The 57,671-nt window shown below is 70.3% G+C and carries 51 protein-coding genes and 2 pseudogenes (2 of these 53 cut by a window edge); 26 read left to right on the forward strand and 27 right to left on the reverse strand.

Features of this window, described 5'->3' with window-relative positions; translation table 11 throughout:
- Nucleotides 1-856, forward strand: partial view of a hydantoinase B/oxoprolinase family protein gene (locus JD77_RS27745; RefSeq protein WP_211372703.1) — the 3' portion only. It extends 827 nt beyond the left edge of the window; the window shows 856 of its 1,683 coding nt (coding positions 828-1,683); the start codon falls outside the window, past its left edge; it ends in the stop codon at nt 854-856.
- Entirely contained in the window at nt 853-2,265 is a 1,413-nt protein-coding gene (locus JD77_RS27750) for an ABC transporter substrate-binding protein (RefSeq protein WP_145776833.1), read from the forward strand. The genes JD77_RS27745 and JD77_RS27750 overlap by 4 nt, the downstream gene beginning before the upstream one ends.
- Here JD77_RS27750 and JD77_RS27755 read toward each other — a convergent pair.
- The gene (locus JD77_RS27755) at nt 2,165-3,613 is read right to left on the reverse strand and encodes an IS4 family transposase (RefSeq protein WP_170286341.1); all 1,449 of its coding nucleotides are present in this window, start codon (nt 3,611-3,613) and stop codon (nt 2,165-2,167) included. The two genes, JD77_RS27750 and JD77_RS27755, sit on opposite strands and share 101 nt — an antisense overlap.
- A 21-nt stretch (nt 3,614-3,634) precedes the next feature.
- On the opposite strand from JD77_RS27755, the gene JD77_RS27760 reads away from it, so the two are divergent.
- The 6 genes from JD77_RS27760 to JD77_RS27785 are packed head-to-tail and all read left to right on the forward strand — an operon-like array spanning nt 3,635 to nt 8,864.
- A complete protein-coding gene (locus tag JD77_RS27760; protein ID WP_145776834.1) occupies nt 3,635-4,066 on the forward strand; it encodes a hypothetical protein in 432 nt (143 codons plus the stop codon).
- Between the two features lie 35 nt (nt 4,067-4,101).
- Nucleotides 4,102-5,049 (forward strand): ABC transporter permease, encoded by a 948-nt coding sequence (locus tag JD77_RS27765; protein ID WP_145776835.1) that lies wholly within the window; start codon nt 4,102-4,104, stop codon nt 5,047-5,049.
- Complete coding sequence (locus JD77_RS27770) at nt 5,049-5,936, forward strand: ABC transporter permease (RefSeq protein WP_170286562.1); 888 nt, start codon at nt 5,049-5,051, stop codon at nt 5,934-5,936. Before JD77_RS27765 ends, JD77_RS27770 begins: the two co-directional genes overlap by 1 nt.
- Nucleotides 5,933-6,943 (forward strand): ABC transporter ATP-binding protein, encoded by a 1,011-nt coding sequence (locus JD77_RS27775; RefSeq protein ID WP_145776837.1) that lies wholly within the window; start codon nt 5,933-5,935, stop codon nt 6,941-6,943. The genes JD77_RS27770 and JD77_RS27775 overlap by 4 nt, the downstream gene beginning before the upstream one ends.
- Nucleotides 6,940-7,992 carry an ABC transporter ATP-binding protein gene (locus JD77_RS27780; RefSeq protein WP_145776838.1) on the forward strand — a complete coding sequence of 351 codons (1,053 nt, stop codon included), beginning with the start codon at nt 6,940-6,942 and terminating at the stop codon, nt 7,990-7,992. Before JD77_RS27775 ends, JD77_RS27780 begins: the two co-directional genes overlap by 4 nt.
- 38 nt (nt 7,993-8,030) lie before the next feature.
- On the forward strand, nt 8,031-8,864 hold the full coding sequence (locus JD77_RS27785; protein ID WP_145776839.1) for a sugar phosphate isomerase/epimerase family protein: 834 nt from the start codon (nt 8,031-8,033) through the stop codon (nt 8,862-8,864).
- Nucleotides 8,865-8,898: 34 nt separating this feature from the next.
- On the opposite strand, the gene JD77_RS27790 is transcribed toward JD77_RS27785, so the two are convergent.
- The 6 genes from JD77_RS27790 to JD77_RS27810 all read right to left on the reverse strand — a co-directional run bounded on the left by JD77_RS27790 (nt 8,899) and on the right by JD77_RS27810 (nt 13,296).
- Nucleotides 8,899-10,017 (reverse strand): ABC transporter ATP-binding protein, encoded by a 1,119-nt coding sequence (locus JD77_RS27790; protein ID WP_145776840.1) that lies wholly within the window; start codon nt 10,015-10,017, stop codon nt 8,899-8,901.
- Nucleotides 10,014-10,865: an ABC transporter permease gene (locus JD77_RS27795; protein ID WP_145776841.1), complete on the reverse strand. Its 852-nt coding sequence runs from the start codon at nt 10,863-10,865 to the stop codon at nt 10,014-10,016. Before JD77_RS27795 ends, JD77_RS27790 begins: the two co-directional genes overlap by 4 nt.
- Nucleotides 10,866-10,872: 7 nt before the next feature.
- Nucleotides 10,873-11,682 carry a molybdate ABC transporter substrate-binding protein gene (modA, locus tag JD77_RS27800; RefSeq protein ID WP_145776842.1) on the reverse strand — a complete coding sequence of 270 codons (810 nt, stop codon included), beginning with the start codon at nt 11,680-11,682 and terminating at the stop codon, nt 10,873-10,875.
- 35 nt (nt 11,683-11,717) lie between these two features.
- Nucleotides 11,718-12,143, reverse strand: a complete 426-nt coding sequence (locus JD77_RS27805) for a TOBE domain-containing protein (protein WP_145776843.1) — start codon at nt 12,141-12,143, stop codon at nt 11,718-11,720.
- Between the two features lie 183 nt (nt 12,144-12,326).
- Nucleotides 12,327-12,470, reverse strand: coding sequence for a hypothetical protein (locus tag JD77_RS32540; RefSeq protein ID WP_170286563.1), 144 nt, complete (start codon nt 12,468-12,470; stop codon nt 12,327-12,329).
- 76 nt (nt 12,471-12,546) lie between these two features.
- Complete coding sequence (locus JD77_RS27810; protein WP_145776844.1) at nt 12,547-13,296, reverse strand: RNA-guided endonuclease InsQ/TnpB family protein; 750 nt, start codon at nt 13,294-13,296, stop codon at nt 12,547-12,549.
- 56 nt (nt 13,297-13,352) lie between these two features.
- Between JD77_RS27810 and JD77_RS27815 the strand changes: the two genes are divergently transcribed.
- Nucleotides 13,353-14,453, forward strand: a complete 1,101-nt coding sequence (locus tag JD77_RS27815; RefSeq protein ID WP_145776845.1) for a cytochrome P450 — start codon at nt 13,353-13,355, stop codon at nt 14,451-14,453.
- Between the two features lie 92 nt (nt 14,454-14,545).
- On the opposite strand, the gene JD77_RS27820 is transcribed toward JD77_RS27815, so the two are convergent.
- From JD77_RS27820 to JD77_RS27840, 5 genes are all read right to left on the reverse strand, one after another.
- On the reverse strand, nt 14,546-16,168 hold the full coding sequence (locus tag JD77_RS27820) for an amidohydrolase (RefSeq protein ID WP_145776846.1): 1,623 nt from the start codon (nt 16,166-16,168) through the stop codon (nt 14,546-14,548).
- Between the two features lie 81 nt (nt 16,169-16,249).
- Nucleotides 16,250-17,728 (reverse strand): aldehyde dehydrogenase family protein, encoded by a 1,479-nt coding sequence (locus tag JD77_RS27825; RefSeq protein WP_145776847.1) that lies wholly within the window; start codon nt 17,726-17,728, stop codon nt 16,250-16,252.
- Entirely contained in the window at nt 17,725-18,123 is a 399-nt protein-coding gene (locus tag JD77_RS27830; RefSeq protein ID WP_145776848.1) for a cupin domain-containing protein, read from the reverse strand. The genes JD77_RS27825 and JD77_RS27830 overlap by 4 nt, the downstream gene beginning before the upstream one ends.
- A 27-nt stretch (nt 18,124-18,150) precedes the next feature.
- Nucleotides 18,151-19,752, reverse strand: coding sequence for a phytoene desaturase family protein (locus JD77_RS27835; protein WP_145776849.1), 1,602 nt, complete (start codon nt 19,750-19,752; stop codon nt 18,151-18,153).
- Nucleotides 19,753-19,784: 32 nt separating this feature from the next.
- A complete protein-coding gene (locus JD77_RS27840; protein WP_170286564.1) occupies nt 19,785-20,171 on the reverse strand; it encodes a nuclear transport factor 2 family protein in 387 nt (128 codons plus the stop codon).
- A 133-nt stretch (nt 20,172-20,304) separates the two neighbouring features.
- Here JD77_RS27840 and cds1 point away from each other — a divergent pair, with 133 nt between their 5' ends.
- The 6 genes from cds1 to JD77_RS27870 all read left to right on the forward strand — a co-directional run bounded on the left by cds1 (nt 20,305) and on the right by JD77_RS27870 (nt 27,791).
- Nucleotides 20,305-21,423, forward strand: coding sequence for an L-cysteine desulfhydrase Cds1 (gene cds1 / locus JD77_RS27845; RefSeq protein ID WP_211372704.1), 1,119 nt, complete (start codon nt 20,305-20,307; stop codon nt 21,421-21,423).
- 110 nt (nt 21,424-21,533) lie between these two features.
- The gene (locus JD77_RS27850; RefSeq protein ID WP_145776851.1) at nt 21,534-22,601 is read left to right on the forward strand and encodes an extracellular solute-binding protein; all 1,068 of its coding nucleotides are present in this window, start codon (nt 21,534-21,536) and stop codon (nt 22,599-22,601) included.
- Between the two features lie 164 nt (nt 22,602-22,765).
- On the forward strand, nt 22,766-24,385 hold the full coding sequence (locus tag JD77_RS27855; protein ID WP_145776852.1) for an ABC transporter permease subunit: 1,620 nt from the start codon (nt 22,766-22,768) through the stop codon (nt 24,383-24,385).
- The gene (locus JD77_RS27860) at nt 24,382-25,473 is read left to right on the forward strand and encodes an ABC transporter ATP-binding protein (RefSeq protein WP_170286565.1); all 1,092 of its coding nucleotides are present in this window, start codon (nt 24,382-24,384) and stop codon (nt 25,471-25,473) included. Before JD77_RS27855 ends, JD77_RS27860 begins: the two co-directional genes overlap by 4 nt.
- Before the next feature lie 11 nt (nt 25,474-25,484).
- Complete coding sequence (locus JD77_RS27865) at nt 25,485-26,243, forward strand: IclR family transcriptional regulator (RefSeq protein ID WP_170286566.1); 759 nt, start codon at nt 25,485-25,487, stop codon at nt 26,241-26,243.
- 75 nt (nt 26,244-26,318) lie between these two features.
- Nucleotides 26,319-27,791 (forward strand): NAD-dependent succinate-semialdehyde dehydrogenase, encoded by a 1,473-nt coding sequence (locus JD77_RS27870; RefSeq protein ID WP_145776854.1) that lies wholly within the window; start codon nt 26,319-26,321, stop codon nt 27,789-27,791.
- A gap of 92 nt (nt 27,792-27,883) precedes the next feature.
- Here JD77_RS27870 and JD77_RS27875 read toward each other — a convergent pair whose 3' ends face one another.
- The 4 genes from JD77_RS27875 to JD77_RS34305 all read right to left on the reverse strand — a co-directional run bounded on the left by JD77_RS27875 (nt 27,884) and on the right by JD77_RS34305 (nt 30,245).
- A complete protein-coding gene (locus JD77_RS27875; protein ID WP_145776855.1) occupies nt 27,884-28,264 on the reverse strand; it encodes a VOC family protein in 381 nt (126 codons plus the stop codon).
- Nucleotides 28,265-28,438: 174 nt separating this feature from the next.
- Nucleotides 28,439-29,101 (reverse strand): response regulator transcription factor, encoded by a 663-nt coding sequence (locus tag JD77_RS27880; RefSeq protein ID WP_145776856.1) that lies wholly within the window; start codon nt 29,099-29,101, stop codon nt 28,439-28,441.
- Complete coding sequence (locus JD77_RS27885; protein ID WP_246141032.1) at nt 29,098-29,931, reverse strand: sensor histidine kinase; 834 nt, start codon at nt 29,929-29,931, stop codon at nt 29,098-29,100. The genes JD77_RS27880 and JD77_RS27885 overlap by 4 nt, the downstream gene beginning before the upstream one ends.
- Nucleotides 29,925-30,245, reverse strand: coding sequence for a hypothetical protein (locus JD77_RS34305; protein WP_246141034.1), 321 nt, complete (start codon nt 30,243-30,245; stop codon nt 29,925-29,927). Before JD77_RS34305 ends, JD77_RS27885 begins: the two co-directional genes overlap by 7 nt.
- 296 nt (nt 30,246-30,541) lie before the next feature.
- On the opposite strand from JD77_RS34305, the gene JD77_RS27890 reads away from it, so the two are divergent.
- Nucleotides 30,542-31,069: an anthrone oxygenase family protein gene (locus tag JD77_RS27890; protein ID WP_145776857.1), complete on the forward strand. Its 528-nt coding sequence runs from the start codon at nt 30,542-30,544 to the stop codon at nt 31,067-31,069.
- A gap of 147 nt (nt 31,070-31,216) precedes the next feature.
- On the opposite strand, the pseudogene JD77_RS35720 reads toward JD77_RS27890, so the two are convergent.
- Nucleotides 31,217-31,420 (reverse strand): annotated as a pseudogene (locus JD77_RS35720) (phosphotransferase); the annotation flags it as partial.
- A complete protein-coding gene (locus tag JD77_RS34310) occupies nt 31,417-31,689 on the reverse strand; it encodes a helix-turn-helix domain-containing protein (RefSeq protein WP_246141035.1) in 273 nt (90 codons plus the stop codon). The gene JD77_RS34310 and the pseudogene JD77_RS35720, both read right to left, overlap by 4 nt.
- Before the next feature lie 88 nt (nt 31,690-31,777).
- On the opposite strand from JD77_RS34310, the gene JD77_RS27905 reads away from it, so the two are divergent.
- Nucleotides 31,778-32,674, forward strand: coding sequence for a helix-turn-helix transcriptional regulator (locus JD77_RS27905; protein WP_145776859.1), 897 nt, complete (start codon nt 31,778-31,780; stop codon nt 32,672-32,674).
- Between the two features lie 363 nt (nt 32,675-33,037).
- Nucleotides 33,038-34,078, forward strand: a complete 1,041-nt coding sequence (locus JD77_RS27910) for an NAD(P)-dependent alcohol dehydrogenase (RefSeq protein WP_145776860.1) — start codon at nt 33,038-33,040, stop codon at nt 34,076-34,078.
- Here the strand turns inward: JD77_RS27910 and JD77_RS35725 are convergent.
- A complete protein-coding gene (locus JD77_RS35725; protein WP_425463601.1) occupies nt 34,042-34,617 on the reverse strand; it encodes an LrgB family protein in 576 nt (191 codons plus the stop codon). The two genes, JD77_RS27910 and JD77_RS35725, sit on opposite strands and share 37 nt — an antisense overlap.
- Nucleotides 34,533-34,886 (reverse strand): annotated as a pseudogene (locus JD77_RS35730) (AfsR/SARP family transcriptional regulator); the annotation flags it as partial. The pseudogene JD77_RS35730 and the gene JD77_RS35725, both read right to left, overlap by 85 nt.
- A gap of 215 nt (nt 34,887-35,101) precedes the next feature.
- Here JD77_RS35730 and JD77_RS27920 point away from each other — a divergent pair.
- From JD77_RS27920 to JD77_RS27935, 4 genes are all read left to right on the forward strand, one after another.
- Complete coding sequence (locus tag JD77_RS27920; protein WP_145776862.1) at nt 35,102-36,739, forward strand: ABC-F family ATP-binding cassette domain-containing protein; 1,638 nt, start codon at nt 35,102-35,104, stop codon at nt 36,737-36,739.
- Nucleotides 36,740-36,877: 138 nt separating this feature from the next.
- A complete protein-coding gene (locus JD77_RS27925; protein ID WP_170286567.1) occupies nt 36,878-38,701 on the forward strand; it encodes a serine/threonine protein kinase in 1,824 nt (607 codons plus the stop codon).
- A gap of 26 nt (nt 38,702-38,727) precedes the next feature.
- Nucleotides 38,728-41,103, forward strand: coding sequence for an FHA domain-containing protein (locus JD77_RS27930; RefSeq protein ID WP_170286568.1), 2,376 nt, complete (start codon nt 38,728-38,730; stop codon nt 41,101-41,103).
- The gene (locus JD77_RS27935) at nt 41,100-41,744 is read left to right on the forward strand and encodes a hypothetical protein (RefSeq protein ID WP_145776865.1); all 645 of its coding nucleotides are present in this window, start codon (nt 41,100-41,102) and stop codon (nt 41,742-41,744) included. Before JD77_RS27930 ends, JD77_RS27935 begins: the two co-directional genes overlap by 4 nt.
- A 565-nt stretch (nt 41,745-42,309) precedes the next feature.
- Here the strand turns inward: JD77_RS27935 and JD77_RS27940 are convergent.
- The 3 genes from JD77_RS27940 to JD77_RS27950 are packed head-to-tail and all read right to left on the reverse strand — an operon-like array spanning nt 42,310 to nt 46,234.
- The gene (locus tag JD77_RS27940; RefSeq protein ID WP_145776866.1) at nt 42,310-43,437 is read right to left on the reverse strand and encodes an ABC transporter ATP-binding protein; all 1,128 of its coding nucleotides are present in this window, start codon (nt 43,435-43,437) and stop codon (nt 42,310-42,312) included.
- A complete protein-coding gene (locus tag JD77_RS27945; protein WP_145776867.1) occupies nt 43,434-45,185 on the reverse strand; it encodes an ABC transporter permease in 1,752 nt (583 codons plus the stop codon). The genes JD77_RS27940 and JD77_RS27945 overlap by 4 nt, the downstream gene beginning before the upstream one ends.
- Nucleotides 45,182-46,234: an ABC transporter substrate-binding protein gene (locus JD77_RS27950; protein ID WP_211372706.1), complete on the reverse strand. Its 1,053-nt coding sequence runs from the start codon at nt 46,232-46,234 to the stop codon at nt 45,182-45,184. Before JD77_RS27950 ends, JD77_RS27945 begins: the two co-directional genes overlap by 4 nt.
- Nucleotides 46,235-46,406: 172 nt before the next feature.
- Here JD77_RS27950 and JD77_RS27955 point away from each other — a divergent pair, with 172 nt between their 5' ends.
- From JD77_RS27955 to JD77_RS27970, 4 genes are all read left to right on the forward strand, one after another.
- On the forward strand, nt 46,407-47,228 hold the full coding sequence (locus JD77_RS27955) for a sensor histidine kinase (protein WP_170286569.1): 822 nt from the start codon (nt 46,407-46,409) through the stop codon (nt 47,226-47,228).
- Nucleotides 47,225-47,929 (forward strand): response regulator transcription factor, encoded by a 705-nt coding sequence (locus JD77_RS27960; protein ID WP_211372707.1) that lies wholly within the window; start codon nt 47,225-47,227, stop codon nt 47,927-47,929. The genes JD77_RS27955 and JD77_RS27960 overlap by 4 nt, the downstream gene beginning before the upstream one ends.
- Before the next feature lie 178 nt (nt 47,930-48,107).
- Nucleotides 48,108-48,302, forward strand: coding sequence for a hypothetical protein (locus tag JD77_RS33050; protein WP_211372708.1), 195 nt, complete (start codon nt 48,108-48,110; stop codon nt 48,300-48,302).
- Nucleotides 48,303-48,356: 54 nt separating this feature from the next.
- The gene (locus tag JD77_RS27970) at nt 48,357-49,637 is read left to right on the forward strand and encodes a cytochrome P450 (protein WP_145776870.1); all 1,281 of its coding nucleotides are present in this window, start codon (nt 48,357-48,359) and stop codon (nt 49,635-49,637) included.
- A 148-nt stretch (nt 49,638-49,785) separates the two neighbouring features.
- Here JD77_RS27970 and JD77_RS27975 read toward each other — a convergent pair whose 3' ends face one another.
- From JD77_RS27975 to JD77_RS27995, 4 genes are all read right to left on the reverse strand, one after another.
- Nucleotides 49,786-51,048: a DUF6461 domain-containing protein gene (locus JD77_RS27975; RefSeq protein ID WP_145776871.1), complete on the reverse strand. Its 1,263-nt coding sequence runs from the start codon at nt 51,046-51,048 to the stop codon at nt 49,786-49,788.
- 1,504 nt (nt 51,049-52,552) lie between these two features.
- Nucleotides 52,553-53,623 (reverse strand): hypothetical protein, encoded by a 1,071-nt coding sequence (locus JD77_RS33055; RefSeq protein WP_211372709.1) that lies wholly within the window; start codon nt 53,621-53,623, stop codon nt 52,553-52,555.
- Nucleotides 53,624-53,700: 77 nt separating this feature from the next.
- On the reverse strand, nt 53,701-55,620 hold the full coding sequence (locus JD77_RS27990) for a hypothetical protein (protein ID WP_145776873.1): 1,920 nt from the start codon (nt 55,618-55,620) through the stop codon (nt 53,701-53,703).
- A protein-coding gene (locus JD77_RS27995) for a LuxR C-terminal-related transcriptional regulator (RefSeq protein ID WP_145776874.1) crosses the window boundary here: on the reverse strand, nt 55,617-57,671 show its final stretch. 9,969 nt of this gene lie beyond the right edge of the window; the window shows 2,055 of its 12,024 coding nt (coding positions 9,970-12,024); its start codon lies beyond the right edge, outside the window; the stop codon is at nt 55,617-55,619. Before JD77_RS27995 ends, JD77_RS27990 begins: the two co-directional genes overlap by 4 nt.

Genomic DNA, 57,671 nt, shown 5'->3' on the forward strand with positions numbered 1-57,671 from the left:
TTCCGTCAACATGGTCTGGACGGCGCTGTACGCCACCGTGTACTACGCGATCAAGACGCTGGTCGACCCCGACGTGCCGTCCAACGCCGGGCTGCACCGCCCGATCAGGATCCGGGCCACCGAGGGGACGATCGTCAACTGCGTCGCCCCGGCGGCCGTCAACGGCCGCACCGAGACGTGCCAGCGGGTGGTCGACCTGATCCACGGCGCGCTCGCCCCGGCGATTCCCGATCGGGTCACCGCCGCCAGCAACGGCGCGAACACCGGCGTCCACTTCTCCGGCCTGGACTCGCGGACCGGTCGGTACTTCGTCTACCTGGAGACCATCGGCGGCGGATCCGGCGCCCGCGCCACGAAGGACGGTCTGGACGGCGTGCAGGTCCACGTCACGAACACGTCCAACCTGCCGGTGGAGAGCCTGGAGACGGAGTACCCCCTGGTGATCGAGGCGTACGAGCTGGTCCAGGACTCCGGCGGGTCCGGCGAGCACCGGGGCGGCATGGGCATCCGCCGCACGGTGCGGGTGGAGGAGCGGGACGTGCAGTTCTGGCTCGACACCTCCCGGCAGAAGTCCGCTCCGTGGGGCCTGTTCGGCGGCGAGCCGGGGGCCAGCGCCCGGGTGGAGCTCTCCGACGGCGCGCGCCCCGTGGAACACGGACACACCATCCTGCAGCCCGGCGACCGCGCCTCGATCATCACCGCCGGCGCCGGCGGCTACGGCCCGCCGGCCCGCCGCCCCGCGAGGCCGTCCGACGCGACGTCGCCGAGGGCGTCATCTCCGAACAGACCGCCCGGGCCAGCTACGGGCTCGACCTCTGACCCATCCCCCACCCCCTCGCAAGGAGTCGACACATGACGAACAGATTTGCGCCCGCCGCGGGCGCCGGCGCGGATCGCGCCGCCGCTGCCGGGCTCTCCCGGCGGTCGTTGCTGCGCTCCTCGGCGGCGGTCGCCGCAGCGCTCGCGGTCGGCGGGCCGCTGCTGTCCGCCTGCGGCGGCAGCGGTGGATCCGGCGCCTCGGGCGGCTCGGGCGGCACCCTGGTCTTCGGCCTCGACAGCGACGTGCCGAACCTGCAGACGCCGCAGAACCAGGGCAGCGCGTCGATGATCCTCAACGCCGTGCTGCACCGCGGCCTGGTCGAGTACGACGCCAAGGGCGAGGTGACGCCGGCCCTGGCGGAGAAGTTCGAGACCACCGACTCGCAGACGTACACCTTCACGCTGCGCGACAACCTGAAGTTCCACGACGGCAAGCCGGTCACCGTCGACGATGTCAAGGCCTCGCTCGAGTTCATGACCCAGGAGGCGAAGACGCCGAAGCTCTACCCGGCGACCAAGGGCATCGAGAGCGTCACGACGCAGGGCGACAAGACGGTCGTCGTCAAGCTCAAGGCACCCGACGCGTCCTTCCTCGCGTACCTCGCCGACGTCAGCGGCGCGATCCTGCCGAAGGAGACGCTCGGCCAGCAGGCGCCGACGTACGTGGGCGCCGGACCCTTCAAGTTCGTCAGGTACGAGAAGGGCGTCGCCTTCGAGGTGGAGAGGTTCGCCGACTTCCACGCGGCGGACCGGACCAAGCTCTCCAAGATCCAGTTCAAGATCCTGCCGGACCAGTCCGCCCGGGACAACGCCCTGCTCACCGGCACCGTCGACGCCATCTCCTTCGTCGGCTGGAACGACTACGACCGGGTCAAGCAGAAGAGCGACCTGGTGCTCGCCGAGACCGAGGGCCCCTTCATGTACCTGGTGTTCAACACCAGCGAGGGCCCGTTCAAGGACGCCCGGGTGCGGCAGGCGGTCGCGTGGGCGGTCAACCGCCAGAAGGTCGTCGACAGCGCCCTGGCCTCCCGGGGCAAGCCGCTGGCCGGCATGCCGATCCCCGCGTCCAGCGAGTTCCACGAGGCCGACCAGGCCAGCTACTACACGCTCGACCAGGCCAAGGCCAAGGCGCTGCTGGCCGAGGCGGGGTACCCGAACGGTTTCAAGGCCCGGATGCTGTCGTCCTCGCAGTACGACTTCCACCAGAACACCGCGGTCAGCGTGCAGGCCGACCTCAAGGCCATCGGCATCGACCTGGAGATGAACCTCCCGGACTGGCCGACGCGGCTGCAGCTCGGCGCGAAGGGCGAGTACGACATCGCCGTCTACGGCCAAGGCCGGGTAGTTAGGGCGTTGCGGCTGCTGTCAAGCGGGGTTTGCGGGGTTTGCGGGGTGGGGATGGTGTGGGTGGTGGGAGTGGTTCGGTGGTGTCGTCGTGGATGGTGATGGCGAGGTTGGTGATCTTCTGGTTGGTGGTGGGTCTGCCGGGTGGGTGTTTGGCGTAGCGGGACAGTGGTGATTTGACGCGGCGGGTGCTGGTGCGTGCTCGGCGTGGTGGGAGGAGTTCAGCGAGGACGGCGCGGCCGATAGCGCCGGTGAGGTCGGTGTTCTCGGGCAGGACGTCGGCGGCGTTGGTGAGTTGTTCCCGGGCGGTGTGCAGGGCGATGGTGAAGCTGGCCCGGTCGGGGTCGGTCCCGGGCCGGGTTTCGGTGGCGTGGACCATCGCGGTGCGCAGCGCCTGGTAGACGGTCAGCAGTGCCCACAGTTCCTGCTGGATGCCGGTCGGGTCGCCGGAGCGCAGGATTCGTCCGTGCAGGATGGTGTGGCGCAGGGCGTAGTACGCCGATTCGTGTTCCCAGCGCTGGTGATAGAGCTCGACCAGGCGGTGTGCCGGGTGCCGGCGGGGGTCGCGCAGGGAGGTGACGAGGCGGTAGACGCCGGTGTAGGTGGTGGCGTCGGCGCAGGTGACGGTGACGGTGGCGTCGATGACCCGGACGGGGACGTGGTTGAGGACGCTCAGGTATGAGCCGTCGTCGAGGCGGGCCAGGACCGGCAGGCGGCGGTTGCCGCGCAGCCGGCCCAGGAATTGGGCGCCGGTGCCGGCGACCGCGGTCAGGAACATGTTGGAGTCGAAGCCCTTGTCCCACAGCACGAGCATGCCGGCATCCAGCAGATGCAGCAGTTTGCTGGCGTAGCTGGTCTCGCCCTCGGCGGTCGGTCCGAACACCGCACCGAGCATGCCGCGGGTGCCGGTCTCGACCAGCGTCATCAACTCCACCGCCGGGTAGCCGTTTCCGGTGCGTTTGCCGAGCCAGGCACGGTTGCGGGCGGTGTCGGCGGTGCGTTGGGAGGTACAACCGTCGAAGGACACCGTGCGATAGCGGCCGAACCGCACCCCGGGAGTGTGTGGCTGCGCGAGAGGCCCGGCGAGGACCTCGAAGAGGGCCTTCACCGGAGCGGGACCGACGCGGCGGCGCAGGTCACGTAGCCCTTTACCCGATGGGACGACCACGACCAGCCCCACCAGCCCGGCGATCATCTTGGCCCAGACCCGCCGGTAGCCGACCTCCGGGAACAGGCACATCGCCAGCACGAAGTACACCCCGACCCGGGACGGCAGGTTCCGTAGTCTTGCCTGCACCGTACCGGTCTCGGCCAGCACCGCATCGACGAGTTCAAAGGGCACGATCGAGGTGAGTTCCCCGAGATGGCCCGGGGCGAACACTCCCGCCGCGACCCGGACAGTGCGGGTGATGGCGGCCACAGTGCGGGACAGGGCAGAATGATCCGGCAACGGAACTCCCGGGCAGAAACGGTGGATCTTGGTCGACCGCCAGTTCTACCGGAGTTCCGTTGCTTTTACCGCCCCCGGGCCCATCGGCTTGACAGCCACGCCCGCCGCCTAACTACCCGGCCTTGCGTCTACGGCACGGTCGGTGTCTGCAACGACCCGGCCTTCCTGGAGCAGATCCTCACCACGGCCGGCGCCCAGAACGCCTCGCACGGCTACGACAACCCGAAAATCAAGGAGCTGCTGGACAGCGCCAAGCGGGCGGCCGACCCGACCGAGCGGAAGAAGCTGTACCGGCAGCTCGGCGAGCTGGTGCTCACCGAGGCCCCGATCGTCGGCCTGGCCTGGCGCTCCCAGGCGTACGGATACAAGAAGGCCGTGACCGGATTCTCGAACATCCCCGGCTTCCTGACCTTCGAGTCCGGCTACACCCTCGCCGGCACCGCCAAGGCCTGATCGCCGACGCCCGACAGTTCAGAAGGAGGGGCCAGGTGCTCATCTATGTCGCCAAACGGGTGGCCGCGGGTGTCGTGCTGCTCCTGGTCGTGGTGACGCTCATCTTCATAGCTGTGCACCTCGTCCCCGGTGATCCGGCCCGGACCATCCTCACGGGCACCGGCTCGACCCCGACGGAGGACGCGGTGGCCCAGCTCCGCACCGAGCTGGGCCTCAACCTGCCGATCTGGGAGCAGTACTCCCGCTACCTGTCGGAGTTGGCGCACGGTTCGCTGGGCCACTCGCTGCAGGACGGCCGGCCGGTCACCGAGTACGTCGCCGAACGGATGCCCAGGACGCTGCAACTGGTCGGCGCGACCACCCTCGTCTCGATCGTGCTCGGGGTCACGCTGGGCGCCCTGGCCGCCCGGCGCGGCGGCCTCCTCGACCGGGTCGTGCTGTTCCTGGGCAGCGTGGGGGTGGCCATCCCGGCGTACGTCGCGGCGATCCTGCTGATCTTCGTCATCGGCGTGCAGCTGCAGTGGCTGCCCTCGGGCGGCTACGTCGACCCCGGCGAGGGGATCGGACCGTACCTGCGTGCGCTGGCGCTGCCGGTCGTCGCGCTCTCCATCGGCTTCACGTCGATCGTCATGCGGATGACCCGGTCGTCGGTGCTGGAGACGTCCCGGCAGGACTGGGTGCGCACGGCGGAGGCCGTCGGCCTGCGCAGGCGGACGGTGTTCCTGCGGCACGTGGTCCGCAACGCCCTGACGCCGGTGCTCACCGTCACCGGGCTGCAGGTAGGCGCCCTGCTCGGTGGGACCGTCATCGTCGAGCGGGTCTTCAGCTGGCCCGGGCTCAGCGGCCTGCTCATCGACGGGGTGTCCAGCCGGGACTATCCCGTCGTGCAGGGCGTGGTCATCGTCATCGCGGCGATGTTCATCGCCCTGAACATCATGGTCGACATCTCGTACGGCCTGTTCGACCCGAGAGGACGGCGATAGTGACGCTGTTGCGCCTCAGCAACCACCGGGCGGTCGCCGGAATCGTCGCCCCCGCGGTCTTCCTCGCCGCGCTGATCCTGGTCGCCCTGCTGTCGCCGTGGATCGCACCGTACGACCCGTTGGCGCAGGGGCCGGACAAGCTCGCCGGCCTCGGGTCCGGCCACCTGCTCGGCACCGACCAGTTCGGCCGGGACATCCTGTCCCGGCTCATCTACGGCGCACGGGCCGACCTCGTCGTCTCGGTCGGGGCGACGGCCGCCGCCGCCGTGGCGGGCACCACCGTCGGCCTGGTCGGAGGGTTCTTCCACGGGTTCGTCAGCGGGCTGTCGATGCGGTCGATGGAGGTGGTGCTCGCCTTCCCACCGATCGTGCTCGCGCTGCTCGTGGTGGCGCTCTTCGGCCCGGGCACGCTGACCCTCATCCTCACCATGGGAATCCTGTTCATGCCCAACTTCGCCCGCATCACGTACGGGCAGGTGCTGTCCGTACGGCAGCGGGACTTCGTCACCGCGAGCCGGGGGCTCGGCGCGGGCCCGGGATGGCTGCTGTTCCGGGTCGTCCTGCCGAACGTCATCGGCCCGATCCTGGTCCAGGTCTCGCTGACCCTCGCCGCCGCGATGCTGCTCGAGTCGGGGCTCAGCTACCTGGGCCTCGGGGTGGTCCCGCCGACCCCGTCCTGGGGCAGCATGATCGCCGAGGCGCAGAACCTGGGCCTGGACAACCCCGGCTTCCTGATCATCAGCTGCCTGGTCGTGATCGTCACCGTGCTGGCCTTCAGCCTGCTCGGCGACGCGCTCGACCGGCATCTCGACCCGCGCCGCAGGGCCGCGGGGCGGGTGGCCGCGCCGACAGCGGCCCCGAGGCGTACGGCGGGAGGTGCGGTGTGACGGCGGAGGCATTGCAGGCAGGCGTGCGGCCGGCCGTGGAGGTCGAGCATCTGTCGGTCAGCATGGGCGGCGGTCTGACCCTCGTCCACGACGTGAGCTTCAGCGTCTCGGCCGGCCGCACGCTCGGGATCGTCGGCGAGTCCGGATGCGGGAAGAGCATCTCGCTGATGTCCCTGGTCCGGCTGCTGCCGCCCGGCGCGACGATCGGCGCGTCGTCCGTCGTCAGGATCAACGGGCAGTCCGTGACCCGCCTGCCCGAGCGGGAACTGGAGGATCTGCGGGGCCGGCACGTCGGCTTCGTCTTCCAGGATCCGATGACCGCCCTGAATCCCGTCTACCGGGTCTCCCACCAGGTCGGGCAGGTCGTACGCCGGCACTTCGGGCTGTCCCGGCGCGCCGCGCGGGAGCGGACCCTGCACGCGCTGCGGTCGGTTGGCTTCCCGGACCCGAGGCGGGTGGCGGACAGCTACCCCCATCAGCTCTCGGGCGGCATGCGGCAGCGGGTGGTGATCGCGATGGCGATCGCCGCCGAGCCGGCGGTGCTGCTCGCCGACGAGCCGACGACGGCGCTCGACGTGACCACCCAGGCGGAGGTGCTCGACCTGCTGGCCAGGCTGCAGCAGGAGCACCACATGGCGCTGGTGCTCGTCTCCCACGATCTGGGGCTGATCGGCGAGGTGGCCGACGAGGTCTGCGTGATGTACGCGGGCCGCATCGTCGAACGGGGGCCCGCCGCCCAACTTCTGGAGCGCCCGCGCCATCCGTACTCCCAGGCACTCCTGGCCTCCGCGCCGTCGCTGGACTCCACGCGCGGGAAGCCGCTGCCGGTGATCCCCGGTGGGCTGCCCGCCGCCGGCGAGCACCTCGACGGCTGTCCGTTCCGGCCGCGCTGCGCCCACGCCTTCGAGGCGTGCGCCGAGCTGCCGCCGCTGACCGGCGCCGGTCGGGTCGCCTGCTGGCTGGTCGAGTCCGAAGGCGGAAAAACCATGGAAGGGGCGACGACATGAGCGCCGACAGCGAACTCCTGCTGGAGGCCCGGGACCTGGTCCGCGAGTTCCGGTTGGGCAGCGCGGTGACCACCGCGGGGCGGGCGAGCATCCGCCCGGTCGACGGCGTCAGTCTCGAGGTACGGCGTGGGGAGACCGTGGGACTGGTCGGCGAGTCCGGCAGCGGAAAATCGACCCTGGGGCGGACGCTCATCATGATCGAGCCGCCCACCAGCGGGGCGTTGCGGTTCGCCGGCGAGGACATCACCCGGCTGCGCGGACGCCGGCTGCGGCAGGTCCGCTCCGACCTGCAGATGATCTTCCAGGACCCGTACGCGTCGCTGAATCCGCGGTGGCGGGCCGAGGACATCGTCGCCGAGGGACTCGCGCTGCAGACCCGACTCGACCGGCGTGCGCGGCAGCGGCGGGTCGCGGAGGTGCTCGACCGGGTGGGCCTGCCGGCCAGCGCCGCCACGAAGTACCCGCACGAGTTCTCGGGCGGGCAGCGACAACGACTTGGCATCGCCCGCGCGCTCGTGGTCGAACCGAAGCTGATCGTGGCCGACGAGTCGGTGTCCGCGCTCGACGTCTCCGTCCAGTCGAAGATCATTAACCTGCTGCAGGAGCTGAAGGCCCAGCTCGGCCTGACGTACGTGTTCATCTCGCACGATCTGGCGGTGGTCAGGTACGTCTCCGACCGCGTCGCGGTGATGTACCTCGGGCAGATCGTGGAGCTCGCCTCGGCGGACGACGTGTACGCGCGCCCGCTGCACCCGTACACGCTCTCCCTGTTGAGCGCGAGCCCGCAGGCGCGCCGGACCGACGTCGCGCCCGCGCGCGAGCGCGTCCTGCTGCGCAGCGACCCGCCGTCGCTGACCCGGCTGCCCAGCGGCTGCCGCTTCCGCAGCCGGTGCCCGTTCGCCCAACCCGGCCGGTGCGCCGCCGAGGCGCCGCGACTGCGTGTCCTCACCGGCGGGCACGCGGTCGCCTGCCACTTCGCCGAGGAGATCGCGGCCGGGCGGATCGCGCCCCGCGACGACGCGACGGGTCTCGCCACGCCGGCCCGGTAGCCGGTCGACCACCCTTCACCGCAGCGAGAGGAAGAAGTATGCGTTTCGGCGCGCACAGCCAGATGCTGGTCCACGACCTCGACGACGACGCAATGTGGATCTTCGAGCGGGCTCGGGACTGGGGGCTCGACGCCCTGGAACTGCACGTCGCGGACCCGGAGACGTTCCCGGCCGACGCCGTGCGCCGAGCCAGCGCGGAGTACGGCATCGGGGTGGTGCTGGGGACGGCCCTGAACGCCCACAACTCCACGGTGAGCGACGACGCCGAGGTGCGGGCCACTGGCCGACGCCACCTTCGCGGCTGCGTCGACGTCGCGGTTCGGGTCGGGGCGTCGAAGGTCTGCGGCGGGCTGCACTCGGCCAACGGCCACTTCGTCGGCCGCGGCCGCACGGACGACGAGTGGAAGCGCTCGGTCTCGGCGCTGCGGGAGGCGGGCGAGTACGCCGGTGAGCGGGGCGTGACGCTCACGGTCGAGCCGGTCAGCCGCTACTCCGGCTACTTCCTCAACACGGCGGCCGACGCCGTCGCCCTGGTCGACGAGGTCGGGCTGCCGAGCGTCGGCGTGCAGCTGGACACCTTCCACATGAACATCGAGGAGTCGGACATGGCGGAGGCGATCCGGCTCGCCGGGCCGCGGCTGAAGCACTTCCACGCCGTGGAGAACAACCGTGGGATTCCGGGGACGGGCCAGGTGCCCTGGGCGGACTGCTTCGCGGCGCTCAGCGAGGTCGGCTACGACGACCTGTGCGTCTTCGAGTTCTTCCCGGTCGACCTGCCGGTGATGGCCCGGCGTACCCACACCTGGCGGCAGTTGGCCACGAGCGAGCAGGTCGCGGTCGAGGGCAGGCGGCGGCTGAGCGCCCTGCTCTGAACCATGGTCGACGTCCCGGCGCGGCTGGCAGCCGTCAGCTCCCCTCCCCCGGGGTCGGCGGGCGTCCGTCGGCGGGGTACGCGCGGGTTTCGGCGGCCTTCACGGCCGCCCACACCGCCTGTCCGGGGGCCAGGTCCAGCTGGGCGGCGGCGGCCGGGGTGACGTCGGCGGCCACGCCGATCGGGCCGGCGAGTTGCACGCGCAGGTTGTCGCCGTGGCGTTGCAGGCCGGTGATGGTGGCCGGCCAGGTGTTGCGCGGGCTGCCGTCGGGTTGGTGGGGGTGCAGCGCGACCGCCGAGGGTGGGAAGGCGACGAACGCGTCGCCGTGCAGCGACTCGGCGGCGGTCAGTGTGAAGCCTCCGCCGAGGTGGACGGTGTGGCCGTCGGCGGTGCCGCGGTAGAGGTTGAGCCCGACGAGGCGGGCGACGTAGTCGGTGCGCGGTTGCGCGGTGATGGTGGCGGCGTCGCCATCCTGCACGACGCGGCCGCGTTCGATGATGATCAGCCGGTCGGCCAGGACCAGGGCGTCGAGCGGGTCGTGGGTGACCAGCAGAGTGGCGCCGGGGTGCGCGGCGAGGTGGCGGTGCAGTTCGGCGCGGGTGTCCAGGCGGGTACGGGCGTCCAGCGCCGCCAGCGGCTCGTCGAGCAGCAACAGGACCGGGTCGACCGCGAGGGCGCGGGCGAGGGCGACGCGTTGGGCCTGCCCACCGGAGAGCTGCCGGGGTTTGCGGCCGGCCTGCTCGGCCAGTCCGACCCGGTGCAGCCACTCGGCGGCATGTCGACGGGCGGTGCGCCGGTCGACGCCGTGCCGCCGGGGACCGAAGGCGACGTTGTCCAGCGCGGTCAGGTGCGGGAAGAGCAGGTAGTCCTGGAACACCACACCGATCCGACGGTGCTCCGGGGGTGTCCACACACGCCCGCCGGGCCGGTCGAGGTCCCGCCCGGCGAGCCTGACGTGCCCGGCGGTCATCGGCTGGAGCCCGGCCAGGGCGCGCAGGGCGGTGGTCTTGCCGGCACCGTTGGGGCCGAGCAGCCCGACCACCTCCCCGGCGCCGACGCGCAGCGGCACGTCGAGGCGGAAGGCGCCCCGGTCGACGAGCAGGTGCGCGTCGAGGACCGCGGCGGACCCGGGCCCGGGACGGATCCCGGTCATCCTTGGGTGATCCACTTGTCGCGCAGGGCGGCGAGGATCGTGACCGACACGGCGAGCAGGATCAGGCTGAGCACGACGGCGCCGGACAGGTCGCCGCCCTCCATGGTCTGGTAGACCGCCAGGGGCATGGTCTGGGTGATGCCGGGGTAGTTGCCGGCGAAGGTGATGGTGGCGCCGAACTCGCCGAGCGCGCGGGCCCAGCACAGCACGCCGCCGGCGGCGATGCCCGGCGCCACCAGGGGCAGGGTGACGTGGGTGAAGGTGGTCCACCGGCCCGCGCCCAGGGTGGCCGCGGCCTCCTCGAACCGGGTGTCCGCGCCGCGCAGCGCGCCTTCCACGGCGATGACCAGGAACGGCATCGCCACGAATGCCTCGGCGACGACGACGCCGGTGGTGGTGAACGGCAGGGTGACGCCGAACGTGGCGTCCAGCCAGGCACCGAGCAGGCCCTTGCGGCCGAACACGAGCAGCAGCGCGACGCCGCCGACCACCGGCGGCAGCACGAGCGGAACGGTGACCAGCGCGCGGACGACCCGCCGGCCGGGGAATTCGACGCGGGCGAGCAGCCAGGCCAGGGGCACGCCGAGTACGAGGCACAGCACGGTGGCGACGGTGGCGGTCTGCAGCGACAGCCGCAGCGCGGTCAGCGCACCGGGCTCGGTGAGTCGCTGCCACAGGGTGGCCCACGGGGCGCGGACGACCAGGCCGGCCAGGGGCAGCACCAGGAACGCCATTCCGGCCACGGCCGGCAGCGACAGGGCCACCGGTACCCGTTGGGTGTGCCGGCGACGTGGCGGCCCGGCCGGCTGATGCCGGGCCGCCACGTCCCGCTCGACGACACGAACCATGATCCGTCTACCGGGCTTGGAAGCCGGCCGCGGTGAGCACCGCCCTGCCTCGATCGGACAGCACGTAGGCGACGAACGCCCGGGCGCCGGCCTTGTTCGCGGCGCTCCGCAACACCACGATCGGGTAGTCGTTGATCGCACCCGACGACTCCGGGAACTCCACACCGTGCACATCGGGCGATGCGGCCCTGGCGTCGGTGCGGTAGACCAGCGCGGCGTCGACCTCGCCGAGCCTCACCTTCGCCAGCGCGGCCTTGACGTCCTGTTCCAGCGTGACCGGGGTGAGAGACACGTTCGCGGTCGCCAGGGCCTTCTTCGCCGCCGCGCCGCAGGGCACCTGCTCCGCGCACAGGGCGACCTTCATTCCCGGCCCGGTCAGGTCGGCCAGGGCCTGGACGCCCTTCGGGTTACCCCTGGGCACCGCGATCACGAGCTGGTTCTTCACGAACGTCGTCGCCGCGCCGTCGCCGTTGCCCGCGTCGGTGACCGTCTTCATGTTGGTGGGGGCGGCGGAGGCGAACACGTCCGCCGGGGCACCCTGGTTGATCTGCGTGGCCAGGGCGGAGCTGCCGGCGAAGTTGAACCTCACGGCCGAGCCGGGGTTCGCGGCCTCGAACTCCCTACCGATCTGGGTGAACGACTCGGTCAGCGACGCCGCCGCGAACACCGTCACCGTGCCGGTCACCCCGGTGCCGCCGCCCCCGGCGCCCGGCGCGGAACCGCCGCTGGTGTCGTTGCCGCCGCCGCACCCGACCAACCCGGCCAGCGCCACGGCGGCCAACCCGGCCAACGCCGTCCGAACGAAACGTCTGCCCACTGTGCTCGCTCCCCTACTGCTCGCGCCGCCCGAGCTCACGCGCCGGCCCGCGCCTTGTGTGTCACAGCGGGTGCGGATCGCTCCACCACCACCGTGGTCGACTTGATCACCGCGACCGCGACCGAGCCGACCCGCAGCCCCAGCTCGTCGACCGCCTCCCGGCTCATCAGGGACACCACCCGAAACGGGCCGGCCTGGATGTCTACCTGTGCCATCACCGCGTCCTTGATCACCGCGGTGACGATCCCGCGCAGCCGGTTGCGCGCCGAGGACTCCTCCGACCCGGCACCCGGGTCACCGGCGTGCGCGCGGACGAACCCGGCCAGGTCGACCCCGTCGATCACCCGGTGCCCGTGCTCGTCCCGGTTGGCGGCCAGCCGCCCCGCGTCCACCCAGCGGCGCACCGTGTCCGCGCTGACCCCGAGCAGCTCCGCGGCCTCACCGATCCGAAACATCGTCACACCCAGCACCTTAGCCGCCCGCAACTGCGGCAGGAAATAGCCGAGCCGCATCGCAGGTGCCGCATCTTCATCAAGGAAGGCGCCGCAATTGCGCCACGAGACATCATGGCCGCCTCCTACCGTCATCAGCGGCGCAGCGCATCGCGGGCAACGGGCGCGATCACCCCCTGCCAGGCTGGCGGTTCAGCGCAGGGTCACCGGGCCGCGCGGGGAGTCGAGCACCGCCTCCAGCCCGGCTGGTGATCCGGCGGTCACGTCGAGGTGGACGCCGAGCGCGGCGAGGTCGCGGCGCACCGCCGACGGGTCCGGGTGCGTCGCGTTGACCACCGCCGAGCAGTCGGCCCTTTGCCCGCTGCGGTTCGATCCGCTCGCACCCGAACAGCTGCTTGACATCCTCCCCCGCCTAAACGCGGGGGATTCCCACCCTCGCAGGTTGGGGTTCCTGGTTCACCGCAGACCGCACGGAAGGAGATCCTTCGTGTCTGACGTCCGCTCCGCAGGCGTTTTTCGTCTCGACCAGCCCGGCCGCGACGGCGATGTTCTGAGCGGCGTTGACGTCCCGGTCATGCCGGGTGCCGCAACCCGGACACCGCCGGTGGCGCGTGCCGAGGGAGAGTGTGGCGAGCAGATGCCCGCACGCCGAGCAGGTCTTCGACGACGGGTACCAGCGGTCCACCACGGCGAGGGTGCGGCCGTCGCGATGGGCCTTGTAGGTGAGCAGGGTACGGAACTCCGCCCAGCCGGTACGGGAGATCGATCTGGCCAGGGACCGGTTGCGGACCATGTTCGCCACGGCCAGGTCCTCCACAGCGATGGCGTCGAACCGGCGTACCAGGGTGGTGGACTGTTGGTGGAGGAAGTCCCGGCGGGCGTCGCGTACCCGCGAATACGCACGGGCGACCTTCCGCTTGGCTTTGGCGCGGTTGGCGGAGCCCTTCTGCCGGCGGGCCATCATCCGCTGGTACCGCTTGAGTCGGCGCTCCCGACGCTCCATGTGCTTCGGATGCGGGATGCGCTCGCCGGTGGACAGCACCGCGAAGTCGGTCAACCCGAGGTCCACACCCACCACCTGACCGGTGGATTCGGGTGCGACGGGTGCCTCGACGTCGACGGCGAACGTCACGAACCAGCGGCCGTCCGGGTCACGGGACACCGCTCTATGCCAGGCTGCGGGCGGAGCAGCCGGTTTTCTACTCCGCCGGCCACGAGATGTGGGTCGTCACCCGGTACGACGACGTGCTGGAGGTCCTCCGCGACCACCGGACGTTCTCGTCGGCGAACGCGGTGCAGGCCTCCGTCAAGCCGCCACCGCCCGAGGTCCTGGCCGTGCTGCGCGAGGGCTGGCCGCTGCGGCCGACCCTGACCGAGAGCGACGAGCCGGTCCACCGTCGCCTCCGTGCCCCGGTGAGCCGGGTCTTCACCCCGAAACGGGTGGCCGACCTCGACCCGCGGCTGCGCGCGGCCACCGACGAACTGATCGACTCGTTCGTCGCCGACGGCCACGCCGACGTGATCGAGAGATTCGGCTGGCCACTGCCGTTGGTGGCCATCGGCGACATCCTCGGCGTGCCACGCGAGGACATCCCGATGCTGCACCGCTGGAGCTACAACTGGCTCCGGCTGTCGCAGCCGACCGACCCGGTCGAGCGGCGGGTCGAGTACGCCCGGGACGTGGTGGCCATGCAGAGGTACTTCATGGCGGCGTTGGAGCAGCGTGCCGCGTGCCCGACCGACGACCTGATGTCCGGCCTGCTCGCCGCGAGCGGTGACGAGCTGACCATGGTCGAGATGACGCGGATCCCCATGAACCTCATCATCGCCGGGCACGTGACGGTGACCCGCGCCATCGGCAACGGCCTCGTCGCCCTGCTGGACCACCCCGACCAGCTCGACAGGGTCCGCCGCGATTCCGCGCTGGCCGACACCATGGTCGAGGAGATCCTGCGGTACGAGAACCCGGCGCAGGGCCTGTTCCGGGCGGTCACCGAGGAGACCGAGCTGGGTGGGGTGCGCCTGCCCGTCGGTGCGCGGCTGATGGTGCACTTCGGTTCGGCCAACCGGGACGCCGCCTTCGAGGACGCCGACGCCTTCGACGTCACCCGGGACAGCGCGAACCGCCACCTGGCCTTCGGCAAGGGGATCCACGCCTGCATCGGCGCACCGCTGGCGCGCCTGGAGCTGCGGATCGCCCTGCCCCGGCTGCTCGACCGGCTGCCCAACCTGCGGCTGGCCGGCCCGGGCGCCACCGAACGGGACGTCATCTTCTTCGCCCGCGGCTTCAGGCGGGTGGAAATGGCCTGGGACGCATAGCGCGGCCGGCCGGACCGTCCATCGGGTGGCCACTGCCTCGTCAGCACGGTCCCGCCCGCGCTGACGAGGCGCCGGGATCTGCTCGTCCAGGCTCAGGCCCTCTCGAAGGCCAGCGTTCCGCCGATCCAGGTCTGCACGACGGTCAGGGCGGCCAGCTCCGTCGGCTCGGTCTCCAACGGGTCCGCATCCAGGATGACGAAGTCGGCGAACTTGCCCACCTCGAGCGAGCCGACCCGGTCTTCCCAGCCGATCGAGAACGCCGCCCACTCGGTGTACATCCGCAGCGCCTCCTCGATCGTGACCGCCTCCCGGGCATCCAGCAGGTCGCCGTCGTTGGTACGCCGGACGACCGCGGCCTGCATCGCCGGGAACGGGTCGTGCTGGTCCTCGGTGATGCCGATCGCGTCGGAGTTGCCGGGGACCGGCAGGCCGTGGTCGATCAGCGTACGGAACGGCATCACCGTCCCGATCCGGTCGCTGCCCAGGTGCGCGACGTATCCGGCCGCGGTGGTCAGGAGGAAGGCCGGCTGCGGTACGGGGACGACTCCGGAGGCCGCCAGCCGCTTGATCCGTTCGTTGGTCATGAACATGTTGCCCGCGTGCTCGATGCGGTGCCGGGCGACGCCGTGCCGCTCGGCGGGCAGTGCCAACGCGCCGTCGAGAGCCTGGTCGAGGGCGCGGTCGCCGATCGCGTGCATGGCGATCTGCAGTCCCGCCGCATCGGCGGTGGCGACCAGGGCGACGACCTCCTCGTCGGTGAACGCCAACTCGCCGCGGTAGCCGGGTTGGCCGGGGTAGTCCTCGTGGAGGGCGGCCGCGCCTGCGGTGAGCCCGCCGTCGAGGAAGACCTTGAAACCGACCATCGCGAGATGGTCCGGGTCGAGGGCGTCGACGCGGTCCTTGGTACGGCCGGCGCGCACGTCCTCCGCCGACACCACAGCCTCCAGCTTCGGGTACAGCGCGGCGCGCAGGACCAGTTCACCGTCGGCGGCGACGGAGGCGATCGCTTCCAGCCCCGCGGGGTGCAGCGGGATGTCGCCGAGGGTGGTGACGCCGACGGCGAGGTACCGGTCCTGCACTCGTTTGATCGCCGCCGCGAGATCCGCAACCGGCGGCTGCGGGCCGCCGAGCGGCTCGAACATGTCGTAGGTGCGGCCGGTGGCGACGCCGGTGGCCGGGTCGCGCTCGATCCGGCCGCCGGGCGCGTCCGGGGTGTCGTCGTCGACGCCCAGCAGTTCCAGGCCCAGGGAGTTGAAGACGTTGAGGTGGTAGCTCGCCCGGTACATCACCGGGTGGGTGGTGCTGACCCGGTCCAGGTCGTACCGGTCGGGATAGCGCCCCTCGGCGAGCTTCAGATTCTGGTAGTGCTCCCCCTGACCGAGGATCCACTCGCCGGCGGCCGTGGAGCCGGTACGCTCCGCGAGCACCGAGACCATCTCCTCGATGCTCGACACCCGGGACGAGCGGCAGTCGACGGCGAGTTCCCAGGAATAGGCGAGCAGCTCCAGGTGGGAGTGGGAGTCGACCAGTCCGGGAAGCACCACCGCACCGGCCAGGTCGACGACCCGTGCCTCTCCGGCCCCCGCGAGAATCTCCTCCGTCGTCCCGATCGCCGCGATCCGGCCTCCCTCGGCGCGAAACGCCTCCGCGACGGTTCCGGCCCGGTCCATCGTGCGGACCCGGCCACCGACGAAGCACACTGTCTCTGTTGGCACTGCTCTACCTCTTTCTGGGCATGGTTGCGAAGCCGCCGTCCGGGGGTGGGTGGGGCCGACGGCGGCGGGTCAGGGAGTGCTTCAGCGGGCGGCAGGCATCTGCACGGTCTTGGTTTCCAGGTACTCCTCGACGCCGAGCCGTCCCCGCTCCCGGCCGAGACCACTGCTGCGCATGCCACCGAACGGCAGGGCCGGCTCGCTGACCAGCGGAGTGTTGACACCGACCGAGCCCGCCTTGAGCTTCCGGGCGACCGCGGTCGCGGCGGCCTGGTCACCGCCGAACACGTACGCCGCAAGGCCGTACTCGGTCGCATTGGCCAACCGGACAGCCTCGTCGACGTCGGCGCAGCGGATGACGCTGAGCACCGGCCCGAAGAACTCCTCGCCGAGTACGGCGGGCTGGCTCTTTCCCTCGGCGGTCAGCAGTGTCGGCGCCAGGAACGCACTCGCCTCGTTCTCGGCGGTCCGGGTGCCGCCCGCGACGACGGTCGCGCCGCCCGTCACAGCCTCGGCCAACTGCGCCTCGATCCGTCCGACCGCAGCGTGGTCGATGAGCGGGCCCATCGTGGTCGCCGGGTCGCGCGGGTCGCCGAGGACGATCTGGTCGACCGCCGCGGCGAGTTCGGCGACCAGGTCGCCGGCCTTCGACTCGACGACGTACACCCGGTTGGCGGCCATGCACGCCTGCCCGGAGTTGAGGAACCGCGCCCGAACCAGGTCACGCGCGGTCTGGACGACGTCCGCGTCGGGTAGCACCACCGCGGCGGCGTTGCCGCCCAACTCGAGAAGGACCCGCTTGATCGACGCCGCGGCCTTGCGCATGACGAGTTCGCCCACCCCGCGCGAGCCGGTGAAACTGATGCACGCGACCTCGGGGGCGTCCAGCAGGACGTCGCTGACCCGCTGCGGATCCCCGGCGACGACGACGTTCAGGACCCCGGCCGGGAGACCCGCCTCCTCGAAGCAGCGTGCGATGGCCAGCGCGGTGAGCGGCGTCTGCGGGGCGGGCTTCAACACCACGGTGCAACCGGCCGCGAGCGCGGCGCCGACCTTGCAGGCCACCATGAACGCCGGGAAGTTCCACGGCGTGATCGCGAGGACCACCCCGATCGGCTCGTGCAGCACGAGGGCGTCGCGTCCGGGCGCGACGTCGGCCCAGGCCTCGCCGGGAAGCCGCAGCGTCTCGTGGCTGAACCACTCGAAGAAGCGAACCGTGTTGCGGGCCTCGCCGACCGCCTCGGCCAGCGGCTTGCCGGTCTCCGCGCTGATGAGCTCGCCGATGGCCTCGACCCGCTTCCCCAGCAGGTCGGTCGCGCGGCGGAGGACCTCGAAGCGCTGCCAGCCGGTCGCCGACGACCACCCGTCGAGGGTGGCCGCCGCGGCGGCGACCGCCGCGGCGGCCTGGTCGGCGTCGGCGTCGGCGACCGTGCAGATCGTGGCCCCGGTGGCCGGTTCGTGGACCTCGAACGTGTCCGGGGAGGTCACCCAGGTGCCGCCGATCCACGAGCCCGGCATGTCGCCCACGAGCCGTGCGACCAGGTCGGCCGGCCGGCTGCTCATCGCGCGCCCTCGGCGCCGCAGGCGGTGTACTCGTCCTCGCCGACCTCTCCGGTCCACTCGACGTCACCGAAGTGGAGCACCAACTGCACCAGCTGGGCGGACGCGGTGGCGCCGTGCCAGTGTTCGACGCCGGGCTCGGTCCAGACGACGTCGCCCGGACGCATCACCACCACCTCGCCGCCGCGCTCCTGGATCCAGCCCTCGCCGGAGACGGTGTAGAGCATCTGGCCGCCCGGGTGCCGGTGCCAGTGCGTGCGCGACCCGGGCGCGAAGAACATGTTGAGGGCGCGGGTCCCGCCGTCGTTCAGGACGATGTCCGACCAGACCTGTCCGGTCGTGGTCGCCGACCGCATGGCCGACACCCGGTCCGCGGGAATGCCTCGTCCGATGATCATCGTGCTCCTCTGGTTCGTGGGGTCGGCTCAGTCGGTGGTACGGCGGACGTCGGTCAGCACGCGGTTGCTCGCGTTGTAGCCGGTGACGCCGCTCATGAAGTTGCCCGGCCAGTTGCCGACGCCGGTCAGGTACAGCCCGTCGACCGGCGTCCGGTAGTCGGCGCAGCCGGGGATCGGGCGCGAGTCGAAGATGCGCCCCGGCACGATGTCGCCGTGCGCGCCGTTGCCCTCGACGAGGGCGAACTCGCGTTCGAGGTCCAGCGGCGAGTAGACGTGCACGCCGGCCAGGATCCCGGACAGGTTCGGGATGTGCTCCTCCAACGTGCTGACCACGGCCTTGCCCAGGTCGTCGCGCTGCTCGTCCCAGGTGCCCTCGGCCAGGTGATACGGAACTCCGCGGACGCTGATGCTCACGAAGTGGCAGCCCGGCGGGGTCAGCGAGGGATCGTGCGCCGAGTCGATCATCGCGGTGACGGTGGGTCGCTGGCTCCAGCGCCCGAGCACCGCCTCGTTGTAGGCGTTCTGGAGCACGTCGATGCTGGCCGCGATCCGGAAGTTGGTGCCGAGGAAGAGGCGGTTCTCCTCCTCGTCCCGCGCGGCGGCGAACCGCGGGGTGCCGTCGAGCGCGAGGTGGACCTTGGCGGAGGTGCCCTTCATGCTGACGGTCCTGGCGAGGTCGTACAGGTCCTCCCCGATGTCCTCCGGCCCGACCAGCCTGGTCAGGGTCAGCTTCGGGTTCGCGTTGGAGACGACCCGGGGGGCGCGGAACTCGCGCCCGTCGCTGAGGACGACACCGACGACCCGCTGATCCTCGCAGAGGATGCGTTCGACCTCCGCGCCGGTGAGGATCGTGGCGCCGTGGGCGCGGGCGGACTCCGCCATCGCGCCGGTCACGGCGCCGATGCCGCCCAGCGGCGCGGCGTTGCGCATCATCAGCTCGTTGTCGTCGTGGTTGCCGACGCCGCGGAGCGACTCCTCCCACAGGGGCCGCTGGAGCAGCAGGTAGCCGCTGCCCGGTGTGCGCGGGCCGACGAAGTTGGTCGCGACCGCGGTGCCGGCGAAGAACGCCTGCAGTTGCGGCGACGAGAGCCGCTCCTCGAGGATGTCCGCGACCGGACCGAACATGATCGACTCGAAGTCGCGGCGCTGGCGCGGCGTGGTGAAACGCGCGGCCACCTCGGCGAACGAGGGCGGCGGGTCGTAGAAGGAGACCTTCATCCGACGGGCCACCGAGGCGTACAGCTCGATGACCGAGGCGTAGCCATCGAGGTCCGCCTCGCCGTGCGCGAACTGCTCCATGGCCGCCCGGCGCTTGGCGCGGTCCGGCCAGGCCGGTAGAGCCCGGCCGTCCTCGAAGAGGGTCAGGGATCCGAGCGGCGGGTGGGCGAAGCGGAGACCGTACTTCTCCAGCTCGAGTTCCTGGACGATGCGCGGATCGAGGCTGTGGCTCGCGTTGGCCACGCTGCTCCCGCGGTAGCCCGGGAAGATCTCTTCGGTGACGCAGGTGCCTCCGACGACGTCGCGCCGTTCCAGGGCGAGCACCTTCAAACCTGCCCGGGCCAGATACCCGGTGGCCACCAGGCCGCTGTGCCCGGTCCCGACGACGATCACGTCGTACGCCTGCTCCATCCGCTTCCTCTCGTTCCGTCGCCGTCGCGGGGTCAGCCCAGCGGGCTGATACGTCGAGCCGAGATGCGCCATCCCGCGCCGGTGCGGGTCACGGTGTCGCGGTAGATCGCGGCGGTGACCTCCCCTCCGGCCCTCAACGCGAGCGCCTTGCTGTCGCACTCGGCGGTGTCGTCGTCGACGCCACCTACCACCACGTTCGTGATGTGGTGGCTGACCGCGGGCGTCGTGATCGCCTTGAAGGCCGCGATCACGTCGTCGAGCCCGTTGGCCGTGAGGCGGCCCGGGTTGTCGAAGAGGATCCCGGGGGCGAAGACCTCTCCAAGCCGGTCGTACTCGTGGGCGTCGAGGATGTAGGCGACCCGGTTGAGGAGTTCCTCGATGGCTCGGGCGTCGGCCGGGTCCACAGGGTGGTTGCTCACTGGACTCCTTCGGATGTTCCATACAGCGGAAGTCCAACTTCCGTACCATAGGATGCCCCCGAATCTGAACACGGTCAAGCGCCGTCACGGCATCCGCGAGAGCGATCGGAAGAAGCCCCGAAGGAGACCTCGAATGACCATGCGCGAGCAGACCCGCGCCGACCGGACCTGGGTCGACGAGGCGATCCGCCGCGTCGAGGCCGACGCCACCCGCAGCTCCGACACCCACCTGCTGACCTTCGACCTGCCGGGTCGGCACGGCGTCGACCTCTACCTGAAGGACGAGTCCTCACACCCGACCGGCAGCCTCAAGCACCGGCTCGCCCGCTCGCTCTTCCTGTACGCGTTGTGCAATGGCTGGATCGGCCCGACCACGACGGTGGTCGAGGCGTCCAGCGGCTCGACCGCCGTCTCCGAGGCCTACTTCGCCCGATTGCTGAACCTGCCGTTCATCGCCGTCGTCCCGGCCGCGACCAGCCCGGCCAAGGTCGAGCTCATCGAGTGGCACGGCGGACGCTGCCAGGTGGTGGATCACCCGGACCAGGTGTACGACGAGGCGCGGCGTCTCGCCGCCGAGCTCGGCGGCCACTACCTCGACCAGTTCACCTACGCCGAGCGGGCCACCGACTGGCGCGGCAACAACAACATCGCGGAGTCCATCTTCGAGCAGATGTCCGGCGAGGCGCAGCCGGTGCCCGCCTGGATCGTCGCCAGCGCCGGGACCGGCGGAACGGCGGCCACCATCGGACGCTACCTGCGCTACCGGCGGCACCCCACCCGGCTGCTGGTGCCGGATCCCGAGAACTCGGTCTTCCTCGACGCCTGGCGCCTCGGCGATCGTGGACTGCTGTCAGCCACAGGCTCCCGGATCGAGGGGATCGGCCGCCCACGGGTCGAGCCGTCCTTCGTACCCGAGGTGATCGACGCGATGGTCCGCGTGCCCGACGCGGCGTCGGTCGCGGCGATGCTCTGGGCCTCGCGCCGCCTGGGCCGCCGGGTCGGACCGTCGACCGGGACGAGCATGTGGGCAACCCTCCAGCTCATCGCCCGCATGGAGCGCGACGGCGAGCGAGGTAGCGTGGTGAGCCTGATCTGCGACGGCGGCGAACGCTACGCCTCGACCCACTACGACGCGTCCTGGCGTGCCGACCACGGCATCGACGTGGTGCCGCACCTCGCCGTACTGGACGAATACGAACGTTCGGGCTCACTTGCCGGCGTGATCGCGGGAAAGCCCAGCTACACCTCTTGACAGGCCGCCACCAGGGCCACAGCATCTGCAATGGAAGTCAGACTTTCATTCTGCGGAAGCGGACCCGAGGTGGTTCAGTAACCCGACCGGCCTACCAAGAAGGAACCCTAATGCGAAAAATTCTCGACGCGACCGGAGGCCGGCGCCGAGTCGGCGCGGCGGTGGCCGCGGTCGTCGTGGCCCTGAGCAGCCTCACGGCCTGCTCGGGCGGCGGAGATGAGAAGGGGTCGATCACGTACGCCGGCTTCGGCGGCACCTACGAGGAGGCCGTCAAGGCGGCGCTCTTCGACCCGTTCTCGAAGGACGCCGACGTCAAGGTCCTCTACGACAGCAGCGGTTCCGACGTTGCCAAGCTGGTGCAGATGTCCAAGTCCGGCTCGATGGGCGTCGACCTGATCGACGCCGAGGACTCCTCACTCGCCCAGTTCATGGCCGCCGGCGTGCTGCAACCGATCGACACCAAGGGGCTCGAAGGATTCGCCGACCCGAGCGCGGTCACCGAGTACTCGGTGCCGTGGTACACGTTCTCCCGCAACCTGTTCTGGAACAAGGACGAGGTGTCCGGCGGCCTCGACTCCTGGGCCGACCTGTTCGACACGACGCACATCAAGGGCAAGCGCGGCATGGTGGCGCTGCCCTGGGGCATCCTCGAGGGCGCCCTGATCGCCGACGGCGTGCCGGTCGACCAGCTCTACCCGCTCGACCTGGACCGCGCCTTCGCCAAGCTCGACAGCATCCGCAACGACACCGTCTTCTTCAGCTCCAACGGTGACCTGCAGAACGCCATCTCACAGGGCGAGATCGCGCTCGGCTACGGGAACCTCGCGCGGATCAAGAGCATCGCCAAGAGCGGCGCGGTGCCGCTGGACTACACCTGGGAGGGCGCCGTCCTCTCCGTTCAGCAGCTCGTCATTCCCAAGGGAGCGCCGGACGAGCAGGACGCCTTCAACGCGATCAAGTACTCCCTGAAGCCCGAGGTCCAGAAGGCGATCATGGACAAGCTCGGTTACACGCCGTCGCTGAAGTCGGTGCTCGACGGCCTCGACGCCAACGCACGCGCCGACCTCCCCGGCACCAAGGAGACCGCCAGCGACGAGACGTTCCGCATCGACGTGGACTGGTGGGCCAAGAACGGCGCGGACGTGCTCAAGCGCTGGCAGGACTGGCTGCACGCGTGACCACCACCCCGACGTCCCCGAACGCGGGCCTCTCGGGGCCGGCCTCCCGCACCGCGGGAGGCCGGCGCCGCCGCCGGCGCGGCTGGGACCTGAGCGCGGTTCCCGCAGTCCTGGTCGTGGCCCTCGTCTTCGCACTTCCCGTCGTGATCCTCTGCCTTCGGAGCGTGACGGAACCGACCTTCGGTCTCGAGAACTTCGCCCGGCTCCTCGGGCACTCCGGTTACGTCGACAACATCGTGCGGACGATCCTGATCTCCGCGGCCTCGACACTCGTGGCGCTGGTCCTCGGCTACCCGATCGCATACCAGATGGCGCACGGCGGCAGGTGGCTGCGCACCTTCCTGACGGTGGCGATCATGGCGCCGTACCTGACCTCGATCCTGCTGCGGTCGTTCTCCTGGCTGGTGATCCTCGGGCGTCAGGGCCCGGTCAACAAGCTGATCGAGCAGTTCGGGCTGGAACCGATCGCGATGGTCTTCACGCCGATCGCGGTGGTCGTCAGCCTCTCCCACTATCTGCTGCCGCTGATGATCCTGCCGCTGGCCGCCACGATGCGCTCGGTCGACGGCTCGCGGGTACGTGCCGCGACCAGCCTGGGCGCCGGGCCGGCCCAGGCGTTCGTCCGGGTCTACCTGCCGCTGACCAAGCCCGGCATCCAGGCGGGATCGGTGCTGTGCTTCGTCTACGGCATCGGCGCGTTCGTGATCCCCGCGCTCCTCGGCGGGTCCAAGGGCAGCATGCTCGGCTCGCTGATCCACAGTGCGATCAAGCAGAGCGGCGACTACGGCCTCGCCTCGGCTGCCGCTCTCGTGCTCGGCGCCCTGGTCCTGGTCATCGTCCTCGCCTTCCAGCGGCTGACCGGGATGTCGGCGACCCAGCTCGCCGGGCGGTCCGGCACCGCGGCCACCCGCTCCCCGAGCGCCAGGCGCGGAGGCGGACGCGCCCTCAGGCTCGCGGGACGCGCGGCCGGCGGACTCGACCGCCTCGGCGTCACCCGCAGCCGCAGGCTCCCGAAGGTCCTGGCCGCCACCCTCGGCGTCCTCGTGCTGGCGCCGCAGTTCATCGTCGTCCCGATCTCGTTCGCCTCCACCAAGGCGCTGGTCTTCCCGCCGGTCGACTACTCGACGCAGTGGTACTCGGAGTTCTTCACCGCCGGTTGGCTCGATCCCCTCACGGTCAGCGTCCGGATCGCGCTCTTCGTGACCGTCATCGCCGGGGCACTCGGGACGCTCGCCGCGATGGGCGTCGTCCGGGGAGCCCTCCACGGGTGGGGGACGCTGACCTCGACCCTGATGATGCTGCCGCTGCTGTTCCCGACGGTGGTCGCCGCCGCGGGCTTCTACGTGGAGTTCGAACGGATCGGGCTCGTCGACACCGAGTTGGGAATCGTCCTGGCCCACGTGACGCTGGCTCTGCCATTCGTGTTCAGCGTGGTCAGCGCCGGCCTGCGCTCGCTCAACCCGGTCTACGAACGGGCCGCCTCCAGCCTGGGTGCGAGCCGGACCACCCAGCTGCGCCGGATCGTGCTGCCGCTGATCGCCCCTTCCATCGCGACCGCCGGCCTCTTCGCGTTCCTGACCTCGTTCGACGAGTCGACGGTCGCGATCTTCCTCTCCGGCGTTCACGTCAAGACACTCCCCAAGCGGATCTTCGAGGCGCTCTCGCTGGAAACCAACCCGACCGTGGCGGTGATCTCCGTCTTCGTCATGGCATGCGCCGCCGTCATCTGGCTCGGCTATGCGCTGTTCCGCCGCCTCACCCGGATCTCGAGGAGCAACCCATGACCGCCAGCCACGGCGCGATCCACTTCGACAACGTCCGCAAGGAGTACGGCGACCACGTCGCCGTCGACGACCTCACCCTCACGATCGAGCCTGGCGAGTTCTTCACCGTGCTCGGCCCGTCAGGGTCGGGGAAGACCACGACCCTGATGATGCTCGCCGGTTTCACCGACCCGACCTCGGGGACCATCCGCGTCGACGGCATCGACATCGCGCACGTGCCGAGCGACAAGCGCAACATCGGTGTCGTCTTCCAGGACTACGCGCTCTTCCCGCACATGTCGGTCCGCGACAACCTCGCGTTCCCACTCGAGATGCGCAGGGAGCCGCGCGACGTCATCGCCGATCGGGTAGGCCGGGCGCTCGAGCTCGTCGACATGGCCGGCGCGGCCGACCGCCTGCCCGACCAGCTCTCCGGCGGGCAGAAACAGCGGATCGCGGTGGCGCGGGCAGTCGTGTTCGACCCCGCGTTCCTGCTCATGGACGAGCCGCTGGGCGCCCTCGACCGGAAGTTGCGACAGCGTCTCCAGGTCGAGCTCCGGCAGCTCCAGCAGGCGCTGAAGGTGACGATGGTCTACGTCACCCACGACCAGGAGGAGGCGATGTCGATGTCCGATCGCGTCGCCCTGATGAACCACGGGCGGATCGAGCAGATGGGGACGCCCCGGGAGCTCTACGAGCACCCCCGGTCCGCCTTCGTCGCGGATTTCCTCGGCACCAACAACATGCTCGCGGTCCGTCCCGAGGCCCCGGGGCGGCTGAGCGTCGAGCAGGGCGGACTGCTGTCACTCGACGACGGCCGGAGCATGCCCGCCGACGCGTCCGTGGCCGCGCTGCGGCCGGAGCGGATCGCGCTGACGGACGTCGCGGCAGCCCCGCCTCCCGGGTTCAGCCGCTGCACGGGAAAGGTCACGCACCGGCTGTACCTCGGCTCGCACACGATGTACACCGTCCACTCTGAAACGTTCGGCCCCGTGCGGGTACAAATGCAGCACGACGACGGCGAGCACCCCTACCGTACCGGCGAGACGGTGGGCATGATCTGGCGGACGCGCGATGTGCACGTCTTCGGCTCGACGGCTGAACGATGAAGGAGGACCAGGTGACCGAGCTGGACGACGAGCCCACCGAGCAGCGCGGCGTCAGGTCGGTGATCCGTGCGCTCAACCTGCTCTCCGCGGCCGCTCGCGGGAGCCGGACACTCACCGAGCTCGCCGGCGTGGCCGGTGTCAGCCTGAGCACCGCGTCGCGGCTCCTGGCAACCCTGAGGATGGCTGACTTCCTGGAGCAGGACAAGGACGGTCAGTTCGTCCCCGGACCCGAGCTGACCGCGCTCCTGTACGCCGGCGACCAGTGGTCGGCTATCCGAAAGCTCGCGGGCGAAGCCGTCGCCCGCCTCCGGGACCAGCTCGACGAGACCGTGGCGTTCTTCGTCCGGTCCGGGAACGACCGCGTCTGCATCGAGTCGGCGGAGTCCGGCAGGCTCGTGCGGCGGGTCTGCCACCCCGGTGAACGCGGGCCGGTGTACCTGGGCGCCGCGGGTAAGGCCCTCATCGCCTTCAGCAACGCCGAGCACGGCTACCTCGGTCTGCCACCGGGCACCGACGAGTTCAAGACGGAGTCCGGGGCCGTGCGCACCTTGGCCGACCTGCGGGCCGAATGCGCCGTCATCCGAGAGCGTGGCATAGCCTACAGCGGCCGCGAGTCGACCGAGGAATCGTGGGCGGTCGCGGCACCCGTCTTCCGGGACGACGTCCTGCTCGGCGTCCTGGCCGTGGTCGTCCCGATGACCCGGTCGGGCGAGCAGTACGTCGAGAACATCCAGGCGGCCCTGCTGCGGGCGGCGGCCAACAGCTACTGAGCGCCCCGCCGGTCGAGTCGCCAGACCCGGTACGACTGCCCTGTCAGGCAACCACCCCAAGGAGTTCACCCGCCCATGCCCGGACGTGTTCTGCCTGGACCCGACCAGCGGGGCCTCTTCATCGGCGGTGGTTGGCGGCAGGCGGAGGAGGAAGCCACCTTCACGGTCTTCGACCCGGCCGACGGGTCCGTCCTCGCCTCGGTCGCGGACGGCTCGGTCAGGGATGCGGTCGAAGCCCTCGACGCCGCCGTCGCCGCCCAGGAGGAGTGGGGGACGAGCGCGCCACGTGACCGCGGGGAGATCCTGCGCAGGGCGTTCGACCTGATCCGGGACAGGACCGACGAGCTGGCCGAGCTGATCAGCCTGGAGATGGGCAAGACGCTCGCCGAGGCCAGGGGCGAGGTCGCCTACGGCAACGAGTTCCTCCGGTGGTTCTCCGAAGAGGCGGTCCGCATCCACGGCCGGTGGATGCACGCCCCCGATGGAGCCAGCCGCCTCCTCACCGTCCGCAAGCCGATCGGCCCCTGCCTCTTCATCACGCCGTGGAACTTTCCGATGGCAATGGGGACACGCAAGATCGGTCCGGCGATCGCCGCCGGCTGCACGATGGTGGTCAAGCCGGCGGAGCTCACGCCCCTCACCATGCTGGCGTTGGCGGACATCCTCCACGAGGCCGGGCTGCCACCCGGCGTTCTGAACGTCGTACCGACCACCCGTGCGGCAGCGATGAGCGCCACGCTGATGGCGGACCCACGACTGCGCAAGGTGTCCTTCACCGGATCCACGCCGGTGGGGCGGCAGCTCGTCCGTCAGTCGGCCGACCAGTTGCAGCGGCTCAGCATGGAGCTCGGCGGCAACGCTCCATTCCTCGTCTTCGAGGACGCCGACGTCGATGCCGCGGTCGACGGCGCGATGCTCGCCAAGATGCGCAACATGGGCGAGGCCTGCACCGCCGCGAACCGCTTCCTGGTCCACACGGACGTAGCTCAGGAGTTCGCCGAGAAGCTGGCCGATCGGATGGGCCGGCTGGTCGTCGGCCGCGGTCAGGACCCGGGGGTCGACGTCGGTCCGCTGATCGACGGGAGCGCCGTCGACTCCGTCCACCGGCTCGTCACCGACGCCGTCCGCGACGGGGCCCGCCTCGTGGTCGGTGGCTCCGCTCCTGACCGGCCCGGCTACTTCTACCACCCCACGGTACTGCTCGACGTGCACCACGACTCGGAGATCACCGGCCAGGAGATCTTCGGACCCGTCGCCCCCGTCAGCGTCTTCACCAGCGAGGAGGAGGCGGTACGCCGCGCCAACACGACCGAGTACGGCCTCGCCGCCTACGTCTACACCCGCGACCTCGCCCGCACCGTGCGGCTCGCGGAATCGCTAGAGTACGGCATGGTCGGCGTCAACACCGGTCTGATCTCGAACCCGGCCGCACCGTTCGGTGGCATGAAGGCCTCGGGATTCGGCCGCGAGGGCGGCTTCGAAGGAATCGAGGAATACCTCGAAACCACCTACGTGGCGCTGCCAGCCACGTCGCGACACGCTGGTTGATCGTCCCCCACGCCCACTGCCGGCACGGTTGTCCGCTACGCCCGGCCCCACCGCCGCCGGTACGTCAGTCGGCGGCTCGCCGACCACGGGGATCACCCTTCGCGGGGCTGGCTCACGCCGAGAATGTTGCCTTCGCTGTCCTTGAACCAGGCGCCGCGCATCGTCGGAAACTCTGCGACGCCGTTGACCGTCTTGAGGCCGGGAAGATCGTAATTTTCAAACGTCACGCCGCGGCCCCGCAGATCCGCCATCTCGGCATCGAGGTCGGCGACGAACCAGGCCGCCAACGTGTGGGGTGCCTTTCCGGCGTTGGAGGTGGGATAGATGAAGAACTTCGCTCCACCGGACTCGAGCTGGACCGCGTCCTCGGCCTCCCGCGAGATCGTCAGGCCCAGCGTGTCGCGATAGAAGCGCTTGGCCCGTTCCATGTCGCTCGCTGGAATGGCCGCCTGCACCGGCGCGTCAGTCAACATGGTGACTCACCTCCCGCGACAGCGTAACCAGCGCCAGGCCGACACGCTTCCGATTTGTCCAGTTCTCCGACATCGCCACGGTCGGGTGCGGTCCGGGCGCTAGCGGCTCGGAGCACATCCCCTAAGCGTCCTAGGATGATGGGGGTCCGGATGATCGCCGGCGGCTGAACGTCGTCAGCCTTCGCCGGGTCGCACCAGTCCGCTCTCGTAGGCGATGACGACGAGTTGGGACCGGTCCCGCGCGTCAAGCTTCGTCAGCAGGCGGCTGACGTAGGTGCGGGCGGTCTCCGGGCTGAGATGCAGAGCGGCGCCGATCTCCGGGTTGGACCGCCCAGCAGCGACCTGGGTGAGGACGTCCCGTTCGCGGTCGGTGAGACCGGCGAGCCGCCCGGGATCCTCCACGGGGCAGCGGGCCGCCGCCGCGAGCACCCGGCGGGTGACGGCGGGGGAAAGCAGCGCGTGCCCGCCGGCCACGACGCGCACGGCGTCGCGCAGGGCGTCGGGGGCGGTGTCCTTCAGCAGGAACCCGGCCGCGCCGGCGCGGATGGCCGCGAGGAGGTACTCGTCGTCGTCGAATGTGGTCAGCATGACGACCTCGACGTGCGCGAGGTCGGGATCGGTCACGATCCGCCGGGTGGCCTCGATCCCGTCGGTGCCGGGCATCCGCACGTCCATGAGAACGACGTCGGGCCGCTCGGCGCGAACGACGTCCACGGCGGCGGCGCCGTCAGCCGCCTCGCCGACGACGGTGACGTCTGGTGCGCGTTCGAGCAGGGCGCGGAGCCCGGCACGGACGAGGTGCTGGTCGTCGGCCACGACGACCCGGAGGAGGCTCATGCCCTGCTCCCGGGCAGCGGTAGGTGGGCGTACACCCGGAAGCCTCCGGTGTCGGCGTCGCCGATACGGACGGTCCCGCCGAGAAGGGCGACCCGCTCGGACATGCCACGCAGGCCCTGACCTCCGCTGCCGAGCGGAGGGCCCGAGGGTGTGCCGCAGCCGTCGTCGAGGACCTCCAGGGACAGCCCTGAGCCGGCCACTCGGAGGATCACCGTCACCCGGGTGGCCCGCGCGTGCCGTAGCGCATTGGTCAGCGCCTCCTGCACAACCCGGTACACGGTGGCACCCACGACCGCGGGCAGCCCCTCGACCTCGCCGGTGACACGCAAATCGACCGGCAGGCCGCTGCGGCTGACGCCGTCGACGAGCGCGCGGAGCTGGTCGATGCCGGGCGCCGGCTCCCGGGCGCCGGGGTCGCGGCGCAGCGTCCCCAACGTCGCCCGCAGCTCGGACATCGCGCTGCCGCCCGCCGAACGGATCGCCGCAAGTGCGGCCCGGGCATGCTCGGATGCCCCGTCCACGAGCGCCTCCTCCGCCACGGCTGACTGCAAGGTGACGACCGACATCGTGTGCCCGAGGGTGTCGTGCACCTCTCGGGCGATCCGGAGCCGCTCCGCCTCGACCTGCAGGGCGGCCTCCCTGCGGTGGTCCTCCGCCGCCGCCGCGGCCTGGCGGGCCATCTCGGCCCGGAGCGACCGCCTACTGTGGACCGCGTCGCCGAGGGCGACGACCGCGAGCATCAACGCCGCCTGGGAACCGAGGTCGAGACCCACGACGATCGAGACGTCGTCACCCTCCACCAGCCGTACGCCCACCGACAGGGTCAGCAAGCCCCACCGACCGCTGCCGCCGGCGCCACCCGGCCCCGCTGCGCGGCAGCGTACAGGGCAGCGGCGACCGGAGCGGCCAGACCGATCGGCGGAAGGTCCAGCCCGTAGTACGCGACGATGCCGAGGGCGGTCGCCAGCAGCGCGGGCACGGGCCACTCCCGGCTGAACAGCGCCAGCGCGCCGAACCCGACCGCGAAGCTGTAGGCGAGCGTCGCCCGGACCGGCGGGTCGTGGGTTGCCACGGCCGCCACGATCAGGCCGAAGGTCCCGGCGGCGAGCAGCGCGTCGGTGCGGGTGGGTCGGAAGGGCGGCACAAGAACGAGGGTAGGACGTCGCAGGGTGACCCCGCGGCCGCCGAAAGGCGTCACACTCGCGGCGCCGGGTACGTCGAGGAGCGATTCCGGTTCGCGCGACCGGGGTGGCAGACACACCGGGCCGTCGCGGAGGTAACTCGTCGCCGTTCGGCGCACCTGACGGCGCCACCGTACGACGAAAGGCGATCAGATCTCGCGCCGCTGCGCGGCAGACGGCTCCCGCCGGCGGACCTAGCGTCGACGACGACCCCCCGCACCGCGCCGGAACGGCGCGACCGACCCAGGAGGACGTCGAAATGTCCCGCGCCAGGCTGACCTGGATCGTACTCGTCGTTCTGGTATGGACGTCGATGCTGTCGTTCGGTGGTGTCGCCGCCGAGACCGTGATGCTCTACCCGAACATCTTCGGCGACGCGCCGGAGTCGTTGAGCCGTGCCCGCGAATTCATGGTCGCGGGTGGGCCGAGTGACTACTTCCCGCCGCTCGGGGCGGCGGTGGTCGTCGGCAGCCTCGCCGCGACAGTGCTGACGTGGCGAAACCAGCGGCTGCGGTGGTGGATCGTCGGTGCCGCCGCGACGTTTGTCGCCTGCGAGTTTCTCTTCTCGGCGCTGTTCTTCTGGCCGCGCAACGAAATCATGTTCGTCGACCCGGTGGGCACGCACTCCCCCGAGTATCTGCGCCAGGTCGCCGCGGAGTTCGTCGCCGGGCACTGGGTACGCCTGGCGGGCGGCGCGGTGACCTCCGCGCTGGCGTTCACCGCGCTCCTGCGCTGGGCCCGGGACACCGCGCCCAGAACCGCCGACGGTGCCGAGGCCCCGCGGTGAGCCGGCGGGAATCCGGGCCCGGCCCGTCGGTGCGACCGATGGCCGGCCGACCATGACCAGCCCCATGGCCTGGGCGAAGGCCCACGCCTTGCCGCGCTCCCATTCGAGGTCGTCGCATCCGAGATCCTCGCGGAACGCCCTCCGCGGCCCGGCCTCAAGCAGGTGCCGGGCGCCCACGAGTTCCAGCGCGGGGCCGGCCGGTCCCAGCCCGCCGACGTCGAGGACCCCGGCGAACCGTCCGTGGGACACGAGCACGTTGCCGGGAATGAGGTCACCGTGGGCCTTGACATCCTTGGTCGTGCCGCGGCGCAACCAGAGCCACCCCGCCGCGCCGTACCCGGCTCCGTTCACCGGCGGGTTCCGGCTCGGCTGTCGGTCCGCAACAGTTCGTCCACGCTGTCGCGCAGCGCCTTCCGGTTCGCGTGCCCGGTCTTGAGCAGCAGGCTGGCGACGTGTTTCTCGACCGTACGCGGCGAGAGGTGCAGGAGTGTGGCCAGGTCCTGGTTGTCATGGCCCTTCGCGAGCAGCACGAGGACCTCGTGCTCGCGAACGGTCACCCCGACGGCGCGCAGCCGGGCCGGGATGCGGTCGTGACCGGAACGCCGTTGCCCGAGCGGCACGGGGGCGCGCCGCCCGCTCAGGGAGTTCTCGTCAGAGGTGTACTGACAGGGCACCCCAACGGGCAGCCGTGGCACGTACGGTCGAGACGTGGACAACCGCACCGAGGTCCGCGAGTTCCTCGTCTCGCGGCGAGCCAAGATCAGCCCGGAGCAGGCAGGCCTGCCCGCCGGCCCCAACCGGCGGGTCCCGGGCCTGCGCCGCAGCGAAGTCGCGTCGCTGGCCGGAGTGAGCGTCGAGTACTACTCGAAACTCGAACGGGGCTCTCTGGCTGGAGTGTCGCCCAGTGTGCTGAACGCCGTCGCGCGGGCGCTCCAGCTCGACGACGCCGAGCGGGCCCACCTGTCCGACCTCGCCCGAGCCGCGGACGGCAGCAGCACGCTCACGCGGCCCCGGCCCCGGCGCCGGACGGCGCGGCAGTGGTCGGTGCGCCCCAGCCTGCAATGGGCCCTCGACGCCGTCACCCAGGGTCCCGCGTTCGTGCGCAACGGCCGCATGGACCTGCTCGCCGCGAACCGGCTCGCCCGCGCGTTCTACGCCGAGGTGTACGCCCAGCCGCAGCGTCCCGCCAACATCGCACGGCACACGTTCCTTGACGAGAAGTCGCACCGCTTCTACCCGGACTGGGACATCGCCGCCGACCTCTGCGTCGCGATCCTCCGTACGGAAGCCGGCCGCGATCCGCACGACAGGGATCTCCACGACCTCGTGGGTGAACTCTCCACCCGCAGCGACGAGTTCCGGAGACGCTGGGGAGCCCACAACGTCCGGCACCACGGCACCGGCGCCAAGAACTTCCGCCACCACATCGTCGGCGACCTGACCCTCGCCTACGAGGGGCTGGAAATGGTCGCCGAGCCCGGCCTCACCCTGACCATCTACACCGCCGAGCCCGGCTCCCCGTCCGAGGACGCGCTTCGCCTGCTCGGCTCCTGGGCCGCCTCCCAGGAAACAGCCGCCCACGCACGGGACGCGCGCACCGAGTGATACCGCGGTCGCCCGGTTTCGGGCCACCGCCGTCCGCGTGGCCGCCCTGGCCGCTCCGTCGGATCCCGGATCCGAGTCCGCGTTTCCCGGTGTGTCAACTGCTCGGACACCGCAACGCGCAGGGCCCGCCCGCCGTGGGGTGCCCTGCCAGTACACCTTTCATCTGAGACTCCCCAGCAGATCCCCGACGAGGTTTACTGGATCGCGATGAACGTAACGATTTCGCCTGAGCCTCACGTCGTCAAGCGGCGCCGGCGCCATCCTGCGCGGCGCGACTCCCCGACGCCCCGCCGCGCGTAGGGCCTCTCACCGCAACCGGCTCCCCCGGCCACACCTCGTCACGAAGAAACAGGAGCGATCATCATGCGTGTTCACGCCTACGCGGCACCCAGCCCGTCCGAGCCGCTGGCCCCCACGATCATCGAACGGCGCGACGTCGGCCCCAACGACGTGCTCATCGAGATCAAGTACGCGGGCATCTGCCACTCCGACATCCACACCGTCCGCGGTGACTGGGGACCCCGGCCCTACCCGCTGGTGCCCGGCCACGAGATCGTCGGCATCGTCGCCGAGGTCGGCTCGGAGGTCACCCGGCACCAGGTCGGGGACCGGGTCGGGGTCGGCTGCATGGTGAACGCCTGCCGGGACTGCGTGAACTGCCGCAACGGCGACGAGCAGTACTGCCGGGGCGGCATGGTGGCCACCTACGGAGGCGTCGACCGCGACGGCACCATCACCCAGGGCGGCTACGCCACCCACGTCGTGGTCGATGCCGACTTCGTCCTGTCCGTACCGGAAGGAATCGATTTCGCCGCCGCCGCACCGCTGCTGTGTGCCGGCATCACCACCTACTCCCCGCTGCGCCGCTGGGGCGCCGGCCCGGGCAAGAAGGTCGCCGTCGTCGGCCTCGGCGGGCTGGGGCACCTGGCCGTCAAGATCGCCCACGCCCTTGGGGCCGAGGTGACCGTGCTGTCCCAGTCGCTGAAGAAGCAGGAGGACGGGCTCCGCCTGGGCGCCGACCACTACCACGCCACCAGCGACCCCGGCACCTTCACGCGACTCGCCGGCCGGTTCGACCTGATCATCAACACGGTCAGCGCCCCCATCGACGTCGACGCCCACCTCGGCCTGCTCGCGGTCGACGGCACCCTCGTCAACGTCGGCGCCCCCGCCGAACCGCTGGCCCTCAACGTCTTCTCCCTCATCGGCGCTCGACGCTCCTACGCCGGTTCGATGATCGGAGGCATCCGCGAGACGCAGCAGATGCTGGACTTCTGCGCCGAACACCACATCGGCGCCGACGTCGAACTCATCTCCGCCGACAAGATCAACGACGCCTACGACCGCGTCCTCGCCTCCGACGTCCGCTACCGGTTCGTCATCGACGCCGCCACCCTCGGCTGACCCGAGCCCCGGGCGGCGATCGACCCATGTCGCCGGCATGGCGCCTTCCGACCCACCCGGATCCCGCCATGTCGGCGACATGGCGAAACCAGGACCGCGCCGGTTTCGGCGTCCATGTCGAACGCGCGGCTGGTCCCGATCGCCCGCGACGAGATCCCCAGCGCCAGTCCGCGCGCACGGGAATCGGTGATCCGGAAAGGACGGAACAGCGGTGGTCCGCCACGGTGCCGGCGGTCGCGGGGTGGCTGTCGGGGTCGTCGCCGCCGCGTCTCTGTCGGCACCTGCTCGGTCCCCACCGCGGAGCACTGCGACGTAGCGCTCCCGCAGCGGCAGGCCGGGCTCGATTCCCAGTTCCTCGCGCCGCACCTCCGCCTTGTCCAGATAGACCCTGATTGGCCTCCGCCTGCCGCCCGTCGCCGGCGAGCGCGGCCACCAGCAGACCGGTGACACGTTCCCGCAGGGGATGCGCACCGGCGAGCGTCCGCAGCTCGGGAATGAGCTGTCGATGTCGGCCGAGCCGCAGCTCGATCTCGGCGCACTCTTCGATCGCGGCCAGTCGCAGCTCTTCCAGACGCATCGCGTGCAGGTCGACCGCGCCGCCAGGCAGACCGGCCAGCGGGCGTCCGCGCCACAGCCTCAGCGCGTTGCGATTGCCAACGCCGCACCCCAGGTCCTCGGCCCGGCGCTGGCCGCGCCGATCGTGGTCTCCCCCGGCGGGTACCCGCTGCTCTTCTCGGTGACCGGGGCGGTGACCCTGCTCAGCGGCCTGCTGGTGACCCGGATCCGGCAGGTGCGCTGGCGACCGCACCGACCGGCAGAGCCCCGCTGTTGCTAGGCTGGCAGGGCGGCGGAGACCGCAGCGAGGAAACCAGGGAGCGGATCATGGTGACGGGGGACGACGACATCTCGGGGTGAGCGACCCCACCGCCCGCCGGCCGAGGCCGGGGCGGCCGTCTCGTCATGCTTCCGCCCGCCCGACCGGGACGCCTGGCGCGTTCCCGGCTTTCCCCGAGGTCTTTCCCGATGTCCGACGCCTGCGTCACGTGTACGAATCTGTCCTTCTCCTGGCCGGACGACACCCCGGTCTTCTCCGAGCTGTCCTTCACCGTGCCGCCCGGCCGTACCGGGCTGGTGGCGCCGAACGGTGCCGGCAAGACCACCCTGCTCCGCCTGATCGCTGGCGACCTCACCCCGACCGGGGGCGCCGTGACGGTCGACGGCATGCTCGGCTACCTGCCGCAGAACCTCCCCCTCGCCGGTGACCTGACCGTCGCCGAAGTGCTCGGCATCGACGCGACACTCGCGGCACTGCGGGCCATCGAGGCGGGCGACGCGGCGGAGGAGCACTTCACCGCCGTCGGGGACGACTGGGACGTCGAGGAGCGCAGCCGGGCCGAACTCGACCGGCTGGGCCTCGGCGACGTGGCGTTGGACCGACACCTGCACACCCTCAGCGGCGGGCAGGTGGTCACCCTCGGCCTGGCGGCGCAACTGCTCAAACGTCCCGACGTGCTGCTGCTGGACGAGCCCACCAACAACCTCGACATCGACGCCCGGCACCGGCTGTACGCGGTGCTGGCGGACTGGCCCGGGTGCCTGCTGCTGGTCAGCCACGACCGGGCCCTGCTGGACCACATGGACCGCATCGCCGAACTCGACCGCGGCGAGGTGCACCTGTTCGGCGGGAGCTTCACCGCGTACGAGGAGGCGTCGCGGACGGCACGCGAAGCGGCAGAGCGCACCGTGCGCAGCGCCGAGCAGGAGGTGAAGCGGGAGAAGCGGGAGATGCAGCAGGCCCGGGAGCGGGCCGAGCGGCGGGCCGGCAACGCCGCCCGTAACCTCGGCAACGCCGGCCTGGCCCGGATCGTCGCCGGTGGGCTCAAGCGCAGCGCCCAGGAATCGGCCGGCCGGGCACGGCAGGCGCACGCCAACCGGGTCAGCGAGGCCCAGTCGCGGCTCGACGACGCCAGCCGGTCGCTGCGCGATGAGCAGGTTCTCGCCCTGGACCTGCCCGACACCACCGTTCCCGCCGGCCGCACCATCGTCGTCGCGGAACGGGCGCAGGTCCACCACAGCGGCAGGCCGGTCTTCGCCGGCGACGGTGTCGACCTGACCATCCGGGGTCCGGAGCGGATCGCGCTGACCGGGCCCAACGGCGCCGGCAAGTCCACCCTGCTGCGCCTGCTGCACGGTGGCCTCGACCCGGACGCCGGGCAGGTGCGCCGCGCCGAGGGCCGCGTCGCCTACCTCTCGCAACGCCTGGACCTGCTGGATCTGGACCGGTCGGTCGCGGAGAACCTCACCGCGTACGCTCCCGACCGGCCGGACGCCGAGCGGATGAACCTGCTGGCCCGCTTCCTGTTCCGCGGCACCCGGGCGCACCTCCCGGTCGGCGTGCTCTCCGGCGGCGAACGGCTGCGCGCCACCCTCGCCTGCGTCCTCTACGCCCAGCCTGTGCCTCACCTGCTGCTGCTCGACGAGCCCACGAACAACCTCGACCTGCTCAGCGTGGGCCAACTGGAGAGCGCCCTCACCGCGTACCGGGGTGCGTTCGTGGTGGTCAGCCACGACGAACGGTTCCTCACCGACATCGGTGTGCAGCGGTGGCTGCGCCTCGACGGCGGGCAGCTACGCGAGGTCCCCGCACCCGGCGGCGCGTGAGCACCGACCCGCTCGACAGGTCACCTGACGTACACCGAACTGGCAACGGTGGTGCCGAGGAGGAGAACCAGCGCACGGGCCGGCGGCGAGATGAGTGCAATTTGGATTCGCCGGTACGGCGCTGGCACGATGATCGCCGTGTCGGAAGCGCAGTACAGCTACGTGGGACCGCCGGACGCGCCGGACCGGTATGAGCTGATCGAGCGACGCGCCGCTGGTGGGGAAGGCGAGGTCTGGCGGGCTCGCGAGCGCCACGGAGACGTGGCCTTCTCGTACGCGGTGAAGATCCTCCGGGTACCGGCGGAGGACCGGACCGACCGCGGCTTGGAGGGCCTGCGGCTACAGGCTGCCCTGGCGACCCAACTCGAACACCCGGCGCTGGTGAAGGTCAAGGAGGTCTTCGTCGGCTCGGCGCCGCATCCCGCCGGAGCGTCCTCCGTGGACACCGCACCACGGCTGTACTTCGTGATGAAGTGGATCGAAGGCCGCAGCCTCCAGGAAATGCTGGAGACCGGCGAGGTACGCGGCCTGGCCGTCCTCCAGCCGCTCGCGCCGATCGCCGAGGCCATCGACTACCTGCACAGTGGCCAGGACACCGGCGGCGTACCGGTCCTGCACCGGGACATCAAACCGGCCAACATCCTGGTCGCCGGCAACGGACGGGCCTATCTGGTCGACTTCGGCCTGGTCCGGCTGCGCAGCACCAGCGGCACCGGCCGGGTGTACGGCACGGCCCCGTTCATGGCACCGGAGTCCCTGGCCCGGGGCGAGTACAACCCGGCCACGGACCGCTACGCCCTCGGCGCGACCGTCTACTACGCGCTGACCAGCGAGATGCCGGTGCCCGGCGACATCGACGGCATGACCGAGCGGCTCACCGTGTCTCTCGGCCCAGGGCAGGACCGGGTGATCCGCGGAATCCTGTCGATGGTCGGGGTGACCGCCGAGCGCCGTCCGGCCGCCGCGGTGGCCTGGGTCAACGCGCTGCGTGCCGCACCTCCGGAGACCTCGATCGGCGAGGCACCGGGAACATCTCCGCCGCCGCCCACCTCGGGGCCGTCCTTCCATCCGCTGCCGCCCACCTCGGGGCCGCCCAGTCCCCCGCTGTCCGGCGGTTCCGTGCCGTCGGGCTACCCGCTGCCGCCCACCTCCGGGGTGCCCGGTTACCCGCTGCCACCCACCTCGGGGCCGCCCAGCCTCCCGCCGTCGGGCGGCTCCGCGCCGTCGGGCTACCCGCTGCCACCCGGCCCGGCACCATCCGGCTTTCCCGGGGCGCCCGGCCAGCCCCGGAAGAAGTCCAGAACCCCGATGATCATCGGAATCGTGGCGACGCTCCTCCTGGCCGCCTGCTGCGCCGTGCCGGTGTTGAACCTCGTCCGGTACAACCTGCCCGGCGATCTCGGTGCGAGTCCGACCCCCAGCGTCGACCGGGCCTCCCCGCCGCCCGAGGTGACCGCACTGGAGCCGGTGCTGCTGTCGGTGGCCGACGTCGGGTCCGCGATGAAGATCGACCGCGAGTCGGTCAAGTCGAGCGCCACCACCAATCCGCTGCACCACGGCCTGAACAAGCTTGCGCTCTGCGCGGACGGCACCGTTCGCGGCGATGCGATCGGGGCGCACAGCAGCAACGGCTACTACGTGGCCACCGGACAGTACCCGTACCTCGGCTCGGCCGTCGCCGGCTTCTACGGCAACGCGGCCGACCCGTTCCTCGACGCCGTCCGCAAGATGGCCGAACGGTGCGGTTGGCGACCGTTCACGGTGCCGAAGCTGGGTGAGGAGTCGTTCGGGATCACCGTCAGCGGCTCCAGTGGCGTCTACGCGATGATCTTCGTCCGGTCGGGTCAGACGCTCTTCCAGGTCGCGATCCAGAACGACTACGAGGGTGGCAGTGTCCAGAGCGACCTGATCAAGATGGCGACGTCGATGGCCAAACGGCTGCCGAAACCCAAGACGAAGTGATGACCGCCTCCGAGGTGGGTGACGGCGTGAGCGACACCTTGCTGGTCGGCGTACCCGGCGAGGGCGGGGAGCGACGGGTCACGGCGGCCGGCGGGCCGTTGCGGATCGGCCGTGATCCCCTCTGTTCGATCGTCCTGGACGACTCGCGGGCCTCCCGGGAACACCTGGAGCTCACCTACCAGGCCGGGCGGTGGCGCCTGCGTGACCTCGCCAGCCGCAACGGCACGTTCCTCGACGGCCGCCAGGTGCACGAGCTGGAGATAACAGCCGCCTGCGCGGTGCGGCTCGGCAACGCCGCCGACGGTCCGGTGCTCACCTTCCGCCCGGAGGGGCTTCCCGCCGCACCGCCGCCGGCGACCGGTTCCGCGCAGCCTGGCATGCCGACCGAGGTGCGGCCCAGCGGGTCCGGGTCCGCGGCCGAGCCACCACCTGGTGCACGATTCGCGCTGGGCCGGACTCCCTCGGCAAGCTACCCGACCGCGGATCGGATCCGGGTCGGGCGGGCGCCGGACAACGACATCGTCCTCGACGACCTGCTGGTCTCCCGCCACCACGCCGATCTGGTCCGGGACGGCGCCGGATTCCGCGTGATCGACCTGGGCACGCGCAACGGCACGTACGTCAACGGGCGGCAGGTCGAGCAGGCGGTGCTGAACGCCGGGGACCTCCTCTCGTTCGGGCACCACCAGATGGTGTTCGACGGCATCGCGCTGCACGACTACGTCGATGCCGGCCGGGTGTCGCTGCGCGCCGAGGGCCTCGGCGTCACGGTCGGCACGCGGAACCTGCTCTCGGGGATCTCGTTCGAGCTGGACGAGTGCAGTCTGCTCGCGGTGGTCGGCCCGAGCGGCGCCGGCAAGTCCACGCTGCTGGGGGCGCTGACCGGCAACCGCCCGGCGCAGGCAGGCACGGTGCGCTCCCAGGGCCGCGACCTCTACGCCGAGTACGCCGACCTGCGGCACCGCATCGGCCTGGTGCCGCAGGACGACATCCTGCACCGCCAGCTGACCGTACGCCGTGCCCTGCGCTACGCGGCCGGGCTGCGCTTCGGTCCCGACGTGACGCCGGCGGAGCGGGACCAGCGCATCGACGAGGTGCTCGCCCAGCTCGCCCTCACCGCACACGCCGACCAGCGCATCGACACGCTCTCCGGTGGACAGCGCAAGCGCACCTCGGTGGCGCTGGAGTTGCTCACCGAACCCTCGCTGCTCTTCCTCGACGAGCCGACCTCCGGGCTGGACCCGGCGCTGGACCGCGACGTGATGCACGGCCTGCGCGAGCTGGCCGATCGCGGGCGGACCGTCGTGGTGGTGACGCACAGCCCGCTACACCTCGGCGTGTGCGACCGGGTCCTGGTACTCGCCCGCGGCGGCAAGGTCGCCTACTTCGGCCCGCCGGGCGAGCTGCTCGGCTTCTTCGGGGCCGCCGAGTACGCCGACGTGTTCACCGCGGTCGCCGCCGAACCGGACGTCTGGGCCGCCAGGTTCGCGGCCACCCGCCCGCCGACCAGGACCGCACCGCCGAGCGAGCGGGCGGCGGCCACCGCGTCGCCCCCGCGCCAGGGCTGGTGGCGGCAGACGGCGATCCTCGCCCGTCGTACGGTCGCCGTCACCGTCGCCGACCGGATGTACGCGGCGCTCTCCCTCGGCCTGCCGGTCGGCCTAGCCTCCCTGCTGCATGTGGTCCCCGGCTCCGACGGTCTCGGGCTGCCCGCACAGCCGCCCGGGCGCAGCACCGAGGCCGCCCAACTGCTGGTGATCCTGACCATCGGCGCGGTCTTCATCGGGCTGGCCGGCGGCATCCGGGAGTTCGTCGGGGAGGGCGCCATCTACCGCCGGGAACGGGCGGTGGGCATGGCGCCCGGCGCCTATCTGAGCGCGAAGCTGGCCGTGTTCGCCGTCCTGAACGCGTTCCAGGCGGCGCTGTTCGTCCTGCTCGGCATGTGGGGCCGGCCGGCACCGGCCGAGGCGGTCGTGCTGGGCGTGCCGCTGGTCGAGCTGATCGTGGTGGTCTGGCTGACCACGCTCGCCGCCACCGTGCTCGGGCTGCTGGTCAGTGTCTACGTGGCCACGAGCGAGCAGACGATGCCGGTGCTGGTCGGGCTCGTGATGGCGCAGCTCGTGCTCTGCGGCGGGCTGTTCGCCGTGGTCGAGCGCGCCGGTATCGAACAGCTCTCCTGGTTCGCCCCGGCCCGGTGGGGCTACGCCGCCGCGGCCGCCACGGTGGACCTGCGCGCGATTATGCTGAAGCCCACGCCAGACGCACTCTGGGCGCACACCACCGGCGCCTGGAGCTGGGCGATGGCCGTCCTGGCCGGCCAGACCGTACTGCTGACCGCGGCGGTGCGGTGGGCGCTACGCCGCCACGAGCCCGTACTGGAGAGCCGGAGGAACCGCACGTGAGCCGCCGCAACGATTCTGCCGCCGCCCTCGAAGCCGTGCTGCGCGACGGCTGGAGCAGCGCATGCCGGCTGTACGAGCACCTGGCGCGCGGTGGCCAGTTGGCCGCCCTGCCGCCCAGCGGCCTGCGGCTGGGCCAGAACGAGACGATTTTCAGCGACACGGTGCTGGGATACGCACGCTTCTACGGCACCACCGTGCAGTACCGGGAGAGCAGCCACTTCTGGTTCGGCTCGACGGGTTTCGTGCTCGCCGGCATGGCCGGTGACGCCATCAGCAACGCCAGTGCCCGCAGCCGCGCCCAGGCGATGGCGGCGGCGCAGTGGCGCGACCAGGCGCAGGTGCGGATGATCCTGACCAACCAGCGCCTGCTCGGGGACTACCGGGGCAACCTGCTCAGCTTCTGGCACAACGGCGTGCAGGAACTGACCGCCGACCTGACCCAGTGGTCGTTCATCCTCCGCTACCAGGAGGGCAGTCCGCTGATGCTGCACGGCCCGGCGGCGCCGTGGTACGCGGTCGCGATCGCCTGGCTGATCTTCGGCCCGCAGGCCATGCACCTCCCGGCACTCGCGCCGATCGGCGCAGCCGTCGCGCAGCGCTCCCGCGCGATCACCGGCGAGATCGTGCCCGACCAACCCTGACCGGGCGGGGTGCTTCCTGACACGCGCCCGCCCCGGGTCCGGGCGTCGGCGGTGCTCCCCGACCGCCTCTGGACCGGGGAGCACCGGAGGGCGGCTGCGGGCCGCGGTCAGCCCTGGCGGCGGTTCCAGGGACCGGTGACGGCGTACGTGATGCCCGGCGACCCAGACCGCTCGATCAACTACGTCACATCCCGCCCCACCGGTCAAGATGCCGGTCGATTCATGACAGCGTCCGCCGGCGGGCGTCCTGGCGGCGCCGGCGATCCTGCTTCTGTTCGAAGGCCAAGCCGAGTGTGCCGGGCGGGATCTCCTCGGCGGCCAGTCGCCGCCGCAGACGCCATCGCCTTATCGGCCGCGGAATCCACAATCGTCGAGTCACCGTTGCGCTCCTCGCTGACTGAGCGGGTGCGGCGGCAGAACCCTCGTCACCTACCACCGCACGCCGCTGAAGGGGGCCCACGACTCACCAGCGCGTTGTCCCGCGTCGGCGCTGGCAGTCCACGTTCCGTGCCGAGGCGGCCGGACCAGGAGCCCCTGGCGTCCCGGTCCGGCCTGGCCCAGCTGTTCAGTCCCGGGTGAGCAGGTACGCCCGGAGGGGGTCGAAGGTCACGTTGACGTTGACCCCTTCACCGAGCGCCTCACGCGGGTCGACCCCGGGCTCGGTGACGGTGACCGTTCCGCCGGTGGTCTCCACCTCGTAGTCGATGTTGGGCCCGTGGAACGTGGACCGCAGCACGACGCCGATCCCGGTACCGCCGTTGGTCACCGGCACGAGGCGGGCGTTCTCGGGCCGCACCATCAGGGCCCCCTGGGTGCCGGTCGTGACCTTCGGATGGGCGGGCACGGTGATCTGGCGGTCCAGGACGGTGACCGTGGCCATGCCGCCGCTGACCCGCTCCGGTACGGCCTCCAGGAAGTTCGCCCGGCCGATGAAGTCGGCGACGAAGACGCTGGCGGGCCGGGCGTAGATCTCGCCGGGGGTGGCGACCTGCTCGACCTTGCCCTTGTTCATCACCACGATCCGGTCGGACATGCTCATCGCCTCGTCCTGATCATGGGTGACGTACATGCTGGTGATGCCGAACATCTTCTGGATGCGGCGGATCTCGGCCCGCATCGCGTTGCGCAGCTTGGCGTCCAGGTTGGACAGCGGCTCGTCGAAGAGCAACACCTTGGGCTGCACGACCAGCGCCCGGGCGAGCGCGACCCGCTGCTGTTGCCCGCCGGAGAGCTCGTGCGGGCTGCGGTCCTCCAGCCCGACCAGGTTCATGCTGGTGACCGCCATCCGCATGGCGGCGGAGATCTCGTCCTTGCGCTTGCGCTGCAGCTTGAGCCCGTAGGCGATGTTCTCGGCCACGCTCAGGTGCGGGAACAGCGCGTAGCTCTGGAACACCATGGCCATCGGTCGCCGCTGCGGCGGCAGGTTGTCGATGTCCTTGCCGTCGAGCATGATGCGCCCGCCGGAGGCGTCCTCGAACCCGGCCACCATCCGCAGGGTGGTGGTCTTGCCGCAGCCGGACGGGCCCAGCAGGGTGATGAACTCACCGGGCTGCACGTCGAGGTCCACCTGGTCCACGGCGGTCACCAGGCCGGTACGTCCGTGGAACCGCTTGGTCAGTGCTTCCAGTTGGAGGCGACCGCTGCCGGTCTCCCGGGTCGCGGATGCGGCCATTGCAGGTGCGGCGACGGTCATTGCTCCTTCTGCCTTTCGGTTTTCGCGGTGCGGTGCAGCGAGGCGCCCGCGCCGACAACGAGGCGGATCAGGCCGAAGCCGGCAAGCACGATCGCGGTCAGGACGGTGCAGTAGGCGAACGCCACGCCGTATCTGCCGGTGCTGGCGGCGCTGAGCACCTGGGAAGTGATGATCTTCGTTTCCGGGGTGACCAGCAGAACGATGGTCGACACCGAGGTCATGCTGCGGGCGAAGCTGTAACTCAGTCCGGTGAGCAGGGCCGGGCGGATCAGCGGCAGCGTGACGAAGCGGAACGTCTGCACCGGGCTGGCGCCCAGGTCCGTCGACGCCTGCTCGATGTACGGGTGCAGCTGGCTGAGCGCGCCGATCGCGGTGCGCTGCCCGGCCGGGATGCTGCGCACCACGTACGCCAGCACGATCGACACCGCCCCGGCGGCGAGCGCGCTGCCGCCGACCAGGCTCGGGAAGACCTCGAAGTCGCCGATGTACCGGTCGGGCCGGTAGGCCAGGACGAACCCGATGCCGAGCACCGTGCCGGGCACGGCGACGCCGAGGGTGCCCCCGAGGTCGAGCAGCCAGGCGGTGCGGCGCAGGTGACGCACGACCAGCCAGGCGATCACGAGCCCGACCACGCCGGCGATCGGGGTGGCGATCGCCGCGAACGTCAGCGTGTCCAGGACGGCCTCCACGCCGACGCCGGCGACCACCTCTTTCAGGTACTCCAGCGTCAGGGTGTTGTCGACGCCGAAGACCTTGGTCACCGAACCGACGATCACGGTGCCGTACAGGCTGACGATGATCGCCGCGATGAACACGGCAAGCCCGTAGATCGGCCAGCGGCCCCAGCCGGTCATCAGGTGGACGCTGCCCGACGGCTTGCCGGTGATGGTGGTGCGCACCTTGCGGTTGAGCCACCAGCGCTGGCCGAAATACATCGCCAGCGAGGGCACGAGCAGGATCACGCAGTAGACCGAGGCGCTGGTCAGGTCGTATTCGCCGGTCACCGCCAGATAGGCGCGGCTGGCCAGCACGGTGTAGTCGCCGCCGAGCACCAGCGGGTTGGCCAGGTCGGCGATCGCCTCGACGAACAGCAGCAGGAAGGGCGCCACCAGGCCGGGGGCGATCAGCGGCAGGATCAGGGTACGCAGGATCTTCCAGCGGCTGGCGCCCATGTTCATGGCGGCCTCTTCCAGCGCCGGGTCCAGGCCGCGGAGCATGCCGAGCAGCCCCAGGTAGGCGACCGGGAACAGGGACATCGAGAGCACGAAGACCAGGCCGTCGAGGCCGTAGATGTCGTACTCGATCCCGAAGATGCCGTTGCTGATCACGCCGCGACGGCCGTAGAGGACCACCGTCGCGGTCGCCACCGCGAACGGCGGGCTGACGATCGGCATCATCGCGATCACGTGCAGGATCTTCTTGCCCGGCACGTCCAGGCGGGCCTGGACGAAGGCGAACAGGAAGCCCAGGGCGGTGCCGCACAGGCCGACGAGCGCGCCCAGGACCAGGGTGTTGCGCAGGATCGTCAGGTCGACCTGGGAGGTGAAGAACTCCGCGTAACGGGGCAGCGCGTTCGGCGCGAAGGCGGTGGCCATGACCGCGATGAGCGGGATGGCCGCGCCGATCGCCACCAGCACGGAGCTGGCGACGATCAGCACCCGGATACCCAGGTCGGCCTTGCGCCGCCGCCGCTTGGTGGCCACCGTCGGCACGGTGGCCAGGTCACGGTCAGGCAGCAGGGCGGTCATGACTTCGGCGCCTGCGCAACTTCAGCGTCGAAGCGCTTGTTGAGCGCCGACTTGGCCTCGCCCGCGGCGGCCGCGTCGTACTCGACCATCTTGATCGAGGACAGATCGACGACCTTGTCGGACACCTTCGCGTCGGGGTTGGTCGGGAACTGGTAGGCCTTCACCGTCGGGCCGATCTCCTGCGCCTCGGTGGTCAGCGCCCAGTCGATGAACTTCTTGGCGCTGACCGGGTTCTTGGCCCCCTTGACCAGGGCGACGCCGCCGGTCTCGTAGCCGGTGCCCTCGGCGGGGAAGCTGACCTTCAGGTCGGGGAACCCGGCCTCCATGGTGGCCACGCAGTCGTGCGAGAAGATGACGCCGACGGCGACCTCACCGCGCGCGACCATCTGCGCCGGCGCCGCGCCGGACTTGGTGTACTGCAGGACGTTCGGGTGCAGCTTGCGCATGTACTCCAGCGCCTTGGTCTCGTCGCCGCCGGCCAGCTGGACCTGGGTCCACAGCGCGGTGTACGAGGTGCCCGAGGTCGACGGGTGGGCGATCCCGATGTCCTTCGACAGCTTCGGGTCCAACAGGTCGGCCCAGGCGTCGGGGGCCTCCAGGCCCTTCTTCGCCAGCAGCTTCGTGTTGCTGCAGAAGCCGAGCGCACCCACGTAGACCCCGGTCCAGACGCCCTGCGGATCCTTGTACTTGGCCGGGATGACGCTCGCGTTGGCCGAGACGTACGGCTCCAGCAGCCCCTCGTCCCCCGCCGCCGCGTAACCGTCGGCCGGGCCGCCGTACCAGACGTCGAACTCCGCGTTGGACTTGCCGGCCTTGATCCGGGCGAGCGCCTCGCCGCTGGACAGCCGGACGAAGTCCGCCTTGACCCCGGTGCGCTCGGTGAACTTCTTGGTCGTCGCCGCGCACCAGTCCTCGGTGGCACCGCAGACCACGTGCACGACGTGACCGTCGGTGGCCGAGTTGTCGGCGCCCGACCCTTCCTTGGCACATCCCGCGGTCGCGGCCACGACGGTCAGAGCCGTCAGCGCCACCGCCCATCTTTTCGTCACGATGTCGACCTCCGTATCGAAGAACCCACCGGGCTCGCAGCTCAATGTTTCGGCAAGGTTAGGCGTGTGTGACGGGCCGGGCGGTAACGCCGAGGTGAGCCTGGGTGACGCCGCTGTCACCAACATCGAACCGCACCCCGGTCCCGGCACGTGTGGTACGAAGAGCCGATTGATGGGCGGGTTGGTGATGATCGCAGGCTGGTGGCTGGTGGTCGCGGCGCTGGGCGGCATGCTGCTCGGCGCCGGAGCGAGCGCGGCGGTACTGCGCCGGCGAGCCCGGTCAGGCGGGGCCGAGCTGGTCCACCTGGAGACCCTCGTGCAGCGGCGGGCCGACCAGGTCAACGCGCTCAGCCACGAGCTGCGTACCCCGATCAGCATGATCAAAGGCGCGTTGGATCTGCTCCGGGAGGGCACACCGGGCCCGCTGACCCCGGCGCAGGAACGCTTCCTGCATGTCGCCGGCCACCAGTGCACGCAGGTGATCGCCCTGTGCGAGAGCCTGCTGATCCAGGCGAAGATCGAAGCCGGGCTGTTCACGCCCCAGCCGGAGAAGCTGGACGTCTCCGTCGTCGTGCGGGACGTGGTCGCGGCGATGCGCGCGCTGTGCGAGCAGCGCGGCCAGCGCATCACCCTGGACACCCCGCAGGTGATGCCGTGGATCCCCGGTGACCCGATGCTGCTGACCCAGGCACTGACGAATCTGCTGTCGAACGCGAGCCGGTTCACCACGCCCGGCGGTAGCATCGACGTCCGCGTCATGGCCATCGACACCGGGGTGGCGATCTACGTGACCGACGACGGTGCGGGGATGACCCGGGCGGAACGGGAGCGGTTGTTCCAGCGCTTCGCCACCGGGCTCCCCCTCGCGGACGGCACCGGGCTCGGCCTGGTCATCACCAAGACGATCGTGGAGCTACACGGAGGCGAAATCATGGTGCACACCGCGTCGACCCGGGGAACCACCTTCCTCCTGACCCTGCCCGGCCAGTCGTGACCGGTCCGGACAGGCCGACCGCGCTGGTGGTCGACGACGAGCCGCAGATGGCGGTCATCGTCGAGTTCGCCCTGCAGACCCAGGACTTCCAGGTCCTGACCGCGCATGACGGGGCGACCGCGCTGCAACTGCTCAAGCAGCACCAGGTGGACCTGGTGATCCTCGACGTCATGATGCCCGGCATGGACGGGCTGACGCTGTGCCAGCGGATCCGGGCCCGTTCCGAGGTACCGATCATGCTGTTGACCGCGCTGGCCCAGCACGACGACGTGATCGCCGGGTTGGAGCACGGCGCCGACGACTACGTCACCAAGCCCTTCCACCCGCGAGAGGTCGCACTCAGGGCCCAGGCGCTGGTACGCCGACGGCGCGACCGCGGTGCCGTCATCCGCATCGGCGACCTGGTCATCGACCCGGGCACCCAGACGGTGACGCTCTCGCAGCGGCCGCTGGACCTGCCCTTCACCGAATTCAAGCTGCTGGTCCACCTCGCCAACCGGCGGGGCGTTCCGCAGTCGTGGCAGGAGCTGCTGCGCACCGTCTGGGGCACGACGGACCTGATCGGCGGGCGTGACGTGGTCAAGTCGGCGATCTACCGGCTGCGGTCCCGGCTCGCGGCGATCCCGGGCGGCACCAACTACCTGCGCACCCTGCGCGGCGTCGGCTACCTCATGCCCGACCTGCCCGCCGACCAGCCGTGAGCTCCGCGCCGGCCCTGGCTGTGACTTGCCCGGTCGGTGACCTGAACCGGCCGACCCGCGAACCGGACGGCTGCGGTTCGGCGCGGAATCCCCTTGCTCCGGCGATCGACGGCATGGAGCTGTCGCCGTAGGCTCCGTGGAATCCTGCCCCCTGTAGACGGAAACGAATGCGAAAGCCATGTCAGACCCTGGCAGCCGCCTCGACAACACCGCATTCGAGGACTTGTACCGCAGCGACACCACCGCCGCCCCGAAGGTGCCGTGGGATCTCGGCGCGCCGCAGCCTCTCGTCGTCGCGTTGGCCGAGGCCGGCGGGTACGACGGGCACGTGTTGATGCCGTTCTGGCAGCTGCAAGCGGTCCGGGCGGCCTGATCCACGCCTGATCTTCAACTTCAACCGCCTGAAGCCGGGAGGACGAGGCCGATCATGACAATCTCCACGCCGGACCGAATCGCTTACGAGCCATTTCGGAAGCAGCCCCGCGACCAGCTCCTTCCAGTCCTCGCGAAACTGCGCGAGGAAGCCCCCGTCTACCGCACCGGGTCGGACATGTGGGTCGTTTCCCGTTACGCGGACGTCAAAAACATCATCAAGAGTCCACACCTTTTCTCCTCGAGGCCAAACGCCAGCGAAGGCACGGCGTTCCCCGTTGAGGCAGCCGACAACCCGGAGCAGTTGCAGCAGCTCATGGCGCTCATGGCAGGATTCCCAGCGGAGCTCGACGTCCAGGAGTTGACGCAGGCCCCCAACATCAACGGAGCCGACCCGCCGGACCACTCCCGCCTGCGCCGCATCGCCAGCCGGGCGTTCACCCCGGCACGGATCGCGCAATTGTTCCCGGCAATCGATGCCATCGTCGACGAATGCCTGGAAGGCATCGACAAGTCGGATTCGTTCAATGTCGTGCGGCAGCTCGCGATCCCCCTGCCGACACAGATCATCGTCGACCTTCTGGGCTTCGGTGACGGGATGCGCGACCAGGTCAAGAAATGGTCCGACGACTTCGTCGACGCGGCCATCGGGGATGTCCGCGGCACCGCGGAGGGCGCCGCGATGGAAATGCGCGTTTTCCAGGAGTTCAGTCTCTTTGTCGCGCCGCTCATCGAGCGGCGACGGGAAGATCCGCAGGGCGACATCATCAGCGCGATGGTGCAGTCGATGAGCGACGATACGTTGAACACCGCCGAGGCGCTCATGATGGCGATCACCGTCATGGTGGGGGGCAATGAGACGACCACCAGCCTGATCGGCGGCAACGTCGTGGAGCTGTGCAACAACCCCGACCAGCTCGCGCTGCTCAAGGCTGACCCGTCGCTGCTGCCCGGCGCCGTCGACGAGGCCAACCGGCTGACCAGCCCGATCCAGTTCATGTTCCGTGAGGCGCTCGCGGACGTGGAGATCGCCGGGACGACCATCCCGAAGGGTGCCATCGTCGTCCTGCAGATGGCGGCGGCCAACCGCGATCCGGCCGAGTTCGACGATCCCGACGAGTTCAGGATCGATCGGCCGCAGGGACGCAACCTCTCCTTCGGCCACGGCATCCACTTCTGCCTGGGCGCCCACCTGGCCACCGCCGAGGTCCGCTCGGCGGTCGGCAAGCTGCTGCCGCACCTGGACCGGTTCGAACTCGACACGGCGACCCTGCAGCTCAACCCGACCATGCTGCACCACGGCTACCAGAACATCGACCTGCGCGCCCGGTCCTGAAGGGCCTGAAGCGGTGCCGGTCGGCACCGCTTCACGTCTCATGACCTCATGGCGTTGAGGGCCGCAGCGGAAGAGCGAAGACCTGCCGCTCCTCCGCCACGATCACCACCTGCCGGTCACCTCTTCGACGCGGTCGAGCTTGGCGTCCTTACGAGGAGTGGGCGAACCTGCGCCTGCGGACATCCGGCCTGCGCAGAATCGCGCCCCGGGCGGGGCCGGTGACGTCCGCGATCTCGGGGCTGACACCCGCGACCTGACACAGCAGTTCCACGTCGTCCAGGAGACTGTCGTCGTCATCATCAAATTCATCGATGTCGTCGATGCCCATTTCGGCAAGTGGCTCGGTCAACACCGTCGGATCGGCGCCTTCGGCAAGGCTGGCGAGGCCGTGCGTGAAGGATGCGAGCGCCTCGCCGTCCTCGCTGACCAGGAAGCGATGGTCGTCGTCGGCGCTCCTGAACGACGAGACCGCGAACGTGCCGAGGGACAGATCCGGCCGGTCGACGGCCTCGTGGCCGCCGTCCTCGACGAGCAGGGTATGTGGGCCCAGCGCGAACGCTGCCACGATGAGACCCTCCGAATCGAGATCCTCGAAGTCGGCCCGCCGTCGCAGCTGCGTCCACGTGGCAGTGAAGATCTGCATGTCGAGTGCCCCGAATCGGCGCAGCGCCTCGTCCGGGTCGACGTCGTGGATCACGGTGATGCAGTATGCGGAGTCCGCCTTCAGGCCCTTGGCCAGCCACTCCGGCGCATCACCGTCGTCGTCGGACCCGGCGCCTCGGGCGATGCCCCGCTCCCTGCCGAAAACCCAGTGGACAGCGTCGTCGGGGCCGATGAGCACCAGCCGCCACGCACCGTGAACGCCGTCGTCGAGAAACCGCCAGGTCAGCCAGGTGTCGGGTTGCTCGGCCCGGCGGACCTCTGCGGGCTGCAGGACCACGATCGAGGCCAGGCCAGGGCCCAGCCTCGTCCGGTAGACCAGGCCGGTGCCGTCGGCGGTGCGATACACGGTGCGCTTGCCGTTTGCCGACCGGATGAACCGGTTGTGGCGGATCTCCGTCACCGGCGCCCGGTCACCCAGCGACACCGGCTCGATAGGCCCGTGTAGGACGCTGTGGACGGGGAACCCGTCGTCGTACAGCACCGCGTCACCGTCGTCGGAGACGCGCAGCGCGGTGTACTTGACGACCTGCACGTCACCGCGCCATACGACCTCGTCGCGGGAGTACACGGCAAAGACGCCGCTCGGCTCGAGGCGCAGCACTCCGGCGGCACCCGCGGACCAGGTCACGGTGCCGTCCTGGTCGGCGATCACCGCGCGACCATCGGCGTCGTAACGCAGCTCCCACCGGCCGGACCGCGACCCCACAGGTTCGTCGAGCGTGTGGAACTGGAGCAGCGCCTCGGGCATATCGGACCCCTCCGATCAGGTCCGCCGGAGGGCCGGCGAACGCACCTGGTTGACACACGGAGCACGCGTACGGCCACCACACAGTTCAACCTCACCGAACTCGTCGACCAGGGCCTCGGTCACCAGCCGGGACCGCCACGGACAGCTGACCCATCGGAAGCCGCCGCACTGGCCGGGTCCGGCGCGTCGATCCCACCCGGGCCCGGAGCGCCGGGCCAGGGTTGCTGTGGACTGAGGTTGTCGTTCAACTCGATGTCGCCCCGGGGACGAGTCTCCCGCCCCTCCGGCGACGCCCCGGGTAGCTGGCCAGAACGCGACTGTGACCCGCTCGCGTCCTCCCTCCACGCATTGGAGACCCCCGGCTGGCTGATGAGACCGCCGGACAGCGTGGCTACGTCGGCTTGCTTAAGGTCCTTCTTCGTTCGGGCCCACTCTTTCATCAGGTACGACATCGGATCGCTTAGTGCGTTGGCTTTCGTTTCCAGAGATATCTCCTCTGGAATCTCGATCGTCTCCAGGAACTTCTTCAGGTTGCTGGCGCCATCGTCAACCGGGCTTAAAGGCGACCATCTGATCCAGCAACTGTTCCTGCTCCCGGGTCAGCTGGACAGAACCCGACTTCGACCCACCCGCGCCCACCTGCGGCGTCTTCTGCCACAACCTCCCGACCTCAGCGCGGCTGGTGAGGTTGCCGGACCAAACGCCACCGACGCCTGGCTGTAGGGGTGGCCGTGGGGGCCGGACTGTCCCTGCAGCGACCGGGCCCAGTCGTTCACCCAGCCTCTCAACTCCCCCAAAGCCGTCTCCCACACGAAGGGCAGAACCCCGTTTGGGGCCTGCCCGCCAACCACGCACGAAGGTTGGGACCGCCCGCGACGGGCCGGAAGCCAACCACGTCTTCTCGAGTGATGGCGCCGGCTGGGAACTGGGTCACGTCCGGCACCCGGCCTCTGGCTCACGCGCCCCACCACAGCCGCCCCGCTCGTGCTGGCACCCGGCCTAAAGGTCAACTGCGGCTGGACCCCGTCCGGTGCCCCGAGCCCCTCGGGTAGCTGGCCAGCACGCGGCTGCGACCCGCCCGGGTCCGCCTTCCACGCGTCTTCGACCCCCAGGTGGCTGATGTGGCCGCCGGAAAGCCTGGCGATCATCACCGGACGGAAGCCGAGCTTGACCTTCATCCTTCGGGCCCACTCTGGCACCAAGTACGACATCGGTCCAATTAGTGCGTTGGATTACCCCTCGGGTAGCTGGCCAGCACGCGGCTGTGACCCGCCCGCGTCCTCCCTCCACACACTGTAGGCCGTCCGCCAGCCGATGAGGCCGCCGGACAGCGCGGCTATCTCGGCGGACCGCGGAACAATACCGCGGCGGTCGTCGGCGACCTGGCTCAGCTTCCTCCGGGCCCAATCTTTCACCAAGGTCCACGTGTGGTCGTTTAGTTTTCCACCTCGCCTTTCTAGGCTTATCCACTCTGGAAGCTGCTGCTGCGTCTCCAGGAACTCCTTCAGGTTGCTTGGGCCGTTCTCACCGGGCTGGAAGGCGACCATCTTCTCCAGCCACTCTTCCCGCTCCTGGGGCAGTGGGCCAGGACCCTGCTGTGCCCGCCCCCGTGCACCTGCGGCATCTCCAGCCAATACCTCCCGACTGCCGCTGTGCTGATGAGGCCACCGGACCAGAGATGCACCGAAAGAGTGCTGTAGGGATGGCGGTCGGGGCCACGCTGACCCTTCAGCGACCGGACCCAGTCGTTCACCCACTCCCTCAACGGCCCGTCAGCCGTCCCCTCGCGGGGCAGTTTGATCACCTCAACCGTCCGCCCCTCGTCGAGCAGTTCAATCCCGGCTACGAGTTTCCTGCCCACCAGCCACGTACGGAGACTGGGACCGTCCTTGACGGGCCGGAAGCCAACCACGTCCTCTCGAGTGACGACGCCGGCGGGGATGTAGTGGCCCGGGTTGTCGGGGTCGTCCAGCAGGATGACCCGCCGGCCCTGCGACGGCCCATACGCCTCCACCAGGCGCAGCCCTTCCCCCGTGGACTCCACCACACGAATCCGACTGAGGGTGGCGTGAGCCAACAACGGCAGCAAGAACCGCCCCGCCGAGGCGGCCAAGCCGCTGCCCCAACCGACGACAGCGGAAGAAACCGCATCGAACTCCTCATCCAGCAACGGCCCATCGGAAGAGGTCCACAGGCCCACCAGATGCGCCTGAGCCGACAGCGGCGACAACTCCTCCACCAAGAAACCACGGTCATGGGCGTTGAGGAAATCCAACCGCTCCTGCGACACATCCGTCCACGGGGGTAGCGCCCACCCCGCGTCCTCCAACTCGGCACGCGCCACGGAATACCGATCCCCGATCTCCACCGGATCCAGGAAACCCGCGTCAACGACCCGGGCGCCGACACCCTCCCGCAACAACCCCACCACCTGCGCGGGGTCCCGCTCCTGAAGCTCCCGCGCCTGCTCCCCCAAATACGGCAGGAAAACCCGCTGCCGCAACACCTCCGCCGGCAACCCCGCCCTATTCGCGTCCAACCAGTGACCAACCCACCCCTGCAAGAACGTGCTCACCCGCGCCAGCCGCCCCCCGTCCGGCCCACCACCCCGCCCCAACTCCGCCCGCACCCCGTCAGGAACCGACAAGAACCTCACCAGATCCGCGTCCAGAACCGAACCCAACAACCCCCCACACCCGACGGATCCTCAGCCACCAACGCCGACAACGCCGACCACGCCCGGCCATCCTCACCAGGAGCCCGATAGCCCAGGAGAGAGACGCCACCATCCCCGGAAGCCGCCACACCGGCCGGACCCGACGCGTCGATCCCACCCGTGCCCGTGACGTCCGGCGAAGAACGCTGCGGACTGGAGTAGCCGGTCATCTCGGCGTCCTGCGGAGACGGGGTCTCCCGCTCCTCCGACAACTCCGACAACACCCGGCCACCAAGGTCCACCTCTAGCCGACCACGATCGGCCGCATCCTCACCAAAAGCCACGTAGTCCAGGGGAGGCGGACCGTCGTCCCCGAAAACCATCGCACCAGCCCGGCCCGGCGCATCGACCTCCGCCGCGTCGACACCCTGCCCGCTGCGCAGCGGCTGCCACCGATCTGCATCAACCTCCATCGCCTCCACCGAAAACGGTGGAGCCTGGTGCGACTGGTCCGGTCCCACGACAGAAACCAACCCAGCGCCACCACCGACAGCCGACCCCCCCGAAGCCACCCCACTGGCCGAGCCCTGCGCAGCATTGTCGGGTAGCTGGCCAGAACGCGGGTGTGACCCGCCCGCGTACTCCCTCCACGCCCTCTGGACCGCCGTCCTGCTGATGAGGCCGCCGGACAGCGTGGCTACGTCGACGTACAGCGAATTGATACCGCGGTCGTCGGCGACGAGCTGGCTCATCTTCCTCCGGGCCCAATCTTTCACCAAGTGCCCCGTGTGCTCGTTTAGGTGTCGACCGCGTTTTTCTAGGCTTATCCACTCTGGAAGCTGCTGCTGCGTCTCCAGGAACTCCTTCAGGTTATTGGCGCGATTGTCGCCGGGCTTGAAGGCGACCATCTTCTCCAGCCACTGTTCCCGCTCCTCCAGCCACCGTTCCCGCGCCGTTGGGTCAGGACCCTGCTGCGACCCGCCCACGTCCACCTGCGGCATCTTCTGCCACAAATACGAAACCGAAGTTTGGGGGATGAGGCCACCGGACCAACGCGCCACCGAAGATGGGCCGTAGGGGTAGTAGTCGGGGTCGGGCTGACCATTCAGCGACTTGACCCAGTCGTTCACCCACTCCCTCAGCGTCTCCTTAGCCGGCTTCCCCTCGTTGGGCAGACGCATCCCGTCTGGGAGTTGCCTGTCCGCCAACCACGCACGGAGATTGGGACCGTCCTTGACGGGCCGGAAGCCAACCACGTCCTGCCGAGTAATGGTGGCCGGAATGAAGTAGCCGGGATTGTCGGGGTCGTCCAGCAGGGTGACCCGCCGACCCTCCGACGGCCCATACGCCTCCACCAGGCGCAGCCCTTCCCCCGTGGACTCCACCACACGAATCCGACTGAGGGTGGCGTGAGCCAACAACGGCAGCAAGAACCGCCCCGCCGAGGCGGCCAAGCCGCTGCCCCAACCGACGACAGCGGAAGAAACCGCATCGAACTCCTCATCCAGCAACGGCCCATCGGAAGAGGTCCACAGGCCCACCAGATGCGCCTGAGCCGACAGCGGCGACAACTCCTCCACCAAGAAACCACGGTCATGGGCGTTGAGGAAATCCAACCGCTCCTGCGACACATCCGTCCACGGGGGTAGCGCCCACCCCGCGTCCTCCAACTCGGCACGCGCCACCGAATACCGATCCCCGATCTCCACCGGATCCAGAAAACGCGCGTCAACGACCCGGGCGCCGACACCCTCCCGCAACAACCGCAACAACCCCGCGGGATCCCGCTCCTGAATCTCCCGCGCCTGCTCCCCCAAATACGGCAGGAAAACCCGCTGCCGCAACACCTCCGCCGGCAACCCCGCCCTATTCGCGTCCAACCAGTAACCAACCCACCCCTGCAAGAACGTGCTCACCCGCGCCAGCCGCCCCCCGTCCGGCCCACCACCCCGCCCCAACTCCGCCCGCACCCCATCAGGAACCGACAAGAACCCCACCAGATCCGCGTCCAGAACCGAACCCAACAACCCCCCACACCCGACGGATCCGCAGCCACCAACGCCGACAACGCCGACCACGCCCGGCCATCCTCACCAGGAGCCCGATAGCCCAGGAGAGAAAGGTCACCACCCCCGGAAGCCGCCACACTGGCCGGACCCGACGCATCGACCTCCGCCGCGTCGACACCCTGCCCGCTGCGCAGCGACTGCCACCGATCTGCATCAACCTCCATCGCCTCCACCGAAAACGGTGAAGCCTGCTGCGACTGGTCCGGTCCCACGACAGAAACCAACCCAGCGCCACCACCGACAGCCGACCCCCCCGAAGCCGACACACTGGCCGGATCGAACGCATCGGTCTCCTCCCAGCCCGTAGCGCCAGGCGAGGGTTGCTGTGGACTGGGATAGTCGGTCATCTCGATGTCGTCGCGGGAGGTGCTCTGCCCCTGGATCAACTGGATCGGCGACCCACCCACGTCCGGCATCTTCTGCCACAAATTCCAGACCGAAGTTTGGGGGATGAGGCCACCGGACCAAAACTCCACTGAATCGGGGTCGTAGGGGCGATCGTCGGGGCCGCGCTGACCATTCAGCGATCTGGCCCAGTCGTTCACCCACTCCCCCAGCGTTTCCTCAGCCCCCTGCCACTCGTCGGGCAGAACCCCGTCTGGGAGCCTGTCCGCCAACCACGCACGGAGGTTCTCACCGTCCGCGCCGGGCCGGAAGCCAACCACGGCTTCTCGAGTGACGTACGCCTCCACCGGAAGCAGCCCTTGTGCCGTGGGCTCCTCCGCCGCACGGGCCGGATCCGGCGCGTGGATCGCATCCGGGCCTGCGGCGTCGGGCGCGGGTTGCTGTGGACCCGGTTCCAGGTCCTTCGGCGACAACCTGGGCGTCGCGAAATTCAGAGCCTCCCCCGGCACCGTCGATGGATCCCCCACACCGGCATCGTCCGACTCGTAACCGGGGAATCCTGGTGGCACGGCGTGACGATCTTCCCAAACCTTTTGCGCGGAGGCCGGGCCCTGCGCCGCGCTGGCCGCGCCCCGCGGCCGCTTCAAAGGACCAAAACTGCCCACCACACCCGCGTAGTGAGGCTTGAGAACATTCACGATGTCCTGCAGATCCTCGGCAGACAGACTCAGGACAGCGTCATGCTTATGCGGGCCCATCAGCGATGCGTCTTTCCTGTCCGGAACACCGGCCCCGTGCACCACCTCATGCACATACACCGCAGGCTTCGCACCGGCCGCCCAACGCCACTGATCCGTCTCTTCACCCGCCCCAACGACCGTGACCTCCTGATGGGCCAGCTTGGAATTGTTCACGAACTCCACTTCCCACCAGAGCCGCTTGTCGACCTCCGGCAACGTCGGCTCGCTCTTGTTCAGCTCGGCAACACCCGCCTGAGTGGCCTCCTGCACCTGCTTCACCGCGTCCGGCTGGCCCTCCACATACAGCCGCCGCCGAATAGTCCACCGATCCAGACCCGGAACCAACTCGTACCGCACCGCGACCAACTCACCAAACAGCCGCCCCGGCCCACGCCTGTCATCATCGAACGGATGCGCACCACGCTTCGGCCGCCACAGCTCCGCATCAATCTCAACCGGCGGCAGATGCAGTAGTCCGAGCTCGCGGGCCTTCTCCGCGGCCGCCTCCCAACTGTCGACGCCGAGCTCCTTTGCCGCCAGCCGCAGCTGGTCCCCCACCGTAATCGGCGCTCGCCCGATCTCCGGCCCGATGACCCTCACGTCCGTTGTCCGGCCCGCCGCCACGCGATAAAGCGCGCTGAGCTGAGTCGACGACAGCTTCACGTCAGATGCCGACTGGCCCGGTGCTGAATCCCGGGAAGCCGCCACCGGGGCATCGCCGGGCAGCAGATTGAGCCGGCGGGCCTCGGCGGCGACGTCCCGCCAACGCTTCTTGCCCAGCCCACGCATGCCCAGCGCACGCATCGCCCAGTT

The organism is Micromonospora olivasterospora, from assembly GCF_007830265.1.
Taxonomy (GTDB): domain Bacteria; phylum Actinomycetota; class Actinomycetes; order Mycobacteriales; family Micromonosporaceae; genus Micromonospora; species Micromonospora olivasterospora.

Bases quoted from the DNA above. Each gene is read 5' to 3' on its own strand.
- JD77_RS27750 (WP_145776833.1), top strand. From the start codon at position 853: ATGACGAACAGATTTGCGCCCGCCGCGGGCGCCGGCGCGGATCGCGCC.
- JD77_RS27780 (WP_145776838.1), top strand. From the start codon at position 6,940: ATGAGCGCCGACAGCGAACTCCTGCTGGAGGCCCGGGACCTGGTCCGC.
- JD77_RS27785 (WP_145776839.1), top strand. From the start codon at position 8,031: ATGCGTTTCGGCGCGCACAGCCAGATGCTGGTCCACGACCTCGACGAC.
- JD77_RS27790 (WP_145776840.1), bottom strand. From the start codon at position 10,017: ATGACCGGGATCCGTCCCGGGCCCGGGTCCGCCGCGGTCCTCGACGCG.
- JD77_RS27795 (WP_145776841.1), bottom strand. From the start codon at position 10,865: ATGGTTCGTGTCGTCGAGCGGGACGTGGCGGCCCGGCATCAGCCGGCC.
- JD77_RS27815 (WP_145776845.1), top strand. From the start codon at position 13,353: ATGTGGGTCGTCACCCGGTACGACGACGTGCTGGAGGTCCTCCGCGAC.
- JD77_RS27825 (WP_145776847.1), bottom strand. From the start codon at position 17,728: ATGAGCAGCCGGCCGGCCGACCTGGTCGCACGGCTCGTGGGCGACATG.
- JD77_RS27830 (WP_145776848.1), bottom strand. From the start codon at position 18,123: ATGATCATCGGACGAGGCATTCCCGCGGACCGGGTGTCGGCCATGCGG.
- JD77_RS27835 (WP_145776849.1), bottom strand. From the start codon at position 19,752: ATGGAGCAGGCGTACGACGTGATCGTCGTCGGGACCGGGCACAGCGGC.
- cds1 (WP_211372704.1), top strand. From the start codon at position 20,305: ATGACCATGCGCGAGCAGACCCGCGCCGACCGGACCTGGGTCGACGAG.
- JD77_RS27850 (WP_145776851.1), top strand. From the start codon at position 21,534: ATGCGAAAAATTCTCGACGCGACCGGAGGCCGGCGCCGAGTCGGCGCG.
- JD77_RS27860 (WP_170286565.1), top strand. From the start codon at position 24,382: ATGACCGCCAGCCACGGCGCGATCCACTTCGACAACGTCCGCAAGGAG.
- JD77_RS27870 (WP_145776854.1), top strand. From the start codon at position 26,319: ATGCCCGGACGTGTTCTGCCTGGACCCGACCAGCGGGGCCTCTTCATC.
- JD77_RS27875 (WP_145776855.1), bottom strand. From the start codon at position 28,264: ATGTTGACTGACGCGCCGGTGCAGGCGGCCATTCCAGCGAGCGACATG.
- JD77_RS27880 (WP_145776856.1), bottom strand. From the start codon at position 29,101: ATGAGCCTCCTCCGGGTCGTCGTGGCCGACGACCAGCACCTCGTCCGT.
- JD77_RS27890 (WP_145776857.1), top strand. From the start codon at position 30,542: ATGTCCCGCGCCAGGCTGACCTGGATCGTACTCGTCGTTCTGGTATGG.
- JD77_RS27910 (WP_145776860.1), top strand. From the start codon at position 33,038: ATGCGTGTTCACGCCTACGCGGCACCCAGCCCGTCCGAGCCGCTGGCC.
- JD77_RS27920 (WP_145776862.1), top strand. From the start codon at position 35,102: ATGTCCGACGCCTGCGTCACGTGTACGAATCTGTCCTTCTCCTGGCCG.
- JD77_RS27940 (WP_145776866.1), bottom strand. From the start codon at position 43,437: ATGACCGTCGCCGCACCTGCAATGGCCGCATCCGCGACCCGGGAGACC.
- JD77_RS27945 (WP_145776867.1), bottom strand. From the start codon at position 45,185: ATGACCGCCCTGCTGCCTGACCGTGACCTGGCCACCGTGCCGACGGTG.
- JD77_RS27955 (WP_170286569.1), top strand. From the start codon at position 46,407: ATGGGCGGGTTGGTGATGATCGCAGGCTGGTGGCTGGTGGTCGCGGCG.
- JD77_RS33050 (WP_211372708.1), top strand. From the start codon at position 48,108: ATGTCAGACCCTGGCAGCCGCCTCGACAACACCGCATTCGAGGACTTG.
- JD77_RS27970 (WP_145776870.1), top strand. From the start codon at position 48,357: ATGACAATCTCCACGCCGGACCGAATCGCTTACGAGCCATTTCGGAAG.
- JD77_RS27975 (WP_145776871.1), bottom strand. From the start codon at position 51,048: ATGCCCGAGGCGCTGCTCCAGTTCCACACGCTCGACGAACCTGTGGGG.